Genomic DNA, 57671 nt, shown 5'->3' on the forward strand with positions numbered 1-57671 from the left:
TCTAAAATAAGCTGTTCGTCCTCCTCTGAAAGAAAAGGTGACCAGTCAATTTCTTTTTCTTCTTCCGCACATTTAAACAAGTGATTTTCAATGGTAATGCGGCTCAATTCACGTTCTTCAGCAATTTCATCTAACGATTTTCCTTGCTGAAATAGCTCATATGTTACTAAATGAGACCCTTCTTTTGATGAAGCTCTTGCTTTTTTCGGAGCAGGCGCTGACACTTCTCGCTTTCGGTCCGGATGTTTCTCACAAAAATGTTTGATTTCAGTCGTAAATCGTTCTCCGTATCGCTCTTGTTTTTGTTCTCCGACTCCTTTTACAGTGGCGAACTGCTGGAGCGTCACCGGAAGTTTTGTACACATATCATGAAGAGTATCGTCTGAGAAAATGACAAAAGGAGGTACGCCGGCTTCGTCTGCCAGCTGCTTTCGAATGGAACGCAAATGAGCAAACAGCTCGTCGTCTTGGACAATTTGCTTCACTTCCATTTGTTCTTTTCTCATCACTTTTTCCGTCCCGAGAAGCACACCTTTTCCTTTGGCCGCTACGGATAAAGTAGGAAATGACCCTTGTCCTACTAAAATAAACTGCTCTGAAATCAAATACTCGATAAAATCGCTTACTTCTTTAGCGGACCGGTCGCTCATGACGCCGTACGTTTTCAGTTTATCAAAACCAAAATCAATTACTTTTTTATTTCGAGAACCCGTTAACACTTGAGCAATCATCATTTTACCGAAACGTTCACCCATACGAATCATACAAGATAACACTTTTTGCGTATCAACCGTTACGTCTATTTCCACGCGATCATCCGTACAGTTGCTGCAGCGTCCGCACTCATGCGCTTCACTTTCTCCAAAATAATGAAGAATATACGCCTGTAAACAGCCTTCTGTATGACAGTAGTTCACCATACTTTGCAGCTTTTCAAGATCTTGAATCTGCTTTTTAGGATTCGACGTTGACTGTTCAATCAAAAAGCGCTGCACGCGAATATCTTGAGGTGAATAAAGCACGATACATTCACTTGGAAGTCCGTCACGACCAGCACGTCCTGCTTCTTGGTAATAACTTTCCATATTTTTCGGAAGCTGATAGTGAAGAACAAAGCGAATATTTGATTTATCAATCCCCATTCCGAAGGCAGACGTGGCTATCATTACCTGAACATCATCTTGAAGAAAGCGATTTTGCTCTTCATCACGGCTGTTTGCGTTCATACCAGCATGGTATTTTGATACGTTAACTCCTGACTTTTGCAATCTAGCGTGAAGCTCTTCAACATCTTTACGCGTAGCGGCATAAATGATGCCTGCTTCTTGGTCATTTTTACGGATATACTGATCAATATAGCTGATTCGATCCTGACCTTTCACAACAGCGAACGATAAATTTTCACGTTCAAAGCCAGTCATCACTGTGTATTCTTCATTAATATGAAGAGCTCGGCAAATATCTTCACGCACTTGAGGCGTCGCAGTAGCCGTCAGCCCCATTACAATCGGAGCATTAGACAGCTTGCTGATGAGTTCATTGATGCGCAAATAACTCGGTCTGAAATCATGGCCCCACTGTGAAATACAGTGCGCTTCATCTACCGCTACAAGCGGAATGGGAAGCATTTGAAGCTGCTCTAAAAACTGCGGAGACTCCAGTCGTTCCGGCGCTACATAAAGTAACTTATATTCACCAAGCGCTACTTCTTCCAAGCGCTGCTGTACCTCTGTGTGCGTCAGCGAGCTGTTAATATACGTGGCCGGAATACCAGCTGCGTTCAGCGTATCCACTTGGTCTTTCATCAAAGAAATCAACGGAGAAATAACCAGTGTCGTACCTTCTAATAGCAATGAAGGAATCTGATAACAAAGCGATTTCCCTCCTCCTGTTGGCATAATACAAGCGGTATTGTGCCCTTCTAAAACATAACGAATCGACTCTTCCTGTCCTTTTCGAAATGAATCATAGCCAAAATAGGACTGTAAATGTGTTAAAGCTTGTTCAAACTGCAAAATTGCGTCCTCCTTTAAAATAAGTAGAAATAGTAGTTGAGGGATTATTAATCGAGGATAAACATTACAACTGCTCTTCCTATTCTAACAAAAAATTAGCTGCTGTGTTATTTCTAGCATAACTTCATGAAGAAATATATGTAATGCAAAAAGCAAGTACCTTACAAAGACACTTGCTTTTTACGGTTTAGAATATTTTTTTTCGAAAAGGTTCTATTAAATAAGGCTTATATAAATTTTCACTTTCTTTATACTGACTCAATATATCATCGTAATTGGTTTCAATATATGCTATTCGACTAAGAACATCTTTTTCTAAAGTTAGAGAATCGGGCGACACCACACATTTTTCTAAACCAAGAGAATACGCTAAGTCAAACACTTTAAAGCGATACCCTAGCGCCACACACGGAACACCTGCTGCTAAAGATAAAATATTTGCATGAAGCTTAAAATTAATCGTCATAGTGTAACGAGATAAAATAGTCATCAGCTCTTGTTCTTTATACAGCTTTTCATCCAACACCACATGTTCTGAATCATTAATTTTATCAAACAGTCTCTGACACGAAGCTTTATCACTTCCCCATACAAGATAGATAGCTATTTTGTACCCTTGTTGAATTAGTTTCTTACAAGCGCTTGCTAGTGCGTCTTCGACTGCCAGCTCATTTCCTCCATATAAACGGTTATACGTAGTTCCCCAGTTCACACCAATAATTTTTTCTTTTTTATCTCCTACCCTATTAGCACTTAACAACAAGCCAGGATCTCCGATAATGCGTATTTTTTCAGAATCGACTCCTATTGCTTCTAACGCTTTTTTAGCGAGTGGTCCTCTTATCCCTACAAAAGATACGCGATTAAAAACATCTTTCATTAGCTCGCCGTCTTTTTCAGTAAAAAGCTTACGTAAAGAAATGTTTTCTCCCGCCAGCATTTTATCCAGCTGTTCTTTTTCAACCCAGTCCATTCCGCTTCCCCAAATTAAAATATCTTTTCCTAAATCAGCTGCTTTTTGCAAGACTTGAAGATAACCCGGCAGTAATAGAGATCCTCCTCCTAAAACTATGGTATCGTAAGGCTCTACGTTTTTAAAATCAACTCCTGGAAAAGAAGGAGTAATTTCAATTTCCTCTTCACTGTAATACTGTTCGCTCAGCTCTTTAAACACATGCCAAAGCAGTTCGTCTCCTAAATTCCCAAACCCAATCCAGCCTATATACAGCACTTTTTTCATGTTGTCTCATCCTTTAGTTTATCAAGATATAACTCTATCAATTCTTCCGTTACTTTTGTGACCTCGAATTTGTTTAAAATCCACTCTCTTGACTGAAGTCCAATATTTTTAAGCTGTTGGGAAGAAGCAATAATAGTACCTAAATCACGAGCTAACGTAAATCGACTGCAGGCGTGGCGAGAGTTATGATCTCCGAAATAATAGTTCCACGCATTGTCATACTCATTTTTATCTACCAATCCAAAATAACCGTGATTGCCAACGGCTAGCACAGGCTTTGTACAAGCCATTGCTTCAAGCGCTACTCGCCCTGTTCCTACAACACAATCTGCTATGGGATAATAGTGTTGCATATCTTGTTTTTCACCTACAAGATGAATAAATGAATCTTTACACGTGCGATGAATTAAGTCAGTTAAATTTTCAAGATCTTTAAAGCGAGGGCCGTCTCCTACTACCACAACATGAAGGTGAGGAGCTTTCGACAGCTTTACATCTTTGCACGCCCGAAGCAGCATCATACAAATATTTGCCTTTGTCCAATTAATGCGGCTGCTGTATAACAAAACAAATGCTTCTTCAGGAATGTTCAATTGAGCTTTTAACTCCGTTACATCCCTTTCACTGTATTCTTTTGTATCAACTCCATTGGCAATTAAAATCGGCTCGACTGATGTTTCTTCTTGAACATATTCGTATACCGGGGGACTAACGCATATGGTGGCTGAAGCAAGTGCTACTACTTTGAGTAATTCACTTTTAGGGTAATATGTGCCGTGGACCGTGAAAATAGTGGGAATTCTTCTTTGTTTTGCAACCGAAAAAGTTAGGTATGCTGAAGGAGTTTGGTGAGCATGAACAAGAGAAATATCTTCTTTTTCAATAATTTGCTCAACTTGGCTGATTAGCTCATTTCTTTTTTCTTCTTCTATATTTAATGTATAAGGAAAATCAACTTCATAAATGGGGCAGCCTAAGTCATAAAATTTATCTATCATTCTGCCTTTATTCCCAGCAATGACTATATGGATGCCTTTTCTAAGCATCTCTTTAGCTAAACTAAATACGTGCGTTTCCGTTCCGCCTACTTCAATACTGTCTAAAACCATTAGTATACGCAGAGATTCATTACTCATCTTTTGTGGCTTCCTTTCTATAAAATTGTTGAGAACGCTGTTTTGAGTGAAAACGATAATAGTATAAAACGTCGGGTAAGTTTTCCACATTCAGCTTTGCATTTAAGCATTTTGCAATAAACTCATAGTCTTCAGCGCCTTTAATTCTGCGCGTCGGACCTCCTATTTTGTCAAACACTTCACCTCGAAACAAAAGCGTCCCATGGCACACGCAGTGTCCGCCTTTTGCATATAATTCGCGAATGTTTTTTCCATATCGAAGCCAATTTTCTTTTTTGAATTCTTGAAAATTCCCATCGTGAAAATAAGCATAGCTTGATCCTAGCACGTCAATCTCGGGATGTTTTTCTAAATAAGCTACCTGTTTTTCTAACCGTTCAGGATGCGATATATCGTCACCATCATGCACTGCAATGTACTCTCCTTTACTTAAAAAATAGCCAATGGTCGAGGCACCTGCAAACCCGACGTTACGGGGCAACTCTATTACTTCAACATGAAAAGAAGGGTCGTTTTCCGCTATCCACTCTTTTATTACACTACTTGTGTCATCTGAAGATGCATCGTTCACTAAAATAACTTCTATATTACGATACGTTTGTTTTAATAAACCATCTAAACATTCTTTAATGAAAGATGAGATATTATGGCAGGTTACTACTATGCTCACTAGTCCTAAAGTCCGTTCATATAACATTTTTACATTCACCTCACATTACTATATGCAATCGCATATGAAAGGTGAGACAAGTAATCTTGAATCTTTTATGATGTCCTTAAAATCCCGCCCTTTTTTTAAGTATAGGAAGTTTGTCCCTGTCAATAGAAGACTTTTTGAATATATTGAAATGTATGATTAAAAATGAAAGGAATGATTTACAATGGCACAAGTTTTATCAGCACAAGAAATTGCCCAAGTTCGGGCATTACTTATCACAGCCATAAATTCAAGTGTAGAAATCGTTACAAATTTTGGTTCTGTCATAGGTGAAGAAGTTGTAGAAAGAGGGTCTGTTATCAAAATTCCTCTTGATTACGTTGTGTTAAAACAGTCCGAAAATAATTTTGTTTATATTCCGTTAGCTAGTATTAATGCAGTAATTCTTCTAAATGAAGATGGTGATTTATAATGAATTTTTCGCTACTTTTAGAAACTCAGCTTCTCCAATCTATTGGACTAACTTTAGAAATTGCTACTGATAATGCGCTTTTTGAAGGTGTTTTAACAAACTTTGAAGATGGGTTGATTAAATTAGAAGAAACTGTAATAGGTTATGAAAGAGAAAATCGAAGTGTATTTATTGCACTTTCTTCTGTTAATTTTATTAAAGTACAATTGTAAATTAAACTTATTTCTATTTCTCTCCCGTCACATATATATTCAACCCTCTAAGTTTTTTTGATCCAAGCTAGTTTTAAAGGAAATCAGATAAAAAACACCCCAATTACTATGAGATCACTACGCTATTAGTTCTAAGGGCTGGCCAAATGCCCTTTTTTATAATTTTAGACGGTAACCTAGTCCACCTTAGTAAGCTTTAGCATTATATATATCAAGAGGCTTAAAAAACCTCTTAAATAACTCGGAGGTGAAAGTTTATGTCATATTATGACAAAAAGTATATTAAAGGCGAGCATAAGAAACATGAGTGTAAAGAGGATTGCAAAAAACATGAGGAGAAAGATGATTGCAAAATGGAACATCACAAGCATTATGAGGAAGAAGAAAAAGGTTTATTAACTGAGTTCGATGTAGATCAATTCCCTGCAGTACCAGTTTCTTCAACGGCAATTCCTAATTTAAACGATGCTATTGCAGAAGTAGAAGTTTGTGTTGACGATCGCTCAGATCGAGTAGCATTAGATGCTACAATTGAGTGGCAGCCAGATAGTGTTAGCCTCGTAGGTCTTGCACTTGGAATTCTTCTACAGATTTTAAGAACTCTTGGGATTTCTATTCCGTTAGCAGTGCCGGCAACATTTAGAATTTGGCGTAAAGGCTCTACAGGAACTGTACTAATTTCTGAAAAAACAGATTCAAGTTCACTTGCAGGAATATCTATATTAACACCACTTTCTGCTGCTGGAGCTGGTCTTGGAGTCAGTATTCTATTTAGCCGCATCACAACTTCTATCCATGCTGTGGATACAAATCCTCCACTTGGCGAAAACGAGTATTTCTTAACAATTGATTTAGGTCCTTTCAATCTTGTTTTAACTGGTTTAACTCCTCCTGCAGATGCTGCTCTTGCTCCGCTATCTACTATTGATATTGACCGTACGAATGTAATTAGCTACACATTTACAGCTTCAGAAATTGAAGCTAATTAATAAATAGACAGCAAATATTTATTCATCTAGATTACAATTAACTAAATGTTTTTACCTCTGCTCTCTAGCAGAGGTATTTTTACTATGACTACCAATAAGCAAAGTATCGCACATGTAAAAATCCCCAAATAACATGATTCAATTATCAATTTAGAAATTTTAAATATTTTTAATTATACGGCTCATTTTTTCATAGGAACCCTTTTTTTATACACTTATTTCTTATTCTCTTGATCAATGCATATTAAACAAAAAACATCAATCTATCTTTTAATTAACTTTAAATATTCTTACCTTATTAGATAATCATATTTTTATATAATTAAACCCTTGTCCATTGCAAAACCTTCACCTCCTGCATTTACTATACTAGAAGGTGAAAGCCTTCAAACCTAAGGTGAGGTGAAAACATGTCATATTATTACAAAAATTATTTAAAAGGTAGTCCTGACAATGATCGCAGACACCGCTGTAATAATGATTGGCATAGACATCACTGCAAAAAATGCTGCGACGATGATTGTGAGAGACCAGATTTTGATGATAGACCTGCGTTTGGCACAGTAACAGGTACAACAATAACAGGAACGGCTGTAAACACTCCCCTAACATTTACCAACCTTCTGTCTCCAAGTGAGAACGTACGAGTTGTTTCTAGTGGAATAGAAGTTTTAGAAAGCGGAGAGTATTTTATTTCATTTTTAGTATTCTTCACTCCTGTTTTAGCTACCACAACTGTTTCGTATACGATCAACGCTGGAGGCTTTACTCAAACTGTTCCTTCTTCTGCTGATAGGGCTACAGCATCACTCGTCCGTTATTTAAGAAGAGGCGATACGGTGACAGTTACAGCAACGGTAACAACTGCTGCCGGAACTACTACTATCAATGCCGCTCTCACAGTCGCAAAAATCTCGTCGCGTTTTTCTGAAAAAGATTTTTATTAATTCCTATCACATTTATTTCCCTCTTATTTAATAAGAGGGCTTTTTTTATTTCTTGTGTAACCCCTTCCTAAAATTCTTTTCCCCATTCCCCCCTTTTTTCCTGTATAATAAGTAGTAAGAAAGAGGTGCTTATGACGAGACATCCTGTAGAAACGATTTATTATTTAGAAAATCCTCAGCGTGATATTTCAACGTATGCTTCGACAACACAGTTAACGGTTGAGTCTGTTGTAAAAGATGTGTTTGGTGTTGCTTGCGTAGCAGACATTAAAATTATGCTTCAATATAATAAAGAATTCCGAAAAAGCATCAGTCAATTACACAATGCAATGGACGATGATCTTACGTTAGAAATGGTTTTTCGAATTGCGTCAAAAGAAGATTTGATGCGATTCAAAAAAAGATTACTTGAAAGCAGTTTAGATGACGCAGAAACGTCAATAGACTGTCCATTCAGCGCGACCATTCAGTTGCAAGACGGTCGTTATACGTGGAATGAATCCACTTCCGTGTATGAAAAACAAAAAGAACGTCTTTCATCTTAAGCTTTTATTTTTTATGTATGAAAAAAGCCTGTATCTTAATTCCTTACTTAAGATACAGGCTTTTTGGAATTTGTTCTACATTTTCACTTTTATATTAAAAAACAATTAAGCGGTAATCATTGTCGCAGTGGTCTTCACAATGATGTTTTTTCTCATACCCGTCATGCTTATGGCATTTTTTCTCGCAAGAGCATTTGCTGTGGCCATAGTCGTAGTCGTCATGCTTGTGGCATCTTTTCTTGCAAGAGCATCTGCTGTGACCATAGTCGTCATGCTTGTGACATCTTTTCTTACGAGAGCATCTGCTGTGATGATGGTCCTCACAGTTGTGGAATCTCTTTTTGCAACATCCCATTCTACTATCATCTCCTTCTTTCTTTGTCCCTATCAGTATATGAAAAAGAAAGGAATGTGCACGGGTGCCTGTCCTAGGTTGAAGGATTTTTTTTAAAATGTGCGTACGTCTGTGGCTTAAACTTCATACCGAAAAAGTAGTATTTGGCGTACAAGTAAAAATAATTATGCAAGCGAAATGCTAGGCTTGCTAAAGCCTCTTCCTGCTGATCCTTTCCCAGATTCTCCTTAAAAATAACAGCGCTTTTCCCTCTTTTTCTATGTTAGATTTTTTAACTCAATTTCTGGAAATAGGTTTTATCACTTCTAATAACGTGTATACACAAAGCAAGGAGATAAGTTACTTAAACTTCTCTTCATTACTAAATATATTCTAGAAAGTTGTCTATCATACAAGGAGGTTGTTTGAAATGGTAAATGTAAAAGTAGTTGAAAATGGCGTACAGGCAAAAGATACAATCGAACAATTTTTGCGTGAAGGATTTACAAAGGACGAAGTTTATTTACTTGCACACCATCAAGATCGCTCCGAGGATTTAACAGCTGCAACAAATACAAACAATATCGGTCTTTCTGAACAAGGTGTTTTTGATGCGATTGCGAATGTGTTTCGTTCTCGAGGAGACGAGCTTCGTGCCAAAATGCGTTCATTAGGATTATCACAGCCGGAAGCTGAACGCTATGAAGAAGAATTAGATCACGGTAAAGTAATCGTCGTGGCATCAAAAGTTGCTTGATTTAAAAGCCCTACAGCAGGGCTTTTTTATTTTTGTTTTCTACCCTTCTTCCTCTTTCCTTAAAGAACACTTTGCCTGTTCTCATTTATATTAAAGAGATGGCTAGTCAATTTTTATTGGCTGCCTTTTTTATATGCTGTTTTAATTCGTTGATGAGCGATTAAAAAATGAAATGGATATAATTAAAGAAGTCATCCCTACATATGATTATGAAGATAAGAGTTACTGCGAGGAGTGATATATTTGATTATAGGAATTGAGTACACAAAACGTGTGAAAAATGGATTAGTCGTTAAAAATATTCCTTACAAGATACACGATAAACCTTGTGATGAAGGCTGCTGTAGAAATGATAAAACGATAGGCGCCAGAGACAAATTAAGGGTTAATTGGCTGTTAAATGTTTTTATGCCTAGCAAAAATATAACGGTATTTGATTATAAATATTGGTCAGAAGAACTAACTTCGTTATGGAGAGAGCATCGAAGAAAAACGATATAATACATCTGGTAAAAAAATCTCCTTAATGAGCAAGGAGATTTTTTCTATTAACTTTATCTTCTAGCACCAACCTATTTATCAAGCATTTCAACAATTTTTATACCTTTAGATGCGGTTACAGTAAATGTACCATCACCATTATAAATTGCTGAGTAGGATGCTTTTCCTTCCACTCATGATAACCAATTTCATATGTAACATTTCCTAGCTGTGTTTATCCTTTTCTGCTGAAGGCAATAATGAAAATGCATAAACTATATAAAGGGTGAAAAGTTATGATTAACGTCATTGAGACACTACTTGATTACATAAAGAACTCTTCTACAGATGATACGCCTCCTCGCCCACATATCGGTGAGACTATGGGGTGTTGGCTGTATTTCACTGCTTTAGCGGAAGAAATACCTGCTTTAGAAACTTGCCTTAATACAACAACTAACAGTGAACTGCTTAAGCTTGTTCAAGACTCAAAAAACCTGGCTGAATCTCAGATTGATACACTCAAAAAATTAATGATTAAAGAAGGAATTCCCCTTCCTGAAATACCGGCTACCAAACCGAAATCTGATCCTAACAGTATTCCATTAGGAGCAAAAGCCACGGATTCTGAAATCGCTAACTTAATATCTGTAAAAATTGCCTCTAATATCGTCATGTGCAGCACGAATATGGGACAATCTATTAGAACCGATATTGGATTAATGTGGTTGAAATTCCACACTGAAAAAGTCATATTAGGATCAAAAGTGAAAATTCTAATGCAGCAAAAAGGATGGCTCAAAATTCCTCCTTATTATTATCCACCTGGAGCCCCTCATAACTCTAATTGAAGTGTTCTTAGGTAAGCAGCATAAATAATCTTACATCCAACACATTTAACGAGGTGCTTGAACATGGATTTCCCTACAATTCATACAAATTTTTGGGACGCAGTCATTGGTGTTCCTGTCGTATTAATCGTGACGCAGCTGATCAAATGGCTTTTTCATCCTAAAAAGCAGTATGTTCCGACTATTGCTTTAGCTGTCGGCGTGCTGTTTTCAGTATTTATCAGTCACCCTCATCATATTATTGCCGGATTGTTTATGGGATATTTTTATGGATACGCCGCAATTGGCAGCTATGCCGGTCTTAAAACAACGTGGAGAACAATTAGAAAAGATACGTCCCCTTATTCATCAGATTAAAAACCAGCGACATATTCGCTGGTTTTTAGTTTTCATTACTTATTTCTTCTGCTCCTAGCTCTTTGGCTAAGTGAACAACCGATTGATTGATTTTCCATACGTAATAAATGTTATGCAGCAGCTGCAGATGCTGTAAGTTTCTTGATTGAACGGACGTATCAAAATAATCTAAAGATTGTTCAATTTTTTGTCTGACATCTTCAAGCGTATATACATACGTTCCTCTTTCTCCTCGCAGCGCTTTTTCAAGCTGAGAAAAATTGCTTGCCACTTTCTCTTCCACTTCCTTGACTACACCATGAAATTCTGCTTCCTTATAAAAAGCTTCGTTTCTAGTAGAAGATGCCACCAAATGCTTGGCGTAATAATTAATAGCGGTAAAGACGGTCAAAAATTGCTGAAGGCGTGAACGGCCAACGAAACCTTTGATAATAGGATCTGAGTCAACATGAAGCTGTTTTAGCTTTTTTTCTAATTCCATTCCTTTATCAGCTAAATTGGCAAACGCATACTGATTCGTAAAACGATGCAAATAAGTGTGAACAAATTCTTTTAAAGCCGCTACGTATTCTACTGACGTGTCGGTTATTTTATCTCTTGTTCTTTTAGGAAACACAAGAGCAGATACGGCTAAGCCAATTCCAACTCCTACGACTGTGTCTAATACGCGAGCCAGCAATAAACTCTCTGAAATTCCCCCAAGAAGCATGTCATACATAAAGGCCAGCATCATTGTAATCCAAAAGCTCATAAACGAGTACGTAATGGGAAAGAAATAAAAAGCCATAAACACGCAGATAAAAAGCAGCGTTATTTCAAGTATTCCCGGTGAGACAAAGCTTGCGACAACAAAGCCCACAGCTGCTCCTAAAAGCGTGCCTACACTTCGCTGTACAGCTTTTACAAACGTACTTCCTATCGTTTCTGTACCAAGAAGCACTAAATAGCCTGCTAAGAGCGCCCAATATTGGTGCGATGGAGACAGAAAAGAGCCAAATATTAAGGTCGCAACAGCAGTGATGACCGCTTGAATAGACTTTTTCGTAGACGGTTTTAATCCTGTTTCTTCTTCTTTACTCTCATCGTCTTCTTTTTCTTCCGCTTCTTTTTGAGGCTGTTTTTCTTGCTTCACAATTGCTTGCTGCAGCTCATAGGCTTCATCAATCACGTGATTTGATATCGTTTCGATACGGCGGATTAAGTAAAGCCAGTCTTTATACCTTTTGTCTTGAGGTTCGAGTTCACTTAATTTTTGGCGCAGCTCTTGCAGATGCTGAGCTGCATCTGCTAGTGAATGAGTAGAATTTCCATTTAATACCTCTGCTTCGCGAATCGATTCCACTAGCTTTAACAGCAGCTGCTGAATATCAAAATGATTAAATGCCTTTAATTCACTGAGTTTTCGAATTGCCGGGGAATATGTCTGAAGCAGCATAACTATATCAAATACATAAAGGCGCATTTGTTCAGCTGTGACGCCAGGCCATATGTCGTGAGGATCTGTATTGCCAAGCTCTTCTGATGCCACACGGGCATACTCCGCTAGTTTTTTAATATTGCGGTTGTATTGTTTAATTTGAGCAGGTTCAATTTGTTTCTTTTGAATTAACTCAATAATTAAATCAAGCACCAAATTCACTTGAATATGAAACGATTTCATTGAAGATCTCAGCACGTTGGCAGGTCGGTCTTTAAAGATGACAAAATTATAGATAAATGCACAGCAGGCTCCTACTATAACGCCAGCTAACAGCCACGGCAGCTGAGAAAATGTAACGTGTAAAATAGAAGCAAAATAAAACGACATAAATGCTACCATCGACAGAGAGAAATAGCGAATACCAAATTTCTGTAAATAAAAAGACAAAAACACTAGCAGAACGAGAAAAACATTTTCTGCTTGTCCATATTGTGATAGAAACGAGCCAATGCCGAGAGAAACGGCGCTAGAAAGTGCTACTAAGCCTGTGGTCACTTTTTTTGCTTTTGTTGTTTCATCATTCACAACCAATATACCCATCAGGCCGATTACGCCCGATAAAATAGCAGCGGTAATTTGTGAGCTTCCCGCTGCTTTTAATACGATCAGCATAATAACGACCGCTGTAATTACGCTGATCGTAGCTTTAGAAGCCGTTTTGAGCCTTTTTCGTCCAGGATCTGCAGCGACTAAGCGGCTAAACCAATATGAGAAAATAAACACCCTCTCCTTTCGTGCTGTAGAGTTCTTTGCAGAAAGAGTAATATTATTACTTATACCCTTTTTTATTCTTTTCTATCGTATGTAAGCACGTTTTTCCACTATAACATTGCGAACGGCTAGAGAGCTAAACAAATGCTTAAAAACACATCTGTTTTCTGTCAGATGTGTTTTTAAGAAATAATCGGTCATTACAATGTAAGAGAAGAAATTTCCCATCCGTTTGTTAATGGATTTCTTTTTAAAGTAAAAACCATCGTTGTCTTTTGTGCCCCTTTATCTTCGTAATAAATAAGACAATCTACGGCGATTTTCTCTTTTGTTTTATACTTTTTTGCATGAAATAAGTCCGTTTTATAATAAATAGTGGAGATACTATGCAGTTTTGCCCATAGCTTATGCTCTTGCTTTACGCGCAAAACCGGCTGCATTAAGGCATCGTCATCTTGCTTTAATCCGGTTAAAAACATATTGACGACTTCTGCCGGCTCAGCTTTTAATGCATATTCATCAAGCTTTCCTCCTGCTTTTAATACCATTAACTGATGACCTGGATCCACATTTTGAGACTTGTGAGTCGTACTCCCCGCAAAATGAATGCAAAAATGACCGGGGAACCCATTGTCGAGCGCGCCGGCTCCGTGAGGCATTCCATTCATGGAAGCTGCAAGCATTTGGCCTTTAAACGGAATAAGAACAGCTCTTCGGTTCCAGCTCCATTTTCCATTATATAAGTGCTTCATTACTTTCGTATCTTGACGTGTAAGCGGCTGAACATCTGCGTGGTGCGAGCCTGCTCTTCGCTGCACATAAAAGTAAAAACCGGTTTCTACATCGATCACTTTAAATTTTTTCCCCTTCGGCAGTAAGCTTTCTACACGTTTCCACTTTAATACTTTTCCTGTGTCACTTACTGGAAAGTACGTAAGGTTTTCTTCTGCTTTCATCTTTTGGGGATGCACAAAAAAACTAATAAGCATAAAGACTAAAATCATTAATTTTGTCATTGTCTACCCTCGTTACCTTGTAGTTTCTCTATGTAATATGCGAAAGTACACATACAATTATAAATAGAAATTTTTACACGCTCGGCTCATGGAAAATAATACAAAAAAAGAGCTTGTGAATCCTATACATTAAACGGTTCATTTTATTCATACTAACAGGTGAAAGCGAGGTATATGATATGAATTTCACTTGGATGGTTGGACTTTTAATGCTCATTCAACCTCTTTCTACACAAGACCACCTATCTATTACTCATGACGGTAAACCAATTGAACGGATTGAACGGGACAAAGTGGCAGTACCTCTTCTTCCTGTACCTATGGTTGATCATGATCGATACAATCTTCTTCTAAAAGAATTGGATAAAAAAACATATAGAGAGCCCCTAAATGCCCGCATTGATAAAAGCGGACAAATTGTTCCTGAGCAAGCGGGTGTCAAACTATATCATAAAGATTTTGCGGAGAAATTTTATACTTATTTTTTTAACGGCGGTACGTCAACACTAGAAATCCCGACGCTTCCTGTTCCGCCTCGCGTGGATAAGGAGCTGCTTGCAACAATTCGCATTAAGCAAATCGGTCATTATCATACGGTATTTAATCCTCATAATAAAAATCGTTCTCACAATATTTCTCTCGCGGCTGAATCACTAGACAGCAGCGTCATATTTCCTGGGGAAGTTTTCTCTTTTAATCAAACCGTTGGAAAAAGAACGGCATCAAAAGGGTATATGCGTGCGCCAATCATTGTAAAAGGAGAGTATTCTGAAGGAGTTGGAGGAGGAATTTGCCAAGTTTCTTCTACCTTATTTAACGCCGTCGATAACGCTGGTGTCACAATTACGCAGCGCTACTCACACAGCCGCAGTGTTTCCTACGTACCTCCTGGGCGAGACGCTACCGTCAGCTGGTATGGACCTGACTTTCATTTTAAAAATACGTACAGTGATCCTTTGTTGATTCGAGCGCAGGTACACGGGGGAGTCGTAAGCGTGGCCGTTTACTCTACTGATGCGATTGAATATAAGCCTCGCCGCGTGCCTTGGGCTTCTATTGATCAATTGCCGAAAGAGAAAAAAATTGAATCGCATGTTGATACTGAGCCTGCTGATTAATCATCTCTTCCAGCTTTTTATAACGAACACAAAAAAGCCTAAAGGGTATCCTTTAGGCTATTCAGTGATATAATTAGCAGCCGTAGTAGCCACCGTAACCACCGCTATAACAACTACATCCGATAATTACTAATAGAATAAATAATACAACTAATAAAGCGAAACCAGAACCAAATCCACATCCAGCATTAGACATATAAGCACTCCCTTTCAACGTGATTTTCTGTTGCTAAAACAAAGAAGGTTCAAACATGGGGTGTTTCTCATGGATAGCTTATTGTATGTCTGCCTAGACGTTTTGGTTTGCTTTTTTGCTCATTTTTTAAAAATTGGGCTTGTTTTCGTCTTTACAACTCGGAAAATGCAATTTCGTAAAAGTAAAGCTCATTTCCACTCTTCCTTTAAAACCGCGTAATAATATTCATCCCACCATCCTTTTTCAGTTGGAATACATTTTTTAAAATACCCTTCTCTTCTCATCCCGATCTTTTCCATAACACGATAAGAAGACGTATTCTCAGGTTGACAAGTAGCAATAATCCGATGGAGGTTCATTGTATTAAAGGCGTAGTCCACGATTGCTTTTGCCGCTTCTGACGCATATCCTTTCTGATGATAGAGAGAATTAAATACCCAGCCAATTTCATAAGTATGGTCCCCAAAATAGTTGAAAAAGACGATATGACCAATTAGGATTTTTTCGTTTTTTAATACAACTGGAAAATTTTTAATATTTTCTTCCATATTTTCATTTACAAATTTCTTCGCATCATCCTTACTAAAAACACCTTCTGGTATGTACTTCATGACATGAACATCAGATGTATATGCGTAGACATCTTGCCAATCTTCATAGTTAAATTTGCGTATTAGTAATCTGTTAGTCTCAATATTCATGTCGATCTCCCCTATCTCAAAGCTATCTTTCTATACGTTTGTTTCGATAGTAAAGAGATAAACACCTCTTTGCACCAAGTTACTGTTGTTTTTGTTGCCGCTTCTTTAAAAGAAGATAAAGGGACTCTGCGAAAAAGAAAAATAAAAGAGAAAAAAGGACAAATAATTCGGCCACTTCCATTACACGAAACGGGCTTAATGCATTGTATAGTGCCTGCAGTACGTTCGTTCCTTGAAAAAGATCAATTCCTACAGAAAGAGCGATCACAGATCCAAATAGCAGCAGGCTAACTCCAATAATTTTCATTCCTTTCACTCCTCACCTAATCGTTACTTACCTCATAGGTTCGTCATTTTCATTTACCGTCATGCAAAAGATGATTTGTTAAAAATTACATAATTATACGGTTTTTGGTCAAATTAATAAAAAATACAGTAAGGGTGCTTTCATTTATGCCTTCGTTCTTTAAAAATCAAAAATCTACAAATAATCTTCGCTCTCAGGCAAATCAAACAAGCAGTGAACAAGCAGAGTCTTCTTTTAAGAATTTGCTTTCTGAGAACCTTACCTTTATTAATAGGTACAGCTACTTTATTTAAAATTAAATCGCCTTCACGTCTAGCGTATCCTTTAGGTATCATTGTGTTATTTTTGTCGATTACAATCGCTAGTAATTTTCAAGAACACCTTTATGAAGGGCTGCACGTAGCGAGATTTCTTTTACATATGCCGCTATTTTCTATCGTACCTATACTGCTTCTGATTATCGCCTTTTTGAAAAAATAGGAAGAAGCAGCACAGATAGTATATCTCTAATAAATAGAAAAAATAGCGTTAAAATTATCGAGGTGATGTTCGTGTATATATGGTTTTATGATCATTTTGTTAATACCATCTTATTTCCGCTTACTTGTATCATGCTAGTGTGCCTATCACTAGGGCTGTATGCATACGTTAAGCTAAAAAAAATGAAAAGTGAAGAATAGATAGCTACTCCCTCATTTAAAACAAGAAAGATACAACAAGATAGAAAGCAACTGTTATTCCCGCTGCAATTAAAGCTGGCTTTAATTTATATTTGGCATATTCAATAACAGATAAATCTAATATTTTGGCGATGGTATTCGTATCGTCGCTCAAAGGTGAAGAAAATGCTCCAAAGGAACCGCTTGCAAACACCGCACCGATAATTAATGGCAAAGAAAGATCTGCAGAACTTGCAAGCGATACGCCAAGCGGCATTAAAATTCCCCACGTTCCCCAAGCAGATCCGATAAAGTAAGAAATAGCAGCTCCAAAGATAAACATAAAAGGAGTGACAAACATTTGAGGAATCCACTTAGAATGTGCCGTCACAAAATTTGAAAAACCTAAGTCTTCTGTAACAGCGGATAATCCCCATACTACCGATAACAGCAGAATAACGGACATTAAGTCATTACCTCCTGTGATAAAACCATTAAGCAAATTCTGTAATGTAAAGCGCTGAAACAAGAAAAAAATGAGGGTAATTAACGTAGTGATAATTAAAGCTACTACCATCGCTTCTAACACGTCTGCTTTAATAAATGCTTCAAAAAAGCTGTGGCTCTTATGATGTCCACTCCACCATGTTAAAAGTAAGGTAAGTGAAATCACAACAAGTAAAGGTACTAACAAATTCCAAGGCTTAGAAGGCAAATCCTTCGACACGCAAGGATGACAATCATGCCAATCTTTTTCGTCTTCTTCCTCGAGCTTCATAGGAGCGGTAGATGTTGAATGATGAAAAAAGCTGAAATAAATCCCTACTAAAATAATCACAATCGAAAAGAAATTATAAGGAATGCTTTGAATGAATAAAGAATAAGCGTCTTGTTTTATGCCTTGATGATCAATTGCCATTTGAATGATTGATACCATATATCCTACAAATGCCGTTGCCACGGGAATTAAGACGATAACAGGGGTAGCAGTTGTTTCAATAACAAACCCTAGCTCTGCTGTCGTCATTTTCACTTTTTTCAGCAGCGCTCTCATGATGGGCGCGATCGTCACAAAACGAAATGTGGGAGCACTAAATGTTCCAATAGTTGAAACATAGGTTAAAATAAGTGCTTTTTTTCTTGTATCAATTCTTTCTGCAGCTGTTTCCACAAAACCTTTAACTCCTCCAGCAATCTTAATCATTCCGATAAGCCCTGAAAACGCGTACAAAAAGACGACGATTTCTATATTACTTTTATTTCTAAGAGCTTGTACAACGTAGTGAAGTAGCTTTTCAACACCTCCGACAATCGAATGATCAATCAAATAAGCACCTACTAATAAGCCTAAAAACAACCCTGGCAACACTTGTTTGGTGAAAATAGCTATTGGAATAACAATTAAAAACGGTATAATTGAAAACCAACTAGATTCCATAGGACTCTCCCCTATCTTAAAAACCATATTAGATGTCTTCACGTATCGTTCATTAGCTTTTAATGTAACCCCAATAATATGTGTATATTCATGAAAACAACGCGTATAAACAGCACTGCTTTAATAAACTATTTCTGATTAAAAACAGCATCGTAAAAATCTTTATTTCTACAACAAAAAAAGCAGTTTGCACATGCAAACTGCTTTTGAAAAGAAGCGGAAGACGAGGTTCGAACTCGCGACCCCCACCTTGGCAAGGTGGTGTTCTACCACTGAACTACTTCCGCGCATATATGAAGTAAAGATGCGGGTGAAGGGACTTGAACCCCCACGTCATAAGACACTAGATCCTAAGTCTAGCGCGTCTGCCAATTCCGCCACACCCGCGTGTGAATTAAGAGATAACTCCAAAATGGCAGGGGCAGTAGGAATCGAACCCACACTGACGGTTTTGGAGACCGTAGTTCTACCTTTAAACTATGCCCCTAGAAATGATTTCTTCAAAGAACCTCGTTTATTAACGACGCTATATTATAATAAAACATATATGTAATTTCGTCAATAGGTCTTTTGATGAATCATAACTAGTACTAGCGGCTTCAAAAAAACTGTGAGGCATATCACAGCTTTTTACACATTCCTTTCACCAGCTGCAGTCTTCTTTAATCTTTGCTATTTGTTTTTAGAGACTCTGCTCTAACACAGTACTATACAAAATGTCTCCAAAATCTTGTAAAGACCGAAAGAATATGTAGAAGTGCAGATTTTACAGGAGGCACGTTTTTTTGAGAATCCGTATTAAAATCCACAGGTTCCCCCTCATTTCCCACAAGCATACTGTGAGAAATTTTGGTTTCAATAGCTCCTGTTAGCTCGGCTGCAAATTCTTCACTATCTATCATAACCATGGATTCAGTGTTTAAAAATACAGAACGTGAATCTAAGTTAAAAGAACCAACTGCACTTAAACGCTGATCATAAACAACAGATTTCCCGTGAATTGAATAAGGCTTTTGATATTCATAAAGCTTCGAACCAGCTTTTATAACGCGATTCTTTACTCCCAAGTATGCAGAAAAAGCCATAGCATTTGGAGTGGATGTAATAGAATTAGTTAAAATAATTCTTTGCACTTTTGGTTTTACTCTCTTATCTATATACTGTTCCATCTCTTTTGTTGGTACAATATAAGGACTTTGAACGACAATGGATTTTTCAGCTTGCTGGGAAAGCTTAATAAACGTTCTCCATATAAAAGGGCTTTTATTCATTCGTTGAATAGGATTTGTAATAAAAGAAACCTTTCTTGTAGGCATCGTTGATTCTCTCCATACAATATAAGGATGGACAAAAGGTTCATTTGCTTTTTTGGCCTCTTCGTATTGATCTATTAACAATTTCTTTCCTGAAAGGCCACGAAATTGTTTAGTTTTCTTGAGCTTCGGAAAAGCTTTTCGGGTATACGGGTGGTTCCATAATTTCTCTACATACTTCTCCATGGAGACAATAACACTATGACTTTCTTGCTTTGTGTTATAAATCAGCACATCGCGGTCATAGACAAAATTTTTATCTGGTTGACTGGCCAAGTATTTATCTCCAATATTTCGTCCTCCACTAATACCTAATTGACCATCGACTACTATTATTTTATCGTGAAGACGGTTATGCCATGTCCAAGGTTTAAACATAGCAAAGGGTTCATAGTACTTTAATTCAATATTATGATGGGAAGCTAGAGCATAAAGAACATTTTTTCTCTTGCCTTTTAATCCGTGAGAGATCCCGTCTAACAGCACTCGAATACGTATACCTCGATCTGCAGCTTCGAATAAAGCCCCCATAAGTAAATCCGAAGAACGACCTTTACCGATAGAAAAGTACGCAATATCAATTGTATGCCTCGCTTCTTGAATCATCTGCATCCGAACAAGCCCTGAAAAATAACCGTTTTCCAAAAGCATAACGCGGTCTGTGGATTCTTTCTTTCCATAAAAATTCTCAGTATTCATTACTTTTAAGTCTTTTCCCTTGTGCGAAGGGACATAAAACAGTACCACTGCAGTTACAAATACATATATGAAGTACAATACGACAATCATTATTAGTATATTTATTAGCATATTTCCTGTCACAATCCCTTTCCATTCTTATCGTTCTGTTTTTATTAGGATTCTTACTTTTTTAACTTCTATACCTTTTAAAATAAGAATGGAATGATGGATTATTTGTTACACCACTGTTGATTTCCGTGCAAAATTCCGCTTTCCGCAGGCGGCCGTTGAGCCTCCTCTTCGCATACGCTCCTGCGGGGTCTCACCTCTTCCGCTTTTTCTGCAGGAGTCTTCGCCTTGCCCTCCAAACAACAGCTAGAAGCACCTACATACATGAAATCTACGTTCATCCTACCAATAAAAAATCCGAACGAAGATTCTATGAGAAATTATTTCTGCAGAATCATACTCCCTATCTGTAATTTTTTTAAATAATTCTGGCATGTAATGAATTACTGGAAAATGAGCGTAAATACTTCTTACGCAAAAAAAAGCAGAAGTTCATTATCTTCTGCTTTTGCAATTTATACCCTATTGTGAACCTGCTCTAAGTAAAACAGCGGCTCTTTTATTGATTAAGGTCGTTTTCCATATCTTTTATATCTTGCTGAAATTCGTTTAAACGCTGACGCTGGGTTTCAGAAGCATTTTCAAGCGCGTTCTCAATTTGCTGAGAGGCTTCATTTACTTCACCTATCGCTTGCTTCGCTTCATGTCCATACGATGCATCATTTTTAGCTTCATTTGCCTGTTCATATGCATCTACTGCTTCTTTATGCCCCTGCTGTGCTGCTTGAAACGATTGTTGTTTATCTTTATTATATGGGAATTTTTTCATCATAGTGCTCCTTTCCATTTGTTCACTCTTTAGTGTGGCATTTTTCTACTTATTCATACGACGCTTCAATAAGTTAAAGCTAAGTGACTACTCCTCATAACAAATCACTCAATCATTTAAGGGCTCTATAAAATATCTTCTATCTCCTGAAATACTTTCTATATTTTACAGAAATGTATAATCACTTTCTTTAGCGGACATCATACGAATAGCTTATCTGAACGAAAAATGTATTGGGGTTGACTGCATGCACTTGTTTCTTTCCTTTTTGATCATTTGTGCAGGGATTATACGGATGGAAATGAAAAGATTACCTCAACACTCTCATAAAAAAGAACGGAACATTTTTATGGTGTTCATGACAATCAGTATCATAATCGCTCTTGCAAAAATCTTTCGGCTGCCTCTACCGAACCCTTCTGATTGGGTAGAAGTAATGTTTCAACCTTTAAGTCACTTATTATTCCGTTGGATCACTTAATTCGTGTATATGGCAAAAGGATGTGCTCATTTTGCTTAATGAAATCAATATTTCAGCTGCACAGTTTCGCAAATTAGTAACTTTATATAGCATCGGAAGCACAATTATTGTTGTACCTGCCGCTATTACAGCTGATGCTCATCAAGATGCCTGGATTGCAGCACTCTTCGGCGTAGCATCAGGAATTGGCTTAGTTTTGCTTTTTACCTCACTAGGAAAAATGTTTCCCACGCTTACGCTGATGGAAATGAACGAAAAAATTTTAGGCAAACTATTTGGAAAGATTGTTTCTGCTGTTTTTGTGTTATCTAATTTATTTATCAGCAGTCAAGTTCTTTACTATGTAGGAAATTTTCTTACCACTCAAATCCTTCCCTACACGCCGCTCACAGCCATCCACATTGCATTTATGGGTGTCGTCATCGTAGGAGTGCGTCTAGGAATAGAAGTGATTGCACGAAGTGCCGAGATTTTATTCCCTTGGTTTGTCGGATTGTTTGGACTTCTTATTTTGTCTATGATTCCGCAAATTAAAATAGAGTATATTCAGCCTGTGTTGGAAATACATCCAAAAGCTTTTATTCGTGCTGTTTTAACGTTTTTAAGCATGAGTTCTTTGACTTATACTATCCTGCTTATGATTTTCCCTTCACACACACCAGACACGAAAAAGGCAACTCAATCTTTTTATGCAGGTAATATAGCCGGTGGACTAGTGATGGTGACGTTAATCTTACTCGGGATTTTAGTACTTGGTCCTTATTACTCCCAAATCACCATGTTTCCAAGCTATGAATTAGGAAGAAGAATTGATGTAGGAAACTTTCTTCAAGGAATTGAAGTAGTCATTGCTATTTTGTGGTTCATTACTCTCTTTTTTAAGCTTTGCATTTACTTTTACGCTACTCTTTTGGGGTTTGCCAATGTATTTCATATAAAGGACTACAAGCTATTTTCTTTTCCAGTCGCACTCATCATGATTACACTTTCCCTTATTGTGTATCCAAGCGTTTCTTATCAAAAGGATTGGGATACAAAAACGTGGATTCCCTACAGCTTACTTGTAGGCATCCTATATCCACTTTTCCTTTTAATTGCAGGGTTTATTCAAAACAAAAAGCGGCGTTCTAGCAATGGATAAAAAGCCAAAAACCTTTCATAAAAAATGCTCCTTCAGTATAAGTAATTATTTTTCAGGAAAATATAACACTAATTATTTTCATGCTTCCATCGCTGGACTGTGTCAAATTTTCAACATTGCTGAAACCCGCTTTTTAACGTTACCGATGGGATTAATCGTTGCGACTTTTTCCATTATTGTGTACCCAAGCATTACTTATCAAAAAACATGGTTAGCCGAAACGTGGATTCCTTATAGTTTTTTGATAGGAGCTTTATATCCTTTTATTCTTCTTATCATAGGATGGATCCGCTTTAAACCTGCTAAAATAAAAATCAAAAAGATAATAAAATCCACATAAAAAAAAGCAGGTAGTCACCTGCTTTTTTATGCTTTAAGCGCTTGAAGCCCTGCTTGGTTTAAGAAATGCCAAGGCTTATTAAAGTGGGGTTGAAAGAAAAAGTCCATAAAGCCAAGCTCATCGATGGTCATTTCTTGCTGTACGCATACAGACAATGTATTGATTGCTTGAGTGGCATCAATTTTAGAAATAACCTGCGCTCCTACAATTCGTCTTGTTTCTTCTTCGTATACTACTTTTAACGTGATATTTTCGTACGTTGGCATGAATTCTGGTCGGTTATTTTCAGAGATTGTGATACTTTTCACATTCATATCAAAAAGAGAAGCCGCTGTTTCAGTTATGCCGGTAGACGCAACATTGTAATCATAAATATGCAACCCTGATGTCCCTTGTGTTCCCATATACTTAATCGTCGGCTTAACAAGGTTTTGAGCTACTAATGTTCCCATTCTAACCGCATTTGTAGCAAGCGGAATATAGGTATGTTTCTTAATCGGATTGTAGTAAATCGCACAGCTATCTCCGGCAGCAAATATATCTTTTTTGCTTGTTTGCATATATTCATCAACCACAATTGCGCCGTTTGGAAGCATGTCGACCTGTCCTTTTACTAAGTCTGTGTTTGGACGGAAGCCAACACACAAAATCACAAGATCCGCTTCGTATTCACCTTCAGTTGTCACTACTTTTTCAACACGTCCATCGCTGCCTGCAAATTTAGTAACCGCTTGGTTTAATGCTAATGTAACTCCGCGATTTTCAAACTCAGTTTCCATTAGGTTCGTAAATTCTGGATCAAGATATTTATTTAAAATGCGATCCGCACTATCAATAAACGTGACTTCTTTTCCATACACTTCGAAGGCTTCTACTAATTCTGCACCGATATAACCAGCACCAATTACGGCGATTTTTTTTGCTTGTTTTGCTTTTTCAATAATGTGATTGGCATGCTGATAATTTTTACAAAGCACAACATTATTTAGATCGATGCCTTCAAGGTTTGGAATAATCGGCCATGATCCAGTTGTCATTACTAATTTATCAAATGTATCTTCAAATTCTTCGTTTGTTTCTAAGTTTCGCACTGCTATTTTTTTGTCTTCTGTATCAATATTCGTCACTTCATGTTTCATTTTCATATTTACACCCATCTCCTGCAATTCAGACGGTGAAGAGTAAAATAAGCCATTTGCATCTTTTACGATCCCGCCTACATAGAGCGCAATTCCACAAGACAAAAATGAAACATTATCATTTCGCTCATAAACTGTAATTTTAGCTTCTGGATAAAGTTCTGCCATATTTTTTACTGCTGCTGTTCCTGCATGTGTACACCCTACTACTGCAATTTTCATAGATGATATCCCCCTTAGGATTATAGAAAATATGATATTGTGAAGTTATTCACATATATTGTGAAATGTTTCACATATCTTTTACAATTCTTATTATACAAACATGTTTGTCCTTTTTCAAGAGATATGTGAAAAAAATCACATACTTTTTTAAAAAAATATGTTACAGAGTTCTTTAAATAGCGTTGAAGCTTGATATGATGCGCTTTTTTTGTTGATGCGTTGCTGATGAAAAACTTCATCAGTCTTTTTTTTTCACGTAGAAACTCACTATCCAATGCACTCTCCATACAAAAGAATAAGACGGATAAAAGAGTCACCGCTAAAATAGATACAGTGATTCCGCTCACAAGCAAGTCTGCTATATAAACTGATAGAAAAGTAAAAAAGATATCCACAAAAGCTGCAGATGTTATAAATAGTACTCTGTTCATCCTAGCATTCTTCATTAAAAAAATAAGTGCCTTTGAAAAAAGCTCTGTGACAGAGCCAAACACAAAAATAAAAAATAGAAATAAACATATAGCCCAGTAAGAGTCATATTCCACTCCCATCACTTTAAGGAAGCCTATAAAACCAAAAAAGTAGCTTCCCATTAAGATAGCTAAAATGATTAGCACCATCGTTCCTGCTATAAAGAACGCAATTAAACGATCCATTCCCTTGCTTTTTCTTTTCATTGTTCCACGCCACCTTGCTTACTCATCTCTTAATCCATACTATACCAAAAAAGTGCGATACCATGGTATCGCACTTTTCTACGTTACTTATCTTTTTTATCTTGAAGAGCTTGTTTTAAAGCATCCCCCAAGCTTGAACCAAATGCTCCGTCATCGTTGTATTTGTTAAGAAGCTTTCGTTCTTCTCGCTTTGAAATCTTTTTCTTTTTGTCCTCAGCTTTTTCCACTACTTGACATGAACGGCATTGGAAGTACGTCCCTGCTTTTCCTGAGTGAATTTCCATTCGTTTATGACATTGCGGACAGCGTCGGTTCGATAGTTTAGGGTCTTTTGCGCGTCTATAGCTGCACTCAAGGCTTGAACAAACGAGCACTCTGCCTTGCTTTGTTTTCTTTTCTTTTAAGAACGAACCGCATTCTGGACATTTAGAGCCCGTTAAATTATGGGGTTTGTACGTTTGATTACTTGTTTTTACTTGTTTAACCAGCTTTTCCGTTTGCTCACGAATATTTGTTAGAAACTCTTTTGCATTTCCTTTTCCTTTAGCAATGGCTTCTAAGTCACGTTCCCATTTAGCCGTAAGCTCAGGAGACTTTAACTCGTCCGCTACTAAGTCAATCAGCTGCTTTCCTTTTTTGGTTGCATGCAGACGATTGTTTTGGCGATCAATAGATTCATTTTGCAGAAGCTTTTCAATAATATCTGCACGTGTTGCCGGCGTACCTAAATTATGTTTTTCCATTTGTCCAAGAAGATCTGCTTCTGTATAGCGCTGCGGCGGCTCTGTAAATGCACTTTTCATCTTTACATCCTGAATGAGCAGCTTGCTGCCTTCTTCCATATCAGGCAGCTTCACCGTTACTTCTGAGTCTCCGCCAGAAACTTTTTTGAAGCCTACATTCACGACTTGCTTTCCGCTTGCTACTAACTGTTCCCCGTTTACTTCAAGCTCTGCTTTAACCACTTCATACTCATATGCGGGATAAAATAATGAAATAAATCGCTTTGCAATTAAGTCATACAGCTTTCGTTCATCAGCTGATAGGTCTTGTAAAAACACAGGCTGATCCGTCACGATAATAGCATGGTGATCACTTACTTTTTCGTTATTAACCACTCGCTTTGGCAGCTGTGCATTTCTTAAAATTGGACGAACCTCTTCTTTATATACAGCAGAGATGCTTTCCAAACGCTCTTTCATAGTAGAAACCATATCTGTTGTTAAATAACGGGAATCAGTACGTGGATAGGTGACTAACTTATGCTGTTCATATAGCTTTTGAAGTACATTTAATGTCTTCTTAGCAGAGAAGTTAAAGCGTTTGTTAGCATCTCGCTGCAGTTCGTTTAAGTCATAAGGAAGCGGCTGCGCTTCTTTATGCATTTTGCGCTTAATTGTTTTTACAACTGCCTCACCTGATAATTTTGAGTGCAGCTCTTTTGCGCGTTTTTCATCAAAAATGCGCTTTTCACTGCCCTTTTGCCAAGCTGCTTCAAAAGATGAAAACTGAGCTGTAAGCGTCCAATATTCACTAGGTTTGAATGTGTTAATCACTTGTTCACGCTCAATTATCATCGCAAGCGTCGGTGTTTGGACCCTTCCTGCCGACAATGGTTCTTCGTATTTAGTCGTTAACGCTCTCGTTACATTTAAACCGATAAGCCAATCGGCTTCTGAACGGCAAACGGCTGAATCATACAATCGATTAAACTCTTTTCCTGGCTTTAACTGTTTAAACCCGTCACGAATTGCTTTATCCGTTTGAGACGAAATCCAAAGGCGTTTAAACGGCTTGTTCCAGCGTACCTTGTCCATAATCCAGCGTGCTACAAGCTCTCCTTCACGCCCTGCATCAGTCGCAATAATTAACTCTCCAATATCCTTTCTTTTTGCTAGATCGGATACTGTGCGAAACTGAGAGCTCACTTTACGAATTACTTTTAATTTCATTTTCTCAGGCATGATTGGCAGATCTTCTAATCGCCATGTTTTATATTGGTTATCATAATCCTCTGGTGTTTGTAATTCAACTAAATGACCAAGTGCCCATGTTACGACATACTTTGGCCCTTCAATATACCCTTTTTTTGTTTGTGTGCTGCCAAGTACGCGCGCAAGATCACGTGCTACACTTGGCTTTTCTGCTAATACAAGTGATTTCATTTTATGTATACCTCCAATTCACTTGTTCCATTATACATGATTGTATACTTTTTGTACGACTTCAAGGTTAAGTTTACATAATACTATTATAATAAATAAAGCTGAAGAATTTCTCTTCAGCTTCTGGCTACTTCTTTTTATAAAATAGTCGCGAAATAATTAAACCGATAGCTCCTAAGACGATAAATAACAGGGCCCGGATAGCTATTGGGATAAAAGGTAAATCATATAAAATGAGTTTAAAAAGTGTTAAGAACAAAATGCCCACGCCGACATACGTTGCTGTTTTAAACGTTTTAAGTGATCCTATCACGAATGCAGCAATGGACAGCACTAGCCAAACGGCCGTCATAATAAGCGTTTGTGTATTAGCGGAAAAATCATTGGTGCCAGCGACCGTCACTTCCGTTGCAAAAATTAAAGAAAGAATAGAAAAAACAATACTTCCTCCAATTTTGAACGTATCATGCTCATCTTTTTCTGTTTTTTGAATGCTGATCCATATAAATACTAGAATAGACGCTAACACAACAAGCCAATTTAATGTAGGAAAAGACAGCACTTCTTCGATTGGCGTAACTAAGATATACGTGGCGCTCAATATATAAATCGTATAAGAAAACAGTTGATGAAGAAGATTTTTATACGTCATGGCTATATAGTAAACAGCCAGCCCTTGAATCACATATAAAATCACTCCTTCTCTTAAATCGACGAGCTGATGAATAAAAAACGCTACTGCAACAATTAAATAGGTAATAAAAAATTCAAATTTCTCTTTAGAACTTCTTGCTGCGTAAGCACCGAATGCGTAAATAATAACTAACGCAAGCAGCACCAGTGTAGTCGTGCCATCGTTGAAAACGGCGAGCAGCCAGCCGTACGTAACTGCTAAACTTGATAAAAGAGTAAACGCATATATTTGCAGTACGGACTTTGATAGAAAAAAACTAGAAAGTAAGCATAAATGCTGAATAAGAATCGCCATACCTAATAACTCTTTTACACCATTATCGCCAACAAACGAATAGTAAATCAGCAGGGTAAGATTTAATAGTACCGCAGAAAGCACATATAAAATAGAATATTTTTGTTTGACTGCCACATATAAAAAGGCTATATACAGAAGCGTTTCATAGCCGACGAAAACGAGCGCATTAGGCGAATTACTTTCAATTAGAAACGGAACTAGTACGCCTCCCACTGCGCTAATAATCCCTAATGCCTGCGAACGATAAAAGACTGTCGCAATAATCCCTAGGATAATCCAGCTCGCATTTAGGATAAAAGCAAGCGTTGGTCCCGTTAAATGATACAGGCTATGCATCGCAAACGTCGTTAACATGAGAATAGGAACGGCTCCTCCTACAAGTACTTGCCCGAGCACCAGCCTGCCCTTTTTAATTTGGAAATGACCTGTCACAGCAAAACCTATCGAAACAACAAAGCCGAGAACAACTTTTGCTTTTTCATTCATTAACCCATAGTCAGAGGCTGCTTTAAATCCCCATAGCACGCCAATGATAAACACAAAAATAAAAATTCTCGGCAGCCATGTTTGAAAAAGAACTTTTTCCCAATCAACGGGTTCTTCTATTGCCTGTGAGCTTTTAGCAGCTGTTTGAGCAGGACGTTTAATCGTCTCCTGGCGCTGCTTGGGAGGAGCGTGAACTGCTGGTCTAGGAGAATTTGTTTTATATACGAGCGACTTTAGCGTGGCTACGTCTTCTTCTAAACTGCTTATTTTTCGTTCAAGCTCTTCTATCCTTTCTTTTTCCATATTTCCTCACCCTTTCTCTTTAAAGTATTTGTGATTTTTATATGTATATCTTACAGAACTTAACTATTATACCATTAAAAGGAATATCACTTAGAAACATTCTATTTTTAGCAAAAAAAAATACAGCGCCCTTTTCAAAAGAAAAGTTCGTTGTATAGGATGGGCCGCATTTTTTTATGTCACTTTCTCGCTGTATGTACTATGAAACCCCGCTTCGATGTGGGCTACTTGAAAACTATGGTGACCAATTAAATATTTAACAATATCCACACGATCAATTTTACCAGGCTTATTGTTCATTGCTTCTCGCACCATAGATTGAAATGTTTCTTTGCAAAACTTCTTTTCATGAAGCAGAATCGTTTCACAATACTCTTCATGGTCTCCTTCTGAAATACGATAATAATGCATTTCTTTCACCCCTTTTTAATGTTATACCTATTACATACCCCAAATATTGCTATTTTAACAAATTAATTTTATTATTCTTTATTTTTCCATTGGTATATGGTTTACAGAGCAACGTTTCGAAACTCATCGTTATAAATGCTAATTTGAAGACGCTGAGAAAAACGTTCTTCTTCAATGTAGGTCTCAGGCATTAATCCGACAGGATATACCTTCGGGTTTTCGCCACTTCCTAATATGTATACATACATCTTTCCTTCGTTTGTATATCGAACCTTCGTCGAAATACCTCCTTGCCTTTGAAGAGGCGCATAAACAGCTCTTACATTATCTCTGATTTCTTGTACAAACCCATGGAGTTCAACATCTGAATCATAATAGTGGTTTGCTTCATACAAGCCGTAAATACGAGACTTATCGATATCACATAATATGTTCCAAAATTCAGATAAATCTTCTTGGAACAACACTTGAATAAAATTTCGTGCAGCTTCTTGCTGTTCTTTTGTTAGTTCTTTTGTTAGCGCAAACTCTTCGTTTTTTAACATCTCAGTCACCTCCCTTATGTATGTAATACGACAAGAGATACAAATAACCTCTTTTTTCAGCTTATTAGCAACCAATTTATTTTTTGCATTTAAAAGTGAAAAGCTATCTCGACTAAGATGCCAAAATAACTTTTCAATTACTGTAGAATAATTACGTAAAATACTCGATTTTCGCATTTGGAAAATACTGATCAATGTAATATTCCAACGTCTCTCTTAATTCTTGTTCTTCATCTTTTGCGTATACATACTTTCCAATTCCGTAACGTCCCCATTTGTAGCGGCGCTCTTCTTCATTCATCTCAAGCTTTGTTTTCGGATAGTTTTTCTCAATCACTCGTTTGGCTGGCTTGGTAAAGCGATGCTGAATCATTTCAAATGTAATATCATCTCTTGACTCTTCAGGTATAGAAGCATCAAGCTTTTCAAACAACTGACGGTATCCCTCTTGCCAACCTTCATGAATGTAAATAGGCGCCACAATAAAGCCAAGTGGATATCCGGCTTTTGCAACTTTATTAGCAGCCTCAAGCCGGTAATCGAGAGGAGATGTACCAGGTTCAAAATTTTTAATGACATAATCCGCATTTATGCTAAAACGAAAGCGCGTGCGGCCATTATGTTTAGCATCCAATAAATGATCCACGTGATGAAACTTAGTCACAAAGCGCAATTGACCTAGTTCACTTTCCCCAAAATATTCAATCGCACGCTTTAATGAATGTGTTAAATGGTCAATTCCTACGATATCAGATGTACAGGCCGCTTCAAATCGCGTTATTTGAGGGGCTCTTTCCCGCATATATTGCTCTGCTTGACCTAATATTTCTTCAACATTCACGTACGTGCGAATATATGGTTTGCTTCCCATTGTTGTTTGTAAGTAACAATAGTGACAGTGTCCCATACACCCTGTTGCAAACGGTATTGCATATTCAGCTGATGGTTTAGATGTATCAAATTTTAAGGTTTTACGCACACCAACTACTAAAGTGGACTTGGCATTGCGGTATTTTTGCAAATCATTTTTTCCCGGTATATTACGCACTTGATTATGAGAAGTTGTTTGACGAATCTCAATTCCCATCTTCTCAAACTTTTCTTTTAATTGAACACCAAGCGGGTACTCCATTGCCCCCGGCTCAATGTATACTAATTGAGGTACAAAAGGTTTTATCATCATGTACACTTCCTTTTTTCTAATACTAATAGCGTTTGAAAAACAAAAAGACTCTATCCGTGGTAATTATTTTTCAAACAAAAAAGACTCTCTGTTTAAGGAGAGCCTTGCGTCAATTATATTGTTCATAATCAAATATCTTGTTATACATTTTCTCTGCTTCTTCATACGTTGAATACACGGCATCATCTTCAGCTAACAAATGATAAGACTCATGCAGAAACAGCGCTTTTTCACCTTTGTTTTCAGGATGTTCAACAATTTCAGCTTGATTAATATTGGCAACGTTCGCCGTATGAGGATTTCGGTAAATAACAAATACTTGATCTCCCACTTGATATTCTTTTTTCTCCACGATCATCATCCTTTTCTTCTTTCTTTACTCGTATGATGTCCGCTTTTGCTCATTTTATCCGGTAAACACACCTCATGGCATCATCAAGAATTCATACGCTTTTACGCTCAATAAACCGAAAAGGGAGCTCAATTTTTTGAGTCGCCTTGTTTCCGACTAATGTAAAAAGCGTTTCTCCCATCTCTTTAAGAGGAAGTTCGATCGTTGTGATTTGTAAATATGAAGAAAGCGGATGATTATCAAAACCAATGATAGCTAAATCCCCTGGAACTAATATACCGGCTTGTTCGCACTGAGCTTTTATTCCGATAGCGACTTGATCGTTTGTTACTAAAAGCGCCTGAGGCCTATCTTTCATCTGCACCAATTTTTTCACCACTTTTTCACCATCTGTCACATTCAAACAGCCTTGAAAAACCCATTCTGAATGATAAGGCTGATTTATTCCTTTTATATATTCTTTGTATGCCTGTTGCCTCTGTTGACTATTTGTACCCGTCATTCTTCCAATACAGTAGCCAATATCCGTATATCCTTTTTCTTTTAAATACAGGAGCGCCTGCTTAAAAGCTGCATAATGATCAACGTATACGGAGCGAATAGAACGATTCTGTACATTTTCGCACACGGCTATGGGCCCGTACTGCTGATAATATTCAATGGTGCTCCAGCTGCTGGCTCTAGAACAAATAATGACTCCATCAACCTGCTTTGTTTTTAGCATATGAAGCGCTTCTTCTTCTTTTTTCACATCATAGTTGGTCTGACAAATAACAAGCTGATACTGCTTTTCTAACGCTTGAGATGCCACTCCTTCTAAAAGCAGACTGAAATAAGGATGATTAATAAAAGGCAAAACGACGGCAATCATATTTGTTTTCCCTTTTGATAAGTGAACGGCATTAATGTTTTGTTCATAATTAAGTTCGTGAATAACCTGCTCTACCAGCCGGCGTTTTTCTTCTTTTACATACGGATGATGATTTAGCACCCGGGATACAGTCGAAACAGATACACCAGCTTTTTTGGCGATATCTCGGATATTTGTCATGTTTTCACCTTTTTCTCTTGCGCTGAAACGCGTTTCATACTTTATTCTCATTATAAAGTGAAACAGCAATAAGCTAAACCCGTTACCATCGTGTTTTTATTCATTTACGTAAGGAGGTCATTTCATGGGTATTTTATTATTCATTTTATTATGCGGAATTGAAATTGGAGGAGCGGCTTATGCACTTAAACAAAATGAGACGCTTTGGAAGGAGTTAGATAAAGAAAAGCCAGTTGATTTTTTCAAACAGTAAAAAACCCTTAAAAAGAACATTCTTTTTAAGGGTTTGATATTACGCAGCCTCTTTAGATGATTTTGATTTTTTATTTAAACGAGGAAATCCAATTACAATTGCAATGATGCCGCAAACAGCTGTTAACATTGGATAAAATGTAAATGGAATAATCTCAACTGGTGAAACTTTAGCAAATCCTGCTGCTAGAAGCATTTGTGCACCGTAAGGGATAAGACCTTGAACGCTGCATGAAAACAAGTCAAGCAGACTGGCTGATTTTCGATTATCAATTGAATACTTATCAGAGATTTCTTTTGCTAACGGACCTGCCGTAATAATTGAAATCGTGTTATTAGCCGTGGCCAAATTGGTTAAACTTACTAATCCAGCGATACTGAATTCTCCACCTTTTTTTGTTTGAATACGTCGTGTTAATAAATTCAATAAGAACTGAATACCGCCGTTATAGCGAATGAGTTCAACCATTCCACCAATTAAAAGAGATAAAATAATTAACTCCGACATTCCACCAATACCTTCTGTCACAGTTTTAGCAAGAGAAGAAAGCGTGTAGCTTCCATCAGCTAATCCAATTACGCCGGCTAATACAATTCCTCCAGTTAAAATGCTTAAGACGTTTGCACCAAATATAGCAGCCACTAGTACGCCGATATATGGCAAGATTTTAAACCAGCTGAAATCTTTGATTTCTACTGAAGACGTGTTGCCAAGCGTCATGACAAACAATAGAATCACCGTAACGATCGCTGCAGGAAGGACAATAAAAAAGTTTACTTTTAATTTATCTGACATATTTGTTTTTTGCGTACGAACTGCTGCAATGGTTGTATCAGAGATTATAGATAAATTATCTCCAAACATTGCACCACCAATAACAGCGGCAATTGCTAATGTAATGGATACATGAGCCTGCTCACTGATTCCTACAGCGATAGGCCCCAATGCAGCGATGGTTCCCATTGACGTTCCCATCGAAATTGAAATGAATGCGCCAATAACAAAGATTCCGACTACTACTAAGCTTTGCGGAAGTACAGAAAGCGCTAAGTTTACCGTTGAATCAACAGCTCCCATGCCTTTAGCAACTTGAGAAAAAGCACCTGCTAAAATAAAAATAAGTACCATAATAATAATATCAGGATGCCCTGCTCCTTTAGCAAAACGTTCAACTTTTACATTAAGTGAATCTTTACGATTCATAGCCAGCGCCACAATGGCTGCAATGATAATGGCCACTAATACAGGGAGCTTATAAAAATCTCCCGTTATAATTCCTGATCCGACAAACAGGACTAAAAAGACGCCCAGCGGTAACAGCGCCCAGCCGTTTCCTTTTTGTTGTTCCATTCTTAACACCTCTTGTTTACGTAATAAAAAAAGACCTCTTCTTATTGATAAGAAGAGGTCTCTTATTTGTATCATAAGATTACCCTTCTCATCTTCCAAACGAAACATCGTCTGCTGGATTTGGCACCGCACTGCGTACAGCCAGTTGCCGAGACATCTCAGGGCCAGTCCCTCCGTCTCTCTTGATAAGAAGTTTATAGTTGTTTTAAAAATAGTCTTTCACTACTGTAATCTCTTTTTATATAATTGTCAAATGCTATTTCAGAAAAATATATAGTGAGAAAATTCTCACATCAATTAGCTACGTCACGTTTTAAAAACGCTGCCCAAGCTACGCCCATAAAAAAGACAAAGTGTGCAACTAAGATGAAGATTGAAAATGAAATCGTCATGCCCTGAAACATCGTCTTCATGCCGTCCATATACTGCACAAAGTTCGTGTTGGCGAACAGTAAAAATTTCCCCCACCATAAACCAAACTGTGATACTATTCCAGTTACTGCTTTCGCCCCGATACTTACAACAATAGCTAGACTTGAAGCAAGCGCGCTGTTTCTGAATAAAGACGACAGCATAAATGCGAACGTCATCATCATAAACGTTTCCATATACGCACTGTCATACGTAAGCGTAATGTTTTTAAGCAGCTGCGCATCTCCTTCTAGACTGGCAAATCCAAAGAACAATGCTCCCCATACAAATGAAAAAAGCAAATAGCTCAGTAAGTAATATAAGCTAATTAAAATGAGCGTTATGTATTTGGATGCTAAAATCGTTGAACGTCTAGCCGGACGAATTAACAGAAGCTTAATGGTACCTGCTTCAAACTCTTTTGCAACCATTGACCCTCCGACAGCAAGAGCGAAAAATTGAACAAGAATGAGCATACCTGAACTAAATGACAGGAAGTTCAAAACGTTTTCTTCTGTTCCTGCACTGTTTGACACTTTCTTCATTAAAAGAGCCATACAAAGAGTTAAAATGCCTATTGTGATAAACGTGATTTTTGTACTTCTTTTGTGAAACCATTTCATGTGTTCATTTTGAATTAACTTAAGCATGGTGCTCTCCTTCCGTAACGGACATAAACGAATCTTCAAGCGTCTCATACACAGGGGTAATTCGGTAGACTAAAATATCGCTGTCCACTAATTTTTCATTCACAGCTGGAATTTGCTCTTTCACAATCGCTACGTCGATAATATGCGATCTCATCGTTACTTCAAATTCTTTTGATAAAAGTTCCGCTGCTTTTTGCGCGTCAGACACTTCAAATTCTACGTACATTCCTTGATCTTGACGATTTGGAGATAGATCTTGAACGGCTTTTAACTCACCGTCTTGAATGATGCCAACGCGGTCACATAATGCTTCTACTTCTTTTAATAAGTGGCTCGCGATTAAGATTGAAATGCCTTCTTCCCTGCAAAGTGTTTGTAAATATGTACGAAACTCTCTCATTCCCGCTGGGTCTAGACCATTTGTTGGTTCGTCTAGTAAAAGCAATGCAGGCTTATGTAAAATAGCTTGAGCTACTCCTAAACGCTGTCTCATCCCAAGAGAATACGTCTTCACTTTTGCATGGATGCTGTTTTCAAGCTTTACTAGCGCAATCACTTCATCCAAGCGTTCTGCTGTGATTCCTTCATGCATATTAGCAAAGTGTTTTAAATTTTGATAGCCCGTTAGATAATCATAAAACTCAGGGTTTTCAATAATCGCTCCAATTGATTTCATAGCTGATGTAAACTGTTCCTTTAATGGAAACCCATTGACGGTAATTGTCCCTTTTGTTTCTTTAATGAGTCCTACTACGGTACGAATTAGCGTTGTTTTTCCAGATCCGTTTGGACCAAGCAATCCGAAAATCTCACCGCGCTCAACCGATAAGGATACATCATGCAAAATGGTTTTCTTCCCAATTACTTTACTGACATGATCTACTTGTAGCACTGTTTCTGTCATCATGTACATCCTTTCTTTAATTAGCAATACGCCTTCTATTGTTTCTCTTTTTTAACTATTTGTCTACTATAACCTTATTTTTGGAAAAGTAGCCCATTCAAATCATTCGTATTATCCGCTTACATTTGATAAAATAAAACAAATCTTAGTTAGAGGAGGACTTCTACATAATGAACTTAACCATATACCTTGCCGGGCAAATTCACGATAACTGGCGAGACGAAATTAAAAACCAAGCGGAACAATTAAACCTTCCCCTTACCTTTGTCGGTCCCATGACAGACCATGACCGCTCCGATAATATTGGAGAAGAAATTTTAGGAAAACAGCCTAATGCTGTCTTAAAAGATGAAGCTGCTTCCCAAATTAATAATTTACGCACGCAGGTGCTCCTTAAAAAATCTGATGTGGTCATTGCTTTATTTGGTGAAAAATACAAGCAGTGGAACAGCGCAATGGATGCGGCGACAGCCATCGCATTAGATAAACCGCTAATTTTGGTTCGTCCTGAAAAACTGCACCACCCGCTTAAAGAACTGTCAAACAAAGCGCAAGTTGTAGTCGAAACGCCAGAACAGGCTCTTCAAGCACTAGCTTATATTTTTGAATAACAACAAATAAGAGCTGTCGAAAACCGGCAGCTCTTATTTGTTGTTTATTGAAGGCTCCGTACGAAGCATGCGATGAGTATTTCGTGGGAAGTTCTGAGATTATTATTCTTGTGGGAGTTTCATTTTTGACATAACGATAAGCAAAGTTACAGTCGGGTGCTTACTTTTTTGACCCGGATGCTCCATAATCTTTAATCTTTAACTTCACATCATAGTTAATTGGCACTTCACTAAATGTTTGATCCCAATTTTCTTTGACCCTCATCCATGTTCTAGGCTGCTTAATTCTCAATTGATTTCCGAAGCCTGCAACATCAACTTTATATTTTGTTTGCATTTTTTCTAGTACGTTTCTTACCAGGTACTTTACTTTTTTTTCTGAAGTTTTTTGCGCATTCTGTAAAAATTGATTATTAAAAGAGCTCCCTGAAGTCATCCAACTTTCAGATAGCCTTCCCACTGATTCAATGTGTACATCAAAAGAGATATTATTTCCTTTAACATGGGGTTGAATATGACTTTTCATAGACTCTATTTCGTATACAATCAGCTGACCAGTCTTTTTATCAAAGCTTTTCACTAGCCCGCCTTTCCCTTTGCCTGTGATCCAAGCCAAACCATCTAGTTCTTCTTCATTCAAAAAACCAATCATTTTGCTTGTTTTCCCTTTAATTATACCAGCACCCGCAAATTTGATTTCTCCATTTGCTGACAATACATTTTGCAGCAGAAAACTAGACCCAGTTTGAATCTTGCTTGCTAATTTAATAAGCGGCATGGGCGGTAAAATTCGCGTCGTTCGATACGTATTGTCTATCATTCCATACAGGTGAAAAGCCGGGATCTCTCCTGCTGTTTTTGATTCTAACGTGTCGCTAGCTCTTCCTTTACTAATAAACACAAGGCAACTAGGTCTAAAATCATTGTCCCGAAGAGTTTGGTCCACTAATTGCTCTAAACTATACGCTCGTGCAAGAGCCTCACTTATAACCATTACTTTCATATGGGGACTAGTTAAAGGAGTATCACTTCTTAAAGATAATTCACGAAGCATTTGAAAAGGAGAATCTCCTGTTTCCGAGATATTTACGTAAGATTTTTGCTGCGATCCTCCTTGTTTAGTCGTTGAACTTGCGACTTGAGGAGTGATCAGTTGATAAGTTGACGTAATCAGGTTCTTTTTAGTATACCCTTCTCCTTGTTCATCAAATTCTTTTTCAGCTATAGACTCCTTACCTTTATCATAGGCCACACCCACTCCAAAACTTTGCTCTTCAATTTCATGACTGCTCCAGCAGCCTGCCAGAGGAAAGAGCAAAAAAACAGAAAACAAAACCAATAGGAACTGGAAATGATTAAAGGTTTGTTTCATACTTTACTCCCTTTACTTTTGAAATAATGAGAAGAAGCAGCGGCAAAAAGCCAAATAAAACTAAGGCGATATTGCCAATCACATCTCCCAATTTAAATACATCATTAATATTTTTAGGAATCATGGAAATAAGATATATAACCGGAAGCAAACCATACATAAATGGATGAATGTTTTTTTGGAAAAGCTGAGACAGTCCTAATGAAGCGGCGTAATGGTTAATAGTAAAAGAAGCAAACATCTGCATGATCCATACAACTAGCAGCAAGGAATCAAATCGTTCAAAAATCAAGCCTGTCAGCTCAAAACTTCTTATTAAATCAAGCGTTGGCCACGTTCTTATTACTACTCCATCAATCGATAACGCTCCGATAACCATTACAACCGTAATCACATAAATAAATATAGGAATAGTAATTCCAACTAGCACAGCTTTTCCTGCTTTGTGAGGTTCTTTCATAAAAGCTAAAATGATTAACATAATTTCAGGACCCGTGAATGCAAGAGCAGTTGTTTTTACTCCTTTTAGTACAGGAAGGACTCCTGATCCAAGTACTGGACGCAGATTATCTATTTCAAATATTTTCATACTCATAAAAGCTACCAGTAAAAAAAGAATAACGGTAATAGGGAATATAATTTCAAACAGTCGAGCGATTGGATTAATGCCCCCTCTAATTAAATAGAGGCTTATCCACATAAATGGCATAATAATAGCCCACGTCGGCGTTTCTTCCAGCAAGAGATATCCGGTTACTTCTGCCAATGAACGGGCGTGAAAACCACCAAGCAGTAAAAAATAACCTATCATGAGCAAGCTAATTAACTTACTCAACCATTTCCCTGTAATTTCTTTACTGTATTGATAAAACGTCTTTCCAGGGAATTTCCGGCTTAACTTCACCATGATTATCGCTGCTATTATGGTGACTATTCCTCCTAGAATAACAGTTAACCACACATCTGGTGTTTTCACTTGTTCCGCAGCTGTTCGCGGCAACGTCAGAATACCAGTTCCAAGTATAAAATTGATGACAATAATAGCTGTTTGTGGCGTCGTAATACGATCGTTTGAATTTATCATTACCACTGATTCACTTCCTTTTTTCATAAGCTCCTATCCTTTTCGTAGAGAATCTTTGGTGTGCATCATCTTTGGACGTCTTTTCATCATCATAAGAGGCATACGGACCATCAAGTCTTTCCATTCACTTAAACGATAGGGTACCGCTGGACTCATGTAAGATACGCCAAAACTTTTTAGTTTCACCAAATGACTGGTCATAAAAAGGAAAAATAAAACGACGCCGTATAATCCAAGTATGGCAGCACATAGCATAGCTATGAAGCGAAGAATACGCAATGAAATCCCGACGCTATATTGCGGAATAGCAAACGATGAAATGGCAGTTAACGCTACAATAATCACTAAAATAGGGCTAACAATCCCTGCCTGCACAGCAGCTTCTCCAATAATTAATCCACCGACAATTCCCATTGCTGGACCAATTGGTTTTGGTAACCTGAGTCCAGCTTCTCTCAAGATTTCGATAGCTATTTCCATGAATAAGGCTTCTATAAGCGCTGGAAATGGCACTCCAGACTTCGTTCCTATAATTGAAATAGCCAATTTAGTCGGAATCATCCCTGGGTGAAACGAAATAAAAGCAATATACAAAGCCGGTGTAAAAAGGGAAAGAACTACTGCGATGTAACGAAGAAAACGAATGAATGTACCGGGAATCCACCTTTCATAATAATCTTCCGGCGACTGTAGCATCATGCTAAACGTAACGGGGGCAATCAAAGCAAAAGGCGTCCCGTCTAATAAAATGGCTACTCTCCCTTCCATCAAAGCAGCAATTACACGATCCGGACGCTCCGTATTCTGCACCTGAGGAAATAGGCTAAGGTAATTATCTTCAATGAGTTGTTCCACATATCCTGACTCCGGTACATTATCAAGATCAATTTTTTTAATTCGTTTTTCTACTTCTTCAACTAGTTCTGGATCAACAATCTCCTTTATGTAAGCAACAACTAAGTCTTTTTTGGAACGCTTTCCTACTTGAAATTTCACCAGCGACAAATTTTCAATGTCTCCGCTTCCTCTTAATAAAGAAGTATTATCACTTAAAGATTCGGTGAAGCCTACTCTTGGCCCTCTCACTAATGCTTCTGATACGGGCTCTTCAATCGTCCTTGTTTTCACTTTGCTTGTACCAAGAATTAAGGCAGATGATAACCCGTCAATTAAAAGCGCCGTAGATCCTGTTAAGACTTTTGATGTTACTTCTTTAATGAAATGAACCTCTTCTACATCACCGATTGATAATACTTGGCTTTTAATAAACTGTTTTGAAAGGCTTCCCTTTACGTAAAGCTGATCCTGTTGGTATTCTTTTGAAAAATCAGCCATCAATGATGACAAAATATGTTTTTCAATAAGATCTTTATCTGAGAGCCCTTCTACAAAAATAATAGCTGCCTGAATGCCGGTGCGTCCTATAATAAACTCTCGAAAATGAACGTCGGAGTTATGACCAATTTCATTTTTAACTGCTTTTAGAGTTAAAGCTACATGCTCCGTAACATGATCAGGTGAATTTTGAGGTGTAAATTCCTGTTTATTTTCCTTTTCATTCGCATGGTTCCCTATTTTTTTTATTGTCGATTTCCATTTTTTCACTTTCATCACTCTTCCTCTGAATTACGAATCCCGCTTAATAATTTGTAGATTATATACGGGATGAAAAAAACCAGAACTGCTTGTATAAAAACTGGCCCTTCTGGAAGATAGGAAACAATTAATTCCCACATGTTAATCACCCTATTTATGTCTCTAACAAAACAATTCTAGAAATAAGCATCCGTAAAATATCAGTGTTTACTTCGTAGAAATTCTTTTATTTACCAGGTAGTATTATTCTTCTTTTTGTTTCTTATACAAAGGAATACAACATCCATCGTAAAAATGAAAAATAGCTTACTACTGAAGGCTTAGACATGCTGGTTTGCCGCTCAATGTTTTGGTGAATGCTAGAATAATCAAGTTTTACCGCTCAAAAAACCCCTTAAATGGTTGACGAGTGCTTAAAGTGTCGGTTACACTTTATGTTTGAAATATTGTATTCATATCGCTCTTATATAAAAAGAATGGTATAATTTTATAGATATTGAATTTGGAGGACTGCTCATACATGATTACAGTTAGTAATGTAAGTTTACGATTTGGCGACCGAAAGTTATTTGAAGATGTGAATATTAAATTCACGCCTGGTAACTGCTATGGATTAATCGGCGCAAACGGTGCTGGAAAATCAACGTTTTTAAAAATTTTATCTGGTGAAATTGAATCTCAAACTGGTGATGTACATATGGGCCCTGGCGAACGCCTTGCTGTCTTAAAACAGAACCACTTCGAATATGAAGATCAAGAAGTTATGAAAACCGTTATTATGGGGCACGCTCGCCTTTATGAAGTAATGCAAGAAAAAGATGCTATTTATATGAAAGCAGACTTCACAGATGAAGACGGAATGAAAGCAGCTGAGCTTGAAGGTGAATTTGCGGAATTAAACGGTTGGGAAGCAGAATCAGAAGCAGCTATTCTTTTAAAAGGATTAGGTATTTCTGAAGATCTTCACGCCAAAAAAATGGCTGAACTAACGGGTAGTGAAAAAGTAAAAGTGCTTCTTGCACAGGCTTTATTCGGAAAACCTGATGTATTACTTTTAGATGAGCCTACGAATAACTTGGATATTCAAGCAATTCAATGGTTAGAAGAGTTCTTAATTAATTTTGAAAACACAGTCATTGTTGTATCTCATGACCGTCACTTCTTAAACAAAGTATGTACGCACATTGCTGACCTTGACTTCAGTAAAATCCAAGTCTACGTTGGTAACTATGATTTCTGGTATGAATCAAGCCAATTGGCACAAAAAATGGCGTCAGATGCGAACAAGAAAAAAGAAGAAAAAATTAAAGAGCTTCAAGCCTTTATCGCTCGCTTTAGCGCAAATGCATCGAAATCAAAACAAGCAACGTCTCGTAAAAAATTGCTTGATAAAATTTCATTAGATGACATCCGTCCTTCTTCTCGTCGTTACCCATACGTGAACTTCACGCCGGAACGTGAGATTGGAAATGACGTACTTCGCGTTGAAGGTCTAACAAAAACAATTGACGGCGTAAAAGTTCTTGATAACGTAAGCTTTATTATGAATAAAGATGACAAAATTGCTCTTGTAGGCCGCAACGAACTTGCAAATTCAACATTAATGAAGATTTTAATGGGTGAAATGGAAGCAGACAGCGGTACGTACAAATGGGGTGTCACAACGTCTCAAGCCTTCTTCCCTAAAGATAACTCCGAGTACTTCGAAAACGGAGATTTAAACTTAGTAGACTGGCTGCGCCAGTATTCACCTAATGATCAAAGCGAAAGCTTCTTACGCGGTTTCTTAGGTAGAATGCTATTCTCTGGTGAAGAAGTGTTGAAAAAAGCAAACGTTCTTTCCGGAGGAGAAAAAGTTCGCTGTATGCTTTCTAAAATGATGCTAAGCGGTTCAAACGTTCTTTTACTAGACGATCCTACGAATCACCTTGACTTAGAATCAATCACAGCACTAAACAATGGACTTATCAGCTACAAAGGTTCAATGATTTTCACATCTCATGACCATCAGTTCGTTGAAACGATTGCAAATCGTGTAATTGAAATTACGCCAAATGGAGTAATTGACAAGCAAATGACGTACGATGAGTATTTAGAAGACAGCAACCTGCAAAAACAAGTAGCAGGCATGTACGCTTAATAAGAAATCCCCTTTCTATAGAGAAAGGGGGATTTTTTTATATACGCACCTCTTGATTTAGCGATGACTTCGGAGAATACGTTAAAATCGCTAAGCTAGCAAATACTAATGTTGCACCGCATATGTTTACCAAAGTCAGGGATTCTCCCAGCAAAAAAACGCCAAGTAAAAAGGCTGTAACAGGCTCTGCTAGGGATAACGTGACGGCGGTAGACGCATGCACCGACTTGAGTGCTGTAGAAAATAATACATAAGCAAGAGCGGTCGTAAGTATTCCTAAGTGAAGAGCAATCCCTATGCCATCTAAAGAGACTAGCCAGCTCATATCGTACATAAACCAGCATGGTATCAGTAAAACGGCGGCGGCTGTGAACACAAGAGCAGCGCCCACTTGCGGATCAACATGCCCAACAATGCTTTTATTAACAGTCGTGTAGCAAGCAAAAGATGCCCCTGCTCCTATGGCCATACCCAAACCTATCACGTCGATTTGACTATCTTTTTTTAACAACAAGCAGCAGCACCCTATAATACCCGTAAACGTGGCAAGCAACCATTTTTTTGTAGGTTTCTTACGGTAAACTATGTAATCTAGCACTCCTGACAAAAGCGGCGCACTGCCAATTGCCACCATTGTTCCTACTGCAACGCCGGTTTTGATAACGGCTGAAAAAAACAGCGGCTGATAAGCGGTCATACTTGCTGCGGCAACCGCAAGAGGCAGGATAGGAAGACGTCTTAAGTCCATATTCTTTCTTTGTATAAGACAAGCTGCAAGAAGCGACAGTCCCCCTACAGCTAAACGCACGGCTCCAATCGCCACAGAATGCGCTTCAGCAGATGCTAAAGCTTGGGCAGTTCCTGTAGTTCCCCATAGTACAGCAGCACATAAAATAAGTATTTTTGATAATGAAGTATTCATCGTTCCATCTCCTTTCTTTTATCATAGCTAAAAGAAAGAAAAAAGTTTTTCCGCTTTTATGATGTTACTTGTCTGTTTTTAAGATACTTCGATATTGCGTCGGTGAGATTCCTTCTTGTTTTGCAAACCATTTTGTAAATGAAGACAAGCTGTGATAGCCAACTTCATGCGCAATATACGTTACCGAGTAGCTCGTCTCTTTTAACAGTTCTTTTGCTTTATTTAAACGTATATGCGCTACATAACTTTGAGGCGAATAACCCGTTTTTTGTTTAAACCAAGCGGAAAAATAGGCGGGATGATAATTTTCCAGCTTGGCAAGACTTTCTATGTTTAACTCTTGATTAAAGTTAGCATGAAGGTAATCAATGGATTTAAACGTTTGTGTCTTTGGCAAATAATGCTGAACGTAACGGACCAAATCTTCAAGCGCCCCCCTGTCAGTGCTTTTTTGAAGCTCATCAAGTAAAAGGTAGCGAATGGCTTTCCACGTTGAATCCCATTGAATAAAAGCTGCTTGTTGAGAAAGATGCGCACTTTCTGTAAGCTTCAACGGAATATCAACGACCAAACATTCATTTGTATTTTTAGCTTGATACGTATGCAGCTGACGAGGCGGAATGTAAAAGCATCCTTCTTTCAGCGTTAAGTGCTGTTCGCTTGCTTGAATATCAAGAGCACCTGCTAGCGGAAACAGAAGCTGGCTGTAGTTATGATCATGGGTATGAGGTGAATAGCTGTAGGCTCTTTTTTCGCAAATAATTTCACGTAGCGTATCCATTTCGTTCTCCTTTCCTTATTTCATATCTCACAAAAGCTGTTCTATGCCGTTCAAAACGGTTTCCAGCGCCCTTAACGATTCTGCTGGAGAATACAAAACATCCAATGAATGATCGGCATTTTCGATGACTGCGATATTCATTTTGTTTGTTTTTAGTTGATGGACTGCTTCAGTATAATAGTGATCACGAGTTCCTATTGCAATAAGACCTTTATGAGTGCTTTCTAGTAAACTTTCAAACAGTTCCGATCTGGTTAAAAGCGGCGTCAGTAAAAGCATCACTGCATCTTTGTAAGCATCATCTTTCATCATTCGCTGAATCAGCGGAATTGTGCCAATCGATTTTCCTGCAAATATGATATTTTTATAGTCGTCGTGAGATAAAACGTCTTGCAGCACGAGATCAATATCTTGCATCATAACACCTGCAATCTCATCTGTAGACTTTGTCATCAGCTCTTTTGGGTATGTATAGTGAATATGAACCACGTCAATTCCGTGTTTTATCATCAGCATCGTTACATAATACAACAGCGGTTTTTCGTACGTATAGCCTAGCCCTGAAAACATAAAGCAAATGCGAGGCCCTCCTGTTTTAATATGTGTATAGGTAATTCTATGAGTTTGGCTGTTTACACTTTTTTGATCTACGTGCATGTCACTCCTCCTTTTTAAATATTCTAACATTTAATTCCGTAAAAAAACCCCATCTTTTTCTTAAAAAAATGAGGATTGAGGAAATAGCTCTGCAAGCAGTTCGTAAGACTTCTTTTTCGCTTCATAATCATGGATATTTGTAATAATTAAAAATTCGTCGTTATCGTATTTTTGCTGCAGCTGAGTTAGTCCTTTTTTTACTTCAGCAGGATTTCCTATAATCATACGCGGACGATTAGTGCTTATTTTTTTAAGCTCTTCTTCTGAATAAGAACGTTTGTGCACTTCTTCTATCGATGAAATCGTCGTATCTCCGCCTTTGGCTACTTTCAACAGCCAATCATCCAACGTTTTGGCATGCGCCTCCGCTTCTTCTGTTGTTTCAGCACATACAACAAATACGCATACATTGGTGTTAGGCTTTGATTGATAGGAAGAAGGGATAAATTCTTGTTTATAATGACGAATGGCTTCTTGTCCACCAACTGAATAAATAAAGTGTCCAAACGTAAAAGAGATGCCCAGCTCAGCAGCTGATCTTGCTCCTCTTTTATTGATACCAAGATGCCACAGTTCTGGTTTTGTTTCACTTAACGGATAAGCTGTCACCCCGTAATACGGATGGTCAGACGGCAAATTATGCTCAAGATGTCCTTTTAACGCCTTAATTTGACGCGGAAATTCATTAAGGCTTTTACGGACTCCATCTGTGAGTGCTAGCCGCGTCAGCGCATCTCCTCCCGGCGAGCGTCCCAGACCTAAATCAATTCGATTCGGAAACAGATTTTCAAGCAGCTGAGCATCTTCTGCTACTTTATACGGACTGTATTGAGGAAGAAGGACTCCTCCAGATCCAATTCGGATTCGGCTCGTGTGAGATGCCAAGTGAGTCATTAAAAGTGTCGGAGATGAGCCTGCAAGACCGTTCGTATTATGATGTTCCGCTACCCAAAAGCGATGGTAGCCTAACTCTTCGGTTAATTTAGCCAGCTCCACCGTGCGTTCTAACGCTTCCTTTGGTGTTGATCCGCTTGAAACAGGAGACTGATCCAATACGCTTAGCTTAATCATAGCTGATTCTTCCTTTCGATTTTCAATTTCTATTGTATCTATTGTAGGAGAAAAATATGAATTCGTCTTGAAATTTGCTTCACGCCCATAGAAAAAAGCAAACGCTACCCTGCGCTTGCTTTTTCTTTTCCTTATTTTGCTTCGTGCATTTCTTTCACACGCTTATCGCTCGGTAACAGCCACGTTAAGAATCCTAGGATTGGAAGATAGCTGCAAAACAGCATGATAAACTGAAGGCTGAAGACATCGGCTAATTTACCGAACACAACAGCTCCTAAAGCTCCCATTCCAAAAGCAAGCCCTACAATCAAGCCGGAAACCAAGCCAATTTTCCCCGGCATCAGCTCCTGAGCATAGACGACCGTGACGCTGAAACTTGACTGAAGAATAAAGCCGATTAGTACTAAAAGAGGTGCTGCAACTCCGAGAGAAACGTGAGGAAGTAATAAAGTAAATGGTACTGACCCTAACATAGAAAACAATAAAATATTTCGTTTTCCGAAACGATCGGCAAGCGGCCCTCCAAAGAATGTTCCAAATACCCCTGCAATCATAAATAAAAAAACGTAAAGTTGAGCGCTTTTGATAGGCAAATTAAATTTTTCAATGATATAAAACTGAAAGAAATTAAGGATGCCTGCTCCGTACCATGAACGTGCAAAAACAAGAAAAATTAAAAGTCCAACCGCAAAAATAATTTGCTTGTTCATCGTAAATGAAGTATCTGACTGCTTTTTCTTCAAGCGTTGGCGAGTAGCTAATTCTGATTTATACCATTTAGACACGCTGTATAAAACCACTACGCCTATCCCTGCAATTAATGTAAACCAAATCGTTCCAAACTGACCAAGTCCGATAAAGATAAATGCCGTAAACAGCGGAGCCATCGACTGTCCGGTATTTCCGCCAACTTGATAAATAGATTGCGCCAGCCCCCGTTTTCCTCCTGCTGCCATATACGCTACGCGAGAACCTTCCGGATGAAAAATAGCGGATCCGAATCCTACAAATAAAACAGATATAATCACAAAATAAAAATTTGGCGCTAAAGCGAGCCCAACCATACCAATCATGCTTAAACACATTGCAATTGGCAATAAAAATGGCGAGGGACGCTTATCGGCAAATACGCCGAACACCGGCTGCATAATCGATGACGTCATGTTTAAAGCAAAAGCAATCCAGCCGATTTGCGTGTAGTTTAAATTCATCGATTTTTCAAGGACAGGAAAAAGTGCCGGTATAACGGACTGCATACAATCATTTAGGAAATGTCCTAAACTAATCGCAAATAAAATACGGTAAATCGTTGCCGGCTGCGCTTGCTGCGTTCGTGCTGCTGCTTGCATTCGTAACCCTTCTTTCTTATTTAATCTACATTATAATTGTTAAAGTCTTACAATGTCTTTTTCTATTATACAGTGAAAAGTAAGATTGTAGTTGTTTTCTTTTTTATAAAAAAGGGAAAATTGCCTGTGAGGTGAGAACAGTGAAAAAACATGTGCATATGATTGTAGACGGACGCGTTCAAGGGGTTGGGTTCCGTCACTACACGCAGCTAAAAGCAATGGAATGCTCCATTAACGGATGGGTACGAAATCGAGACGATCAAAAAGTGGAAATTGATGCTGAAGGGGAAGAAAGTAACATCCAAAAATTTATTGAAGAAATAAAAAAGGGTCCCTCTCCGTTCGCTTCTGTTAGCAATGTGGAAGTAAAGATAGTAAACACTCCTTCCCACACCCATTCTTTTCGCGTGAAGTACAGTTAAAAAACTCGCTAAATCAAGATAATTTTTGATAAAATGGAAAAGTAAGCGATTTTATTTTTTCTACATATAAGGGGGAAAAAACGATGGTTGAAAACAAAATTGTGTTAATTACAGGTGCAGCTCAAGGTATTGGTTATCAAATTGGTGAACGCTTTGCTGAAGACGGAGCCACTGTTGTCTTAACTGACTTGAATGAAGATGGAGTTAAGAAAGCAGCAGACAAATTGAAGACAAAAGGCTACGAAGCATTAGGCATTAAAGCAGATGTGACAAATGAAAGTGACATTGAACAAATGATTGCTCAAACGGTTGAAACATACGGCCGCCTTGATGTATTAATTAACAATGCCGGCATGCAGTTTGTTTCCCCGCTCGAAGAATTCCCTACTGAAAAATTTGAACTTTTAACGAAAATTATGCTTGTTGCACCTTTTGTTGCGACTAAGCATGCGTTTCCTATTATGAAAAAGCAAAAATTCGGCCGCATTTTGAACATGTCTTCCATTAACGGATTGATTGGTTTCTCAGGAAAAGCGGCATACAACAGTGCTAAGCACGGCGTGATTGGCTTAACGAAAGTGGCTGCTCTTGAAGGTGCGGAGCACGGCATTACGGTAAATGCGATTTGCCCTGGTTATGTTGATACGCCGCTTGTTCAAAATCAATTAAAAGATTTGGCACGTACGCGAAATGTAGCGCTTGAAAAAGTACTAGAAGAAGTCATTTATCCTCTTGTTCCTCAAAAACGCTTGCTTGCTGTCGATGAAATTGCAGATTATGCAATGTTTTTAGCAAGTAATTTAGCAAAAGGCGTAACCGGCCAAGCTGCTGTGATCGATGGAGGATATACAGCTCAATAAAAAAAGAGTGTCAGTTACCCTGACACTCTTTTTTATTTATTTAATTTCAAATTCCCCTAAAGAACCAGTCGTCTGACCTGCTTTTACTGCTTCTGCGTATAAATAATACGTTCCAGCTGGAAGAGCTTCACCGTTAATTTTCCCGTCCCACGTTGCGCTAGAGAATCCTTTTTCTACATTCGTATACGAACTTAACAATTCCCCTTTTTCTAGGGCTGCATCGTAAATGTAATAGCTAAGCTTCTCTGCTCCTCCTGGTAAATAACTGCCGTATTCAAATGAGCCATTTCCAAGTACATCTACATAAGCAGAAGTAACGCGAGGATAGTCCGGCTCTTTTACAAATAAGATCGTTGGAACATCGTACGTTTCTTTATTGTTACTTACCGTAATTGTGCCTTCATAATAGCCAGGAGATAATTTTCCTGCATCTACTTTTACATTGAGATTTACTTTTTGCGTTTTTCCTGCATTAACAACTAAATCGTTTGTTGATTTAACGTCAATTGCTTGATGGCTTTTCTTAAATTTTACTTTGACCGAGTATTTTTGACTGTGATTTGATAGATTTTTAATCTTAAAGCTTTGTTTTTCTACTTGTTTCCCTTTATCTTTATAAAAGACACCGTACGAGTGACTTCCTGGGGTAATAAGCGTCTTCGCTTTAATTGCATCTACTACGCGCATGCTTCCTGCACCTTGCGTATTATGAGGATAAATGAGCCCATTGCGGTCACGAAGAAGTTCCGTTGTGTTCATTAAAGATGCTTTTACGTCTTCTACTTTATAATTTGGATGTGCCTGTAAAATTAACGCTGCTGCTCCTGCTACGTGCGGTGCGGCCATACTTGTTCCTTGTTTTGATCCATATCCATGAGGGTTACTTGGATCATTGGTTGGCACTGTACTGATAATATCTACTCCTGGTGCCGAAATGTCCGGCTTAATCATCCATGTATCCACAACCGGTCCGCGAGATGAAAAGTCAGCCATTATTTCGTCGACTGTCTGATCAAATGTTGCGTTAAAAGAGCCCGTGACGGATCCTTTTGCTAAAGAAGCTACCAAAGCTTGTCCATCGGCTTTTGATAGGCGAATACTCGGCAGAGATGTACCTGGAATATCAGGAATTGTTCCTTCTACGTTGTTGTAAATAACCGTTGCAGCAGCACCGGCTTTTTTCGCATTGTCAACTTTATCTACAAACGCAATGTCACCGCGAGAAATAACCGCTACTTTTCCTTTTACATCTTTTCCTTCAAAGTCTTCTGGCTTTCCGAGTCCGACAGGTACAAAGTCATACGTTTTACCGCTTGCATCCAGTAACGCCTTGTCATTTGGAAAGCCCATTACTTCAGCTGACGCATAGCTTGCATTATCTACAGTTAACGTCGTTTTATACAAATTGTAAGGAAGCTGAGTCGCACCGACTGAAATAGCTTCACGAGACGTTCCCGGAGAACCTACTGTCCAGTTGGCTGGTCCGCTGTTTCCATTTGATGTAACAGCTACGACTCCCTCTTCCATTGCCCAATCTAATGCAATACTCGTTGCCAAGTCCGGATTATTAATCGTATCTCCAAGCGACAGGTTCATTACATCCGCTCCGTCTTCTACCGCACGTTCAATACCGGCGATCACGTCTTCGGTTGTACCCGTTCCTCCTGGACCTAGTACACGATATGCAAGTAAATGAGCATCAGGAGCTACCCCTTTAATTTTCCCGTCTGCTGCAATTGTTCCCGCTACGTGCGTACCGTGCGTTGTCGCTTCTCCTTTTGGATCTCCAGCTGGCGTTTCTTGAGGGTCTTTGTCATCGTCAACAAAATCCCATCCTTTATATTTCTCAAACGCTGATTTTAAATCCGGATGGTCGTAATCAACGCCTGTATCAATAACGGCTACGGTCATATTTTTACCTGTATACCCTGATTTCCACGCTTGATCTGCTCCCACATAGTAAATGCTTTTATCCATTTCAGAACCGTATTCTTCTGCGCTCACTTCTTTGGATTTCACTTCCGTTGTATGATATTCAACGCTTGGATAAATAGCTTTTACTCCCGGTAAACTTGCTACTTTTTCAAGGTCATTAGCCGGAAGTTCCGCTGAAAACCCGGAAAACACTTGATCGTATTCTCGCTTTACTTTTGAAGTTTTCGAAGCTTTTGAAAGCTCTTTTTTCACTTCGTCACGCGCTTTTTTAATCTTTCCTTTACTTTGTGCTACTCCTTTTTTCTTTGCTTCCGCTACAGACTCTTCATTTAACTCCACAATAACTTTTACTTTTTTAGCCGACTTTAAGTTATAGTCTCCTTGAATTTTAACTAAAGACGGTTCAAGCGCCGGCTTTGAATTTCCGTTAGCAGATGCTCCCATTGCAAAAGAAGATAAAGCAACCGAAAATGCTACTGTACTCAATACAGCCTGAATTGATACTTTTTTCATCGTTTTCCCTCTCCATTTCTCTCTATAATTCGTGCAACTATGTATGCCTTCATCCCCAGAACATACGCATCTTTTACTGAGCTAATGAGCTAAAAACTAGAATAGTATGGAAGTTCTATATATTACTATAAAATCCTTGAGTCTATAGAATCATTTTGCATTCTCTTATAAACTAAGCACTACTGCTCAAAAAACGAAGAATTTTGTCTGTTTTTTGCTTTTTCAGCACTTTTTTATTCCTAAAATTATGAATGAATTAGATGAATATACAAGAATACTGACGAATTTCTGTTAATTTAGCTATTTCTATCAAGGACTCATTGCTACTTTCTCTTCGTTTACTTATAAGGTTTTTTTATTATTTTAAGAAAATTGTTCTTATAAGCGTTTTTTATCTTATAACTTATTATTTAGAACATAGTTTAATTTAATATAAAATATTACACTTAATTAAATGAAATTTTTAAAAATTACGAATAATAAAAGTAGTTCGTGCAGATACTAACGTCAACGCTCGCAAAAAGGGAGGCATGATTATGATAGATTTAAATTTCATCCTACTCATCCTTGATCTTCTCTCATCGCTTGTCACGATTGGCATCTACTTTACAACTAAGTAAGTACCTAACCTTCTCTTTACTCTTCTAGCGCATGTACGTAAGCTATCACAAAAAAGAAGCAAGCCAATTTTTACTGGCTTGCTTCAACTATATAATAAAGTAGTTAAAGTGGAAGGGATTTATCCGCGTCTTCCGCCTCTGCCACCTCGTTTTGATTCAGTGCTGCGTTTTAGTGTAGATAAATTATCTTCACTATCTTTTAAGAAACGCGCCATTTTTTGTTCGAAGTTTTCCTTTGGTTGGAAGTTGCTTTTAGAACGATTATCATTATTTCTTGCCTGACGTGGCGGGCGTTGTGAATAAGAAGATGAGGGTCTTTCAGGTTTATCTATCGCTTTTTTAATCGATAATCCAATTTTTCCGTCTTTCTCATTAACGACTTTCACTTCAATTTCTTGACCAACTTTAAGATGGTCATTAATGTCTTTTACATAGCTGTCAGCTACCTCACTAATATGTACAAGCCCAGTTTGACCTCCAGGTAATTCTACAAATGCTCCAAAATTAGTAATACCTGTTACTTTACCTTGTACCTTGCTACCTACTTCAACTGCCATAAAAAATGTTCCTCCTCAATAATATTAAAAGCACTTCATTATACCAAAGTGCGTAAGAATAACAAAGTGTGTATGAGAAAACAATTCGTTAAATTACACTTTTTCCGCCTCTTTTTTGTTTTTTGAAAGAAATCAGTCAAAATAATGCCCATATTAGATATCCCTAATATGGGCATTTCTCTCATTTCCACCATTCATCAAACATGCTAGCCGGTAACTGACGCTTATGTTCAGTAATACGATAGCGCTGTTCAATTTTTTCAGCAGCTTCTTGTGATACTTCTTTTCCTTCCAAATAATCGTCTAGTTCATCATAAGAAATTCCTAGTTCCGTTTCATCAGATTGACCAGGACTATTATCTAATAAGTCAGCTGTTGGTACTTTTTCGTACAATCGTTTATCTGCACCTAATTCTTTTAGCAATGCTTTTCCTTGACGTTTTGTTAATCCCGTTAGAGGCAGCACGTCTGCTCCGCCATCCCCGTATTTTGTAAAAAAGCCTGTTACTGCTTCTGCTGCATGATCGGTTCCGATAACTAAAAGGCCGTTTTCTCCTCCGATTGCATACTGTACAATCATACGCGTACGTGCTTTGACATTTCCTTTATGAAAATCAGAGAGCGCTATATCTGTAGCACCTGTAAACGAACTTTCAAATGCTTCCACCGTGTTTTTAATATTAAACGTATATGTTTCATTAGGTTTAATAAATTCTAGTGACGCCTTGGCATCCGCTTCATCATGCTGCGTGCCATGAGGCAAGCGAACGGCTACAAATTTTGCTTCATATTCTTCTTTTCGCAGTTCGTCTACAGCAATCTGCGCTAATCGTCCAGCTAAGCTAGAGTCCTGCCCTCCGCTTATACCTAATACAAAGCCTTTTGCATTTGCTGACTTTAGGTAGGTTTTCAGAAAATCAACGCGGGCACGAATTTCTTGTGCTGGATCAATTTCAGATTTCACATGTAACTCTTTCCTTATTTTTTCTTGCATGTCTGACATGATACATGCTCTCCTTTCATTATATGTAGATTTCTTACTGATACAATCCATGTTTTTTACTATAAAAATAACAGAGATCAGGCATTAAATATCTTGGTTCTCCGCCTCGGGCAAATTCTTGACGAATATAAGTAGAGCTGATTTCCATCGCCAGCCCCTTATCAAGAAGCTGAAACCGGCCGTCGTCATAATTTCGAAGCAAAGGAGAATGACTAATAGCTTTCAACATGTCTATTCCCTCTCTTGCCATGATGATAAACTGGTTTTCACTAATAAGTTCATCTGCTTTCTTCCACTTGCCCTCACCAATATCTTGCAGTAAGTCGGCTCCCATAATAAAAAATAAGTCAGCGTGTGGGAGCAATTTTTTAAAGTGCTCCATAGTGTAGTATGTGTAATGATAGCCGGGCAATACGTCTAGCTCATACGTATCGAGCAAAAATTTCGGGTTGTCTTTAATCGCTAAGCTAACCATATTTACACGGTGCTCATCGGACGTTTGAAGCTTTTTATCTGTTCGTTTGTGCGATGAAGGCAAAAAGATAATAGCATCTAACTTCTTTCGATGCGCAACCGTTGATGCCGTCCAAAGATGAACATTGGTAACCGGATCAAAAGAAGAACCATAAATTCCAATTTTCGCTCCTTTTTCTAAAAGCTTATCTATTTTCTTATCAGGGTTTAGCTGTTGAAAATAAGCAAGCGTATCTGACATGTCCCCAGCTCCCTACTATTTTTTATTTAGGGCTTCCGCTACTTTTTGTTTGACGTACGCAATTTGACGCGTTTTATTTTCCCAACACTTTTCGCTTAAATCTACTGGATATTCTTCTGGATTACGCGTGCGCTTATATTCATCCCAAAGCAGCTCTAAATTATCTTTTACGTACTGCTGAATTTCCTGAAGTTCTTCTGTTTCATACACAAGCTTTCCGTTTACAAAGATATCATGATGGAGTTCTTTTGCCTCAAAATTTGTGACGAATTTACTGATAAACGTATGAACAGGATGGAACATTTTTAAACGTTCTTCGCTTTGAGGATCTTCGTCTTCCATCGTGATATAATCCCCTTCAGATTTTCCATTCAAATTATTAATAATACGATATACGCGTTTCAACCCTGGTGTACTCACTTTTTCAGGATTTGCGCTAATTTTAATCGTATCCATCATCTCGCCATTTTCTCCTTCAATAGAGACGAGTTTATACACTGCTCCAAGCGCCGGCTGATCATATGCAGTGATGAGCTTCGTACCAATTCCCCACATGTCTATTTGTGCACCTTGCGACTTTAAATGCATAATCGTATCTTCATCTAAATCGTTGGAAGCAACAATTTTTGTCTCTGTAAACCCTGCTTCATCCAACATTTGACGAGCTTTTTTAGACAAATAAGTTAAATCGCCGCTGTCTAAACGAATCGCTGTAAAATTAATTTTATCGCCCAATTCTTTTGCTACTTTAATCGCATTGGGAACTCCTGATTTTAACGTATCGTACGTATCAACTAGAAACACGCAGTTTTTATGGCGACGAGCGTATTTATGAAATGCAATATATTCGTCTTTATAAGCTTGCACCATTGCATGGGCATGCGTTCCTGCAACTGGAATTCCAAATTTCTTTCCTGCACGCACGTTAGAAGTAGCACCAAATCCGCCAATATAGGCTGCTCTTGTTCCCCAAATAGCAGCATCCATTTCTTGAGCGCGTCGTGTTCCAAACTCCATTGCCACTTGATCTCCTACTACATGTTTGATTCGAGCTGCTTTTGTTGCAATCAGCGTTTGGTAATTCACAATATTTAAAATGGCTGTTTCTACGAGCTGAGCTTCAATTAACGGTGCCTCTACACGTAAAATTGGTTCATTATGAAACACAAGCTCACCTTCACGCATACATCGAATTGTCCCAGTAAATGTAAGGTCTTTTAAGTAAGCTAAATAATCCTCTTTAAAACCTAATTCTTCGTGCAAGTAGGTTAAATCAGATTCGCTAAATTTAAATGCTTTAATATATTCAATAATTCTTTCTAATCCAGCAAAAACAGCATACCCATTTCCAAAAGGAAGTTTGCGGAAGAAAACTTCAAAAACAGCCTTCTTTTGATGAATGTTATCTTCCCAATACGTTTCTCCCATATTAATTTGATATAAATCGGTGTGTAGCATTACGCTGTCATCTGTAAACATATTCATTGATTTCCTCCACTTTTATGTCCTTAAATAATTTCTGCTCCGAGGCAAGATCTAAAGTGTTCAAGCGCCCACTCATGGCCTTTTTGATTAAAGCTCGCTACGGCTTTTTCATAGATATAAATAGCAAATCCTTTATTATAGGCATCTACTGCTGTATGAAGTACACAGATATCCGTACATACACCTGCTAAGTAGACATCGGTAATTTGTCTTTCTCGCAGTTTAATCTCCAGATCTGTTCCAGCAAATGCACTGTATCTCGTTTTATTCATCCATTCTACATTTGCCTTTGATTGATACACATTATATAAATCATTTAACTTTCCGTATAGCTTTCTTCCTGCAGAACCTTCAATATTATGAGGCGGAAACAGCGTTGATTCTGGATGCAAGGAATCATTTTCTTTATGAAAATCAATGGCAAACACGACATACTCGTCTTGCTCAATAAATTGACGCGTGATATCGCTTATAGATGTTTCAATGTGCCGCCCTGGTTCTCCGCATGTCAAAGCTCCGTTTTCAGCTACAAAATCATTTGTATAATCGATGTTAATCAGTGCTTTTTTCATTATGTCTCCCCCTCATAAGTAAAAATTAACAGTTAACATATTGTTAATTATTTGAATTGAAAGTTTTTTCTTTTAATAGCGTGCTGTATAGATTGGCTTCATCACATTCATCTCAACAAACCGGTAGAGCTTTGTTGGCTTTTTAGACGTTCTCGTCGTTGTTTTTCCGTCTACTTCTTCAATAAATGGCAGCATTCTTATTTTTCGTGCAAATGCCTGATCACTTTTAATTGCCGCATCATCCGTTACGGTAAGCAGCACAGCCTGCAGTTCAGAGTATGTAAACTGAGAAGGCAGAAACTTCTGAGCAATGGTCGTTTGCAATAAATCTTTCTTAATTTCCTTGATTGCATCTCGAATGATGATTTCATGATCAAAAGCTAAAGGCAATGAAAAGATTTCATCTATTTTAAATAATTCAACTCGAGCAGCATCATCATTCGCTTTTCGCTTTATTAGACTATCTTCTGGGACGATTGCATAATGTGCGTTTGTGATGACCCATCCCCTATCGTCTCTTCCGGGCTCATCATAAACACCATAGTGTTTTAAATGGATATCATTCACGCCCGTTTCTTCTTCGAGCTCTCTTTTAGCCGCTTCAAAAGCTGATTCATCAGGATGGACAAATCCGCCGGGAAGCGCCCACTTTCCTGCTTCGCTGTTCTTTTCTCCCTCCGCGTTTAGCATTGCTCGCTGGATAAGCATTAATTTCAAATTCATTTTAGGTGGTTTGTATGGTTCTTTTTCTTCCGTCACAATCGTAAATACAGCAATATCTGACGTATAGCCATAGGGTTTAGGGTATTCTTTTTTCGTTTGATTCGTCATTGCTTT

58 protein-coding genes, 3 tRNA genes and 1 riboswitch (2 of these 62 cut by a window edge) are annotated in these 57671 nt (G+C 38.0%); of the genes, 17 read left to right on the forward strand and 44 right to left on the reverse strand.

Annotated features, from left to right (window positions below):
* From recQ to N178_RS02975, 4 genes are all read right to left on the reverse strand, one after another.
* Positions 1-2015: the 5' portion of a DNA helicase RecQ gene (gene recQ / locus N178_RS02960; protein WP_045290331.1), read on the reverse strand. 121 nt of this gene lie to the left of the window's left edge; 2015 of the gene's 2136 nt are visible here — the first part of the coding sequence; its start codon is at positions 2013-2015; its stop codon lies beyond the left edge, outside the window.
* 187 nt (positions 2016-2202) lie between these two features.
* Positions 2203-3255, reverse strand: coding sequence for a polysaccharide pyruvyl transferase family protein (locus N178_RS02965; RefSeq protein ID WP_045290332.1), 1053 nt, complete (start codon positions 3253-3255; stop codon positions 2203-2205).
* On the reverse strand, positions 3252-4391 hold the full coding sequence (locus tag N178_RS02970; RefSeq protein WP_045290336.1) for a glycosyltransferase: 1140 nt from the start codon (positions 4389-4391) through the stop codon (positions 3252-3254). Before N178_RS02970 ends, N178_RS02965 begins: the two co-directional genes overlap by 4 nt.
* Positions 4384-5088, reverse strand: coding sequence for a glycosyltransferase family 2 protein (locus N178_RS02975; protein ID WP_045290338.1), 705 nt, complete (start codon positions 5086-5088; stop codon positions 4384-4386). Before N178_RS02975 ends, N178_RS02970 begins: the two co-directional genes overlap by 8 nt.
* Before the next feature lie 184 nt (positions 5089-5272).
* Between N178_RS02975 and N178_RS02980 the strand changes: the two genes are divergently transcribed.
* The 5 genes from N178_RS02980 to N178_RS03000 all read left to right on the forward strand — a co-directional run bounded on the left by N178_RS02980 (position 5273) and on the right by N178_RS03000 (position 8214).
* Positions 5273-5521, forward strand: coding sequence for a hypothetical protein (locus N178_RS02980; RefSeq protein ID WP_045290340.1), 249 nt, complete (start codon positions 5273-5275; stop codon positions 5519-5521).
* On the forward strand, positions 5521-5733 hold the full coding sequence (locus N178_RS02985) for a hypothetical protein (protein ID WP_045290341.1): 213 nt from the start codon (positions 5521-5523) through the stop codon (positions 5731-5733). Before N178_RS02980 ends, N178_RS02985 begins: the two co-directional genes overlap by 1 nt.
* A gap of 257 nt (positions 5734-5990) precedes the next feature.
* Positions 5991-6722: a hypothetical protein gene (locus N178_RS02990; protein WP_237758378.1), complete on the forward strand. Its 732-nt coding sequence runs from the start codon at positions 5991-5993 to the stop codon at positions 6720-6722.
* A gap of 410 nt (positions 6723-7132) precedes the next feature.
* The gene (locus tag N178_RS02995; protein WP_045290343.1) at positions 7133-7669 is read left to right on the forward strand and encodes a hypothetical protein; all 537 of its coding nucleotides are present in this window, start codon (positions 7133-7135) and stop codon (positions 7667-7669) included.
* 131 nt (positions 7670-7800) lie between these two features.
* Positions 7801-8214 (forward strand): hypothetical protein, encoded by a 414-nt coding sequence (locus N178_RS03000; protein ID WP_237758379.1) that lies wholly within the window; start codon positions 7801-7803, stop codon positions 8212-8214.
* A 105-nt stretch (positions 8215-8319) separates the two neighbouring features.
* Here the strand turns inward: N178_RS03000 and N178_RS03005 are convergent, their stop codons facing one another.
* Positions 8320-8580: a hypothetical protein gene (locus N178_RS03005; RefSeq protein ID WP_045290346.1), complete on the reverse strand. Its 261-nt coding sequence runs from the start codon at positions 8578-8580 to the stop codon at positions 8320-8322.
* Positions 8581-8978: 398 nt separating this feature from the next.
* Between N178_RS03005 and N178_RS03010 the strand changes: the two genes are divergently transcribed.
* The 4 genes from N178_RS03010 to N178_RS03025 all read left to right on the forward strand — a co-directional run bounded on the left by N178_RS03010 (position 8979) and on the right by N178_RS03025 (position 10993).
* Entirely contained in the window at positions 8979-9305 is a 327-nt protein-coding gene (locus tag N178_RS03010) for a YflT domain-containing protein (protein ID WP_013056955.1), read from the forward strand.
* Positions 9306-9539: 234 nt separating this feature from the next.
* Positions 9540-9806, forward strand: coding sequence for a hypothetical protein (locus N178_RS03015; RefSeq protein ID WP_237758380.1), 267 nt, complete (start codon positions 9540-9542; stop codon positions 9804-9806).
* A 275-nt stretch (positions 9807-10081) separates the two neighbouring features.
* Complete coding sequence (locus N178_RS03020; protein ID WP_045290350.1) at positions 10082-10636, forward strand: DUF3231 family protein; 555 nt, start codon at positions 10082-10084, stop codon at positions 10634-10636.
* Positions 10637-10699: 63 nt separating this feature from the next.
* The gene (locus tag N178_RS03025) at positions 10700-10993 is read left to right on the forward strand and encodes a hypothetical protein (RefSeq protein WP_025752303.1); all 294 of its coding nucleotides are present in this window, start codon (positions 10700-10702) and stop codon (positions 10991-10993) included.
* 25 nt (positions 10994-11018) lie between these two features.
* On the opposite strand, the gene N178_RS03030 is transcribed toward N178_RS03025, so the two are convergent.
* Positions 11019-13196 (reverse strand): FUSC family protein, encoded by a 2178-nt coding sequence (locus N178_RS03030; protein ID WP_045290353.1) that lies wholly within the window; start codon positions 13194-13196, stop codon positions 11019-11021.
* Positions 13197-13384: 188 nt separating this feature from the next.
* Positions 13385-14200 (reverse strand): hypothetical protein, encoded by an 816-nt coding sequence (locus N178_RS03035; RefSeq protein ID WP_045290355.1) that lies wholly within the window; start codon positions 14198-14200, stop codon positions 13385-13387.
* A 179-nt stretch (positions 14201-14379) separates the two neighbouring features.
* Here N178_RS03035 and N178_RS03040 point away from each other — a divergent pair, with 179 nt between their 5' ends.
* Positions 14380-15318, forward strand: coding sequence for a VanW family protein (locus N178_RS03040; RefSeq protein ID WP_045290357.1), 939 nt, complete (start codon positions 14380-14382; stop codon positions 15316-15318).
* A gap of 73 nt (positions 15319-15391) precedes the next feature.
* On the opposite strand, the gene N178_RS25670 is transcribed toward N178_RS03040, so the two are convergent.
* The 10 genes from N178_RS25670 to N178_RS03080 form a co-directional block, all read right to left on the reverse strand.
* Positions 15392-15514, reverse strand: a complete 123-nt coding sequence (locus tag N178_RS25670) for a YjcZ family sporulation protein (RefSeq protein ID WP_013083059.1) — start codon at positions 15512-15514, stop codon at positions 15392-15394.
* Positions 15515-15702: 188 nt separating this feature from the next.
* Positions 15703-16215: a GNAT family N-acetyltransferase gene (locus tag N178_RS03045; RefSeq protein WP_045290359.1), complete on the reverse strand. Its 513-nt coding sequence runs from the start codon at positions 16213-16215 to the stop codon at positions 15703-15705.
* 79 nt (positions 16216-16294) lie between these two features.
* Entirely contained in the window at positions 16295-16522 is a 228-nt protein-coding gene (locus N178_RS03050) for a YczF family membrane protein (RefSeq protein ID WP_045290361.1), read from the reverse strand.
* Between the two features lie 696 nt (positions 16523-17218).
* Entirely contained in the window at positions 17219-18619 is a 1401-nt protein-coding gene (locus N178_RS03055; RefSeq protein ID WP_045290363.1) for a Na+/H+ antiporter NhaC family protein, read from the reverse strand.
* Between the two features lie 215 nt (positions 18620-18834).
* Positions 18835-18906 (reverse strand) — tRNA-Gly (locus N178_RS03060).
* Between the two features lie 18 nt (positions 18907-18924).
* Positions 18925-19006: transfer RNA gene (locus N178_RS03065), tRNA-Leu, on the reverse strand.
* 26 nt (positions 19007-19032) lie between these two features.
* Positions 19033-19106, reverse strand: a tRNA-Trp gene (locus N178_RS03070).
* A 220-nt stretch (positions 19107-19326) separates the two neighbouring features.
* Positions 19327-20721 carry a phospholipase D-like domain-containing protein gene (locus tag N178_RS03075; RefSeq protein WP_045290365.1) on the reverse strand — a complete coding sequence of 465 codons (1395 nt, stop codon included), beginning with the start codon at positions 20719-20721 and terminating at the stop codon, positions 19327-19329.
* A 129-nt stretch (positions 20722-20850) separates the two neighbouring features.
* Positions 20851-20985 carry a hypothetical protein gene (locus N178_RS27745; RefSeq protein ID WP_272946310.1) on the reverse strand — a complete coding sequence of 45 codons (135 nt, stop codon included), beginning with the start codon at positions 20983-20985 and terminating at the stop codon, positions 20851-20853.
* Positions 20986-21241: 256 nt separating this feature from the next.
* A complete protein-coding gene (locus N178_RS03080; RefSeq protein WP_045290367.1) occupies positions 21242-21511 on the reverse strand; it encodes a hypothetical protein in 270 nt (89 codons plus the stop codon).
* Between the two features lie 503 nt (positions 21512-22014).
* Between N178_RS03080 and N178_RS03090 the strand changes: the two genes are divergently transcribed.
* Together N178_RS03090 and N178_RS03095 are read left to right on the forward strand one after the other, a co-directional pair.
* Positions 22015-23133, forward strand: a complete 1119-nt coding sequence (locus tag N178_RS03090) for a GerAB/ArcD/ProY family transporter (RefSeq protein WP_237758382.1) — start codon at positions 22015-22017, stop codon at positions 23131-23133.
* Positions 23126-23473, forward strand: a complete 348-nt coding sequence (locus N178_RS03095; protein WP_045290373.1) for a hypothetical protein — start codon at positions 23126-23128, stop codon at positions 23471-23473. The genes N178_RS03090 and N178_RS03095 overlap by 8 nt, the downstream gene beginning before the upstream one ends.
* 26 nt (positions 23474-23499) lie before the next feature.
* Here the strand turns inward: N178_RS03095 and N178_RS03100 are convergent, their stop codons facing one another.
* The 9 genes from N178_RS03100 to N178_RS03140 all read right to left on the reverse strand — a co-directional run bounded on the left by N178_RS03100 (position 23500) and on the right by N178_RS03140 (position 33001).
* Positions 23500-24834 (reverse strand): FAD-dependent oxidoreductase, encoded by a 1335-nt coding sequence (locus N178_RS03100; protein ID WP_045290375.1) that lies wholly within the window; start codon positions 24832-24834, stop codon positions 23500-23502.
* 20 nt (positions 24835-24854) lie between these two features.
* Entirely contained in the window at positions 24855-25514 is a 660-nt protein-coding gene (locus N178_RS03105; protein ID WP_237758383.1) for a YrvL family regulatory protein, read from the reverse strand.
* A gap of 83 nt (positions 25515-25597) precedes the next feature.
* Entirely contained in the window at positions 25598-27679 is a 2082-nt protein-coding gene (locus tag N178_RS03110) for a DNA topoisomerase III (RefSeq protein WP_045290378.1), read from the reverse strand.
* Between the two features lie 127 nt (positions 27680-27806).
* Positions 27807-29459, reverse strand: coding sequence for a DUF2339 domain-containing protein (locus tag N178_RS03115; protein ID WP_045290380.1), 1653 nt, complete (start codon positions 29457-29459; stop codon positions 27807-27809).
* A 174-nt stretch (positions 29460-29633) separates the two neighbouring features.
* Entirely contained in the window at positions 29634-29870 is a 237-nt protein-coding gene (locus N178_RS03120) for a hypothetical protein (RefSeq protein WP_013056931.1), read from the reverse strand.
* Positions 29871-29971: 101 nt separating this feature from the next.
* A complete protein-coding gene (locus N178_RS03125) occupies positions 29972-30415 on the reverse strand; it encodes a hypothetical protein (RefSeq protein ID WP_045290383.1) in 444 nt (147 codons plus the stop codon).
* 151 nt (positions 30416-30566) lie between these two features.
* A complete protein-coding gene (splB, locus tag N178_RS03130) occupies positions 30567-31595 on the reverse strand; it encodes a spore photoproduct lyase (protein WP_045290385.1) in 1029 nt (342 codons plus the stop codon).
* Between the two features lie 112 nt (positions 31596-31707).
* Positions 31708-31956, reverse strand: a complete 249-nt coding sequence (locus N178_RS03135) for a transcriptional regulator SplA domain-containing protein (protein ID WP_045290387.1) — start codon at positions 31954-31956, stop codon at positions 31708-31710.
* Positions 31957-32041: 85 nt separating this feature from the next.
* A complete protein-coding gene (locus N178_RS03140; protein WP_045290389.1) occupies positions 32042-33001 on the reverse strand; it encodes a LacI family DNA-binding transcriptional regulator in 960 nt (319 codons plus the stop codon).
* A 124-nt stretch (positions 33002-33125) separates the two neighbouring features.
* Here N178_RS03140 and N178_RS27750 point away from each other — a divergent pair, with 124 nt between their 5' ends.
* Positions 33126-33254 (forward strand): hypothetical protein, encoded by a 129-nt coding sequence (locus N178_RS27750; protein WP_272946311.1) that lies wholly within the window; start codon positions 33126-33128, stop codon positions 33252-33254.
* Positions 33255-33293: 39 nt separating this feature from the next.
* On the opposite strand, the gene N178_RS03145 is transcribed toward N178_RS27750, so the two are convergent.
* The 3 genes from N178_RS03145 to N178_RS03155 all read right to left on the reverse strand — a co-directional run bounded on the left by N178_RS03145 (position 33294) and on the right by N178_RS03155 (position 36569).
* Positions 33294-34604, reverse strand: a complete 1311-nt coding sequence (locus N178_RS03145) for a Na+/H+ antiporter NhaC family protein (RefSeq protein ID WP_045290391.1) — start codon at positions 34602-34604, stop codon at positions 33294-33296.
* Between the two features lie 85 nt (positions 34605-34689).
* Positions 34690-34796: riboswitch (SAM riboswitch) on the reverse strand.
* Between the two features lie 101 nt (positions 34797-34897).
* Positions 34898-35665 carry an ABC transporter permease gene (locus N178_RS03150; protein ID WP_045290393.1) on the reverse strand — a complete coding sequence of 256 codons (768 nt, stop codon included), beginning with the start codon at positions 35663-35665 and terminating at the stop codon, positions 34898-34900.
* Positions 35658-36569: an ABC transporter ATP-binding protein gene (locus N178_RS03155; protein ID WP_045290395.1), complete on the reverse strand. Its 912-nt coding sequence runs from the start codon at positions 36567-36569 to the stop codon at positions 35658-35660. Before N178_RS03155 ends, N178_RS03150 begins: the two co-directional genes overlap by 8 nt.
* 170 nt (positions 36570-36739) lie before the next feature.
* Between N178_RS03155 and N178_RS03160 the strand changes: the two genes are divergently transcribed.
* Positions 36740-37180, forward strand: a complete 441-nt coding sequence (locus N178_RS03160; RefSeq protein ID WP_045290397.1) for a YtoQ family protein — start codon at positions 36740-36742, stop codon at positions 37178-37180.
* Positions 37181-37340: 160 nt separating this feature from the next.
* On the opposite strand, the gene N178_RS03165 is transcribed toward N178_RS03160, so the two are convergent.
* Genes N178_RS03165 through N178_RS03175 form a run of 3 tightly spaced genes read right to left on the reverse strand, consistent with a single transcriptional unit; the run spans position 37341 to position 41247 of the window.
* A complete protein-coding gene (locus N178_RS03165; protein WP_045290399.1) occupies positions 37341-38552 on the reverse strand; it encodes a Ger(x)C family spore germination protein in 1212 nt (403 codons plus the stop codon).
* A complete protein-coding gene (locus tag N178_RS03170; protein ID WP_045290401.1) occupies positions 38536-39663 on the reverse strand; it encodes a spore germination protein in 1128 nt (375 codons plus the stop codon). The genes N178_RS03165 and N178_RS03170 overlap by 17 nt, the downstream gene beginning before the upstream one ends.
* 6 nt (positions 39664-39669) lie before the next feature.
* The gene (locus N178_RS03175; protein WP_045290403.1) at positions 39670-41247 is read right to left on the reverse strand and encodes a spore germination protein; all 1578 of its coding nucleotides are present in this window, start codon (positions 41245-41247) and stop codon (positions 39670-39672) included.
* Between the two features lie 505 nt (positions 41248-41752).
* Here N178_RS03175 and N178_RS03180 point away from each other — a divergent pair.
* Positions 41753-43372 carry an ABC-F family ATP-binding cassette domain-containing protein gene (locus tag N178_RS03180; protein ID WP_028413463.1) on the forward strand — a complete coding sequence of 540 codons (1620 nt, stop codon included), beginning with the start codon at positions 41753-41755 and terminating at the stop codon, positions 43370-43372.
* A gap of 37 nt (positions 43373-43409) precedes the next feature.
* Here the strand turns inward: N178_RS03180 and N178_RS03185 are convergent, their stop codons facing one another.
* From N178_RS03185 to N178_RS03205, 5 genes are all read right to left on the reverse strand, one after another.
* Positions 43410-44294 carry a DMT family transporter gene (locus tag N178_RS03185; protein ID WP_045290405.1) on the reverse strand — a complete coding sequence of 295 codons (885 nt, stop codon included), beginning with the start codon at positions 44292-44294 and terminating at the stop codon, positions 43410-43412.
* 64 nt (positions 44295-44358) lie between these two features.
* Positions 44359-45075, reverse strand: coding sequence for a helix-turn-helix transcriptional regulator (locus tag N178_RS03190; protein WP_045290407.1), 717 nt, complete (start codon positions 45073-45075; stop codon positions 44359-44361).
* A 27-nt stretch (positions 45076-45102) separates the two neighbouring features.
* Positions 45103-45732, reverse strand: a complete 630-nt coding sequence (locus tag N178_RS03195) for an alpha/beta family hydrolase (protein ID WP_045290409.1) — start codon at positions 45730-45732, stop codon at positions 45103-45105.
* 60 nt (positions 45733-45792) lie between these two features.
* Complete coding sequence (locus tag N178_RS03200) at positions 45793-46803, reverse strand: LLM class flavin-dependent oxidoreductase (RefSeq protein WP_045290412.1); 1011 nt, start codon at positions 46801-46803, stop codon at positions 45793-45795.
* Between the two features lie 131 nt (positions 46804-46934).
* Positions 46935-48152 (reverse strand): MFS transporter, encoded by a 1218-nt coding sequence (locus N178_RS03205; RefSeq protein ID WP_045290413.1) that lies wholly within the window; start codon positions 48150-48152, stop codon positions 46935-46937.
* Positions 48153-48292: 140 nt separating this feature from the next.
* Here N178_RS03205 and N178_RS03210 point away from each other — a divergent pair, with 140 nt between their 5' ends.
* Entirely contained in the window at positions 48293-48574 is a 282-nt protein-coding gene (locus N178_RS03210) for an acylphosphatase (RefSeq protein ID WP_028408645.1), read from the forward strand.
* An 83-nt stretch (positions 48575-48657) separates the two neighbouring features.
* On the forward strand, positions 48658-49434 hold the full coding sequence (locus N178_RS03215) for a 3-hydroxybutyrate dehydrogenase (RefSeq protein ID WP_045290414.1): 777 nt from the start codon (positions 48658-48660) through the stop codon (positions 49432-49434).
* Positions 49435-49470: 36 nt separating this feature from the next.
* Here N178_RS03215 and N178_RS03220 read toward each other — a convergent pair whose 3' ends face one another.
* From N178_RS03220 to N178_RS03250, 7 genes are all read right to left on the reverse strand, one after another.
* Complete coding sequence (locus N178_RS03220) at positions 49471-51882, reverse strand: S8 family serine peptidase (RefSeq protein ID WP_045290416.1); 2412 nt, start codon at positions 51880-51882, stop codon at positions 49471-49473.
* 739 nt (positions 51883-52621) lie between these two features.
* Positions 52622-53059, reverse strand: coding sequence for a S1 domain-containing RNA-binding protein (locus N178_RS03225; protein ID WP_013056909.1), 438 nt, complete (start codon positions 53057-53059; stop codon positions 52622-52624).
* A gap of 181 nt (positions 53060-53240) precedes the next feature.
* Positions 53241-54062: an ammonia-dependent NAD(+) synthetase gene (gene nadE / locus N178_RS03230; RefSeq protein ID WP_045290418.1), complete on the reverse strand. Its 822-nt coding sequence runs from the start codon at positions 54060-54062 to the stop codon at positions 53241-53243.
* A 34-nt stretch (positions 54063-54096) separates the two neighbouring features.
* Positions 54097-54777, reverse strand: coding sequence for a nicotinate (nicotinamide) nucleotide adenylyltransferase (gene nadD, locus N178_RS03235; protein ID WP_014460242.1), 681 nt, complete (start codon positions 54775-54777; stop codon positions 54097-54099).
* Between the two features lie 15 nt (positions 54778-54792).
* Entirely contained in the window at positions 54793-56262 is a 1470-nt protein-coding gene (locus tag N178_RS03240; protein WP_028413473.1) for a nicotinate phosphoribosyltransferase, read from the reverse strand.
* Between the two features lie 23 nt (positions 56263-56285).
* Positions 56286-56834 carry a cysteine hydrolase family protein gene (locus tag N178_RS03245; RefSeq protein WP_045290421.1) on the reverse strand — a complete coding sequence of 183 codons (549 nt, stop codon included), beginning with the start codon at positions 56832-56834 and terminating at the stop codon, positions 56286-56288.
* A 72-nt stretch (positions 56835-56906) separates the two neighbouring features.
* Positions 56907-57671, reverse strand: partial view of an NUDIX domain-containing protein gene (locus N178_RS03250; RefSeq protein WP_045290423.1) — the 3' portion only. 12 nt of this gene lie beyond the right edge of the window; the window shows 765 of its 777 coding nt (coding positions 13-777); its start codon lies beyond the right edge, outside the window — the gene reads right to left on this strand; it ends in the stop codon at positions 56907-56909.

It is taken from the genome of Priestia aryabhattai B8W22 (assembly GCF_000956595.1).
Lineage (GTDB): Bacteria > Bacillota > Bacilli > Bacillales > Bacillaceae_H > Priestia > Priestia aryabhattai.

Excerpts from the sequence above, each read along its gene's own strand:
- N178_RS02965 (WP_045290332.1), bottom strand. The coding sequence starts at position 3,255 with ATGAAAAAAGTGCTGTATATAGGCTGGATTGGGTTTGGGAATTTAGGA.
- N178_RS02970 (WP_045290336.1), bottom strand. The coding sequence starts at position 4,391 with ATGAGTAATGAATCTCTGCGTATACTAATGGTTTTAGACAGTATTGAA.
- N178_RS02975 (WP_045290338.1), bottom strand. The coding sequence starts at position 5,088 with ATGTTATATGAACGGACTTTAGGACTAGTGAGCATAGTAGTAACCTGC.
- N178_RS02980 (WP_045290340.1), top strand. The coding sequence starts at position 5,273 with ATGGCACAAGTTTTATCAGCACAAGAAATTGCCCAAGTTCGGGCATTA.
- N178_RS02985 (WP_045290341.1), top strand. The coding sequence starts at position 5,521 with ATGAATTTTTCGCTACTTTTAGAAACTCAGCTTCTCCAATCTATTGGA.
- N178_RS02990 (WP_237758378.1), top strand. The coding sequence starts at position 5,991 with ATGTCATATTATGACAAAAAGTATATTAAAGGCGAGCATAAGAAACAT.
- N178_RS02995 (WP_045290343.1), top strand. The coding sequence starts at position 7,133 with ATGTCATATTATTACAAAAATTATTTAAAAGGTAGTCCTGACAATGAT.
- N178_RS03000 (WP_237758379.1), top strand. The coding sequence starts at position 7,801 with ATGACGAGACATCCTGTAGAAACGATTTATTATTTAGAAAATCCTCAG.
- N178_RS03005 (WP_045290346.1), bottom strand. The coding sequence starts at position 8,580 with ATGATAGTAGAATGGGATGTTGCAAAAAGAGATTCCACAACTGTGAGG.
- N178_RS03010 (WP_013056955.1), top strand. The coding sequence starts at position 8,979 with ATGGTAAATGTAAAAGTAGTTGAAAATGGCGTACAGGCAAAAGATACA.
- N178_RS03020 (WP_045290350.1), top strand. The coding sequence starts at position 10,082 with ATGATTAACGTCATTGAGACACTACTTGATTACATAAAGAACTCTTCT.
- N178_RS03025 (WP_025752303.1), top strand. The coding sequence starts at position 10,700 with ATGGATTTCCCTACAATTCATACAAATTTTTGGGACGCAGTCATTGGT.
- N178_RS03035 (WP_045290355.1), bottom strand. The coding sequence starts at position 14,200 with ATGACAAAATTAATGATTTTAGTCTTTATGCTTATTAGTTTTTTTGTG.
- N178_RS03040 (WP_045290357.1), top strand. The coding sequence starts at position 14,380 with ATGAATTTCACTTGGATGGTTGGACTTTTAATGCTCATTCAACCTCTT.
- N178_RS25670 (WP_013083059.1), bottom strand. The coding sequence starts at position 15,514 with ATGTCTAATGCTGGATGTGGATTTGGTTCTGGTTTCGCTTTATTAGTT.
- N178_RS03045 (WP_045290359.1), bottom strand. The coding sequence starts at position 16,215 with ATGAATATTGAGACTAACAGATTACTAATACGCAAATTTAACTATGAA.
- N178_RS03050 (WP_045290361.1), bottom strand. The coding sequence starts at position 16,522 with ATGAAAATTATTGGAGTTAGCCTGCTGCTATTTGGATCTGTGATCGCT.
- N178_RS03055 (WP_045290363.1), bottom strand. The coding sequence starts at position 18,619 with ATGGAATCTAGTTGGTTTTCAATTATACCGTTTTTAATTGTTATTCCA.
- N178_RS03075 (WP_045290365.1), bottom strand. The coding sequence starts at position 20,721 with ATGATTGTCGTATTGTACTTCATATATGTATTTGTAACTGCAGTGGTA.
- N178_RS03080 (WP_045290367.1), bottom strand. The coding sequence starts at position 21,511 with ATGAAAAAATTCCCATATAATAAAGATAAACAACAATCGTTTCAAGCA.
- N178_RS03095 (WP_045290373.1), top strand. The coding sequence starts at position 23,126 with ATGGATAAAAAGCCAAAAACCTTTCATAAAAAATGCTCCTTCAGTATA.
- N178_RS03100 (WP_045290375.1), bottom strand. The coding sequence starts at position 24,834 with ATGAAAATTGCAGTAGTAGGGTGTACACATGCAGGAACAGCAGCAGTA.
- N178_RS03105 (WP_237758383.1), bottom strand. The coding sequence starts at position 25,514 with ATGAAAAGAAAAAGCAAGGGAATGGATCGTTTAATTGCGTTCTTTATA.
- N178_RS03110 (WP_045290378.1), bottom strand. The coding sequence starts at position 27,679 with ATGAAATCACTTGTATTAGCAGAAAAGCCAAGTGTAGCACGTGATCTT.
- N178_RS03115 (WP_045290380.1), bottom strand. The coding sequence starts at position 29,459 with ATGGAAAAAGAAAGGATAGAAGAGCTTGAACGAAAAATAAGCAGTTTA.
- N178_RS03120 (WP_013056931.1), bottom strand. The coding sequence starts at position 29,870 with ATGCATTATTATCGTATTTCAGAAGGAGACCATGAAGAGTATTGTGAA.
- N178_RS03125 (WP_045290383.1), bottom strand. The coding sequence starts at position 30,415 with ATGTTAAAAAACGAAGAGTTTGCGCTAACAAAAGAACTAACAAAAGAA.
- splB (WP_045290385.1), bottom strand. The coding sequence starts at position 31,595 with ATGATAAAACCTTTTGTACCTCAATTAGTATACATTGAGCCGGGGGCA.
- N178_RS03135 (WP_045290387.1), bottom strand. The coding sequence starts at position 31,956 with ATGATCGTGGAGAAAAAAGAATATCAAGTGGGAGATCAAGTATTTGTT.
- N178_RS03140 (WP_045290389.1), bottom strand. The coding sequence starts at position 33,001 with ATGACAAATATCCGAGATATCGCCAAAAAAGCTGGTGTATCTGTTTCG.
- N178_RS27750 (WP_272946311.1), top strand. The coding sequence starts at position 33,126 with ATGGGTATTTTATTATTCATTTTATTATGCGGAATTGAAATTGGAGGA.
- N178_RS03145 (WP_045290391.1), bottom strand. The coding sequence starts at position 34,604 with ATGGAACAACAAAAAGGAAACGGCTGGGCGCTGTTACCGCTGGGCGTC.
- N178_RS03150 (WP_045290393.1), bottom strand. The coding sequence starts at position 35,665 with ATGCTTAAGTTAATTCAAAATGAACACATGAAATGGTTTCACAAAAGA.
- N178_RS03155 (WP_045290395.1), bottom strand. The coding sequence starts at position 36,569 with ATGACAGAAACAGTGCTACAAGTAGATCATGTCAGTAAAGTAATTGGG.
- N178_RS03160 (WP_045290397.1), top strand. The coding sequence starts at position 36,740 with ATGAACTTAACCATATACCTTGCCGGGCAAATTCACGATAACTGGCGA.
- N178_RS03165 (WP_045290399.1), bottom strand. The coding sequence starts at position 38,552 with ATGAAACAAACCTTTAATCATTTCCAGTTCCTATTGGTTTTGTTTTCT.
- N178_RS03170 (WP_045290401.1), bottom strand. The coding sequence starts at position 39,663 with ATGAAAAAAGGAAGTGAATCAGTGGTAATGATAAATTCAAACGATCGT.
- N178_RS03175 (WP_045290403.1), bottom strand. The coding sequence starts at position 41,247 with ATGAAAGTGAAAAAATGGAAATCGACAATAAAAAAAATAGGGAACCAT.
- N178_RS03180 (WP_028413463.1), top strand. The coding sequence starts at position 41,753 with ATGATTACAGTTAGTAATGTAAGTTTACGATTTGGCGACCGAAAGTTA.
- N178_RS03185 (WP_045290405.1), bottom strand. The coding sequence starts at position 44,294 with ATGAATACTTCATTATCAAAAATACTTATTTTATGTGCTGCTGTACTA.
- N178_RS03190 (WP_045290407.1), bottom strand. The coding sequence starts at position 45,075 with ATGGATACGCTACGTGAAATTATTTGCGAAAAAAGAGCCTACAGCTAT.
- N178_RS03195 (WP_045290409.1), bottom strand. The coding sequence starts at position 45,732 with ATGCACGTAGATCAAAAAAGTGTAAACAGCCAAACTCATAGAATTACC.
- N178_RS03200 (WP_045290412.1), bottom strand. The coding sequence starts at position 46,803 with ATGATTAAGCTAAGCGTATTGGATCAGTCTCCTGTTTCAAGCGGATCA.
- N178_RS03205 (WP_045290413.1), bottom strand. The coding sequence starts at position 48,152 with ATGCAAGCAGCAGCACGAACGCAGCAAGCGCAGCCGGCAACGATTTAC.
- N178_RS03215 (WP_045290414.1), top strand. The coding sequence starts at position 48,658 with ATGGTTGAAAACAAAATTGTGTTAATTACAGGTGCAGCTCAAGGTATT.
- N178_RS03220 (WP_045290416.1), bottom strand. The coding sequence starts at position 51,882 with ATGAAAAAAGTATCAATTCAGGCTGTATTGAGTACAGTAGCATTTTCG.
- N178_RS03225 (WP_013056909.1), bottom strand. The coding sequence starts at position 53,059 with ATGGCAGTTGAAGTAGGTAGCAAGGTACAAGGTAAAGTAACAGGTATT.
- nadE (WP_045290418.1), bottom strand. The coding sequence starts at position 54,062 with ATGTCAGACATGCAAGAAAAAATAAGGAAAGAGTTACATGTGAAATCT.
- nadD (WP_014460242.1), bottom strand. The coding sequence starts at position 54,777 with ATGTCAGATACGCTTGCTTATTTTCAACAGCTAAACCCTGATAAGAAA.
- N178_RS03240 (WP_028413473.1), bottom strand. The coding sequence starts at position 56,262 with ATGAATATGTTTACAGATGACAGCGTAATGCTACACACCGATTTATAT.
- N178_RS03245 (WP_045290421.1), bottom strand. The coding sequence starts at position 56,834 with ATGAAAAAAGCACTGATTAACATCGATTATACAAATGATTTTGTAGCT.